General features: G+C 72.9%; 61 protein-coding genes and 1 pseudogene (1 of these 62 only partly in view). 20 read left to right on the plus strand and 42 right to left on the minus strand.

The window, feature by feature from the left end:
- Positions 1-183 (plus strand): hypothetical protein (locus tag CRT23_RS28880; RefSeq protein WP_210202083.1); only part of this gene is annotated, 183 nt, incomplete at its 5' end.
- A 104-nt stretch (positions 184-287) separates the two neighbouring features.
- Here the strand turns inward: CRT23_RS28880 and CRT23_RS15865 are convergent.
- The 5 genes from CRT23_RS15865 to CRT23_RS15885 form a co-directional block, all read right to left on the minus strand.
- Positions 288-1,475 carry an MFS transporter gene (locus tag CRT23_RS15865; protein WP_181017372.1) on the minus strand — a complete coding sequence of 396 codons (1,188 nt, stop codon included), beginning with the start codon at positions 1,473-1,475 and terminating at the stop codon, positions 288-290.
- A 105-nt stretch (positions 1,476-1,580) separates the two neighbouring features.
- Positions 1,581-3,059, minus strand: coding sequence for an MmgE/PrpD family protein (locus tag CRT23_RS15870; RefSeq protein ID WP_181017368.1), 1,479 nt, complete (start codon positions 3,057-3,059; stop codon positions 1,581-1,583).
- 349 nt (positions 3,060-3,408) lie between these two features.
- Complete coding sequence (locus CRT23_RS15875) at positions 3,409-3,990, minus strand: YceI family protein (protein ID WP_103710467.1); 582 nt, start codon at positions 3,988-3,990, stop codon at positions 3,409-3,411.
- Positions 3,987-4,589 (minus strand): cytochrome b, encoded by a 603-nt coding sequence (locus CRT23_RS15880; protein ID WP_103710468.1) that lies wholly within the window; start codon positions 4,587-4,589, stop codon positions 3,987-3,989. The genes CRT23_RS15875 and CRT23_RS15880 overlap by 4 nt, the downstream gene beginning before the upstream one ends.
- 34 nt (positions 4,590-4,623) lie before the next feature.
- Positions 4,624-5,247, minus strand: a complete 624-nt coding sequence (locus tag CRT23_RS15885; protein WP_245436279.1) for a YceI family protein — start codon at positions 5,245-5,247, stop codon at positions 4,624-4,626.
- 127 nt (positions 5,248-5,374) lie between these two features.
- Between CRT23_RS15885 and CRT23_RS15890 the strand changes: the two genes are divergently transcribed.
- The 5 genes from CRT23_RS15890 to CRT23_RS15910 all read left to right on the plus strand — a co-directional run bounded on the left by CRT23_RS15890 (position 5,375) and on the right by CRT23_RS15910 (position 8,988).
- On the plus strand, positions 5,375-6,382 hold the full coding sequence (locus tag CRT23_RS15890) for a LysR family transcriptional regulator (RefSeq protein WP_103710470.1): 1,008 nt from the start codon (positions 5,375-5,377) through the stop codon (positions 6,380-6,382).
- A 64-nt stretch (positions 6,383-6,446) separates the two neighbouring features.
- The gene (locus CRT23_RS15895; RefSeq protein ID WP_103710471.1) at positions 6,447-7,490 is read left to right on the plus strand and encodes a YihY/virulence factor BrkB family protein; all 1,044 of its coding nucleotides are present in this window, start codon (positions 6,447-6,449) and stop codon (positions 7,488-7,490) included.
- Positions 7,491-7,690: 200 nt separating this feature from the next.
- A complete protein-coding gene (locus CRT23_RS29615) occupies positions 7,691-8,140 on the plus strand; it encodes an RNA polymerase sigma factor region1.1 domain-containing protein (RefSeq protein WP_181017369.1) in 450 nt (149 codons plus the stop codon).
- Positions 8,141-8,163: 23 nt separating this feature from the next.
- Entirely contained in the window at positions 8,164-8,343 is a 180-nt protein-coding gene (locus CRT23_RS15905) for a hypothetical protein (protein ID WP_103710547.1), read from the plus strand.
- Between the two features lie 75 nt (positions 8,344-8,418).
- The gene (locus tag CRT23_RS15910; RefSeq protein WP_103710473.1) at positions 8,419-8,988 is read left to right on the plus strand and encodes an NUDIX hydrolase; all 570 of its coding nucleotides are present in this window, start codon (positions 8,419-8,421) and stop codon (positions 8,986-8,988) included.
- A gap of 1 nt (position 8,989) precedes the next feature.
- Here the strand turns inward: CRT23_RS15910 and fabI are convergent, their stop codons facing one another.
- The 3 genes from fabI to fabA all read right to left on the minus strand — a co-directional run bounded on the left by fabI (position 8,990) and on the right by fabA (position 12,263).
- Entirely contained in the window at positions 8,990-9,823 is an 834-nt protein-coding gene (fabI, locus tag CRT23_RS15915; RefSeq protein WP_103710474.1) for an enoyl-ACP reductase FabI, read from the minus strand.
- Between the two features lie 498 nt (positions 9,824-10,321).
- Positions 10,322-11,548, minus strand: coding sequence for a beta-ketoacyl-ACP synthase I (gene fabB / locus CRT23_RS15920; RefSeq protein ID WP_055946072.1), 1,227 nt, complete (start codon positions 11,546-11,548; stop codon positions 10,322-10,324).
- Between the two features lie 133 nt (positions 11,549-11,681).
- Positions 11,682-12,263, minus strand: coding sequence for a 3-hydroxyacyl-[acyl-carrier-protein] dehydratase FabA (fabA, locus tag CRT23_RS15925; RefSeq protein ID WP_055946069.1), 582 nt, complete (start codon positions 12,261-12,263; stop codon positions 11,682-11,684).
- Positions 12,264-12,598: 335 nt separating this feature from the next.
- Here fabA and irr point away from each other — a divergent pair, with 335 nt between their 5' ends.
- A complete protein-coding gene (gene irr, locus CRT23_RS15930) occupies positions 12,599-13,108 on the plus strand; it encodes a Fur family transcriptional regulator Irr (protein WP_055946066.1) in 510 nt (169 codons plus the stop codon).
- A gap of 152 nt (positions 13,109-13,260) precedes the next feature.
- On the plus strand, positions 13,261-13,845 hold the full coding sequence (locus CRT23_RS15935; protein ID WP_103710475.1) for a histidine phosphatase family protein: 585 nt from the start codon (positions 13,261-13,263) through the stop codon (positions 13,843-13,845).
- A gap of 109 nt (positions 13,846-13,954) precedes the next feature.
- On the opposite strand, the gene CRT23_RS15940 is transcribed toward CRT23_RS15935, so the two are convergent.
- From CRT23_RS15940 to CRT23_RS15975, 8 genes are all read right to left on the minus strand, one after another.
- Positions 13,955-14,668 (minus strand): hypothetical protein, encoded by a 714-nt coding sequence (locus tag CRT23_RS15940; protein WP_103710476.1) that lies wholly within the window; start codon positions 14,666-14,668, stop codon positions 13,955-13,957.
- A 92-nt stretch (positions 14,669-14,760) separates the two neighbouring features.
- Positions 14,761-15,780 carry a nickel transporter gene (locus CRT23_RS15945; protein WP_103710477.1) on the minus strand — a complete coding sequence of 340 codons (1,020 nt, stop codon included), beginning with the start codon at positions 15,778-15,780 and terminating at the stop codon, positions 14,761-14,763.
- A complete protein-coding gene (locus tag CRT23_RS15950) occupies positions 15,771-16,466 on the minus strand; it encodes a DUF1007 family protein (protein WP_103710478.1) in 696 nt (231 codons plus the stop codon). The genes CRT23_RS15945 and CRT23_RS15950 overlap by 10 nt, the downstream gene beginning before the upstream one ends.
- 204 nt (positions 16,467-16,670) lie before the next feature.
- A complete protein-coding gene (locus CRT23_RS15955) occupies positions 16,671-17,144 on the minus strand; it encodes a cytochrome c-type biogenesis protein (protein ID WP_103710479.1) in 474 nt (157 codons plus the stop codon).
- Positions 17,141-19,141, minus strand: coding sequence for a heme lyase CcmF/NrfE family subunit (locus CRT23_RS15960; RefSeq protein WP_103710480.1), 2,001 nt, complete (start codon positions 19,139-19,141; stop codon positions 17,141-17,143). The genes CRT23_RS15955 and CRT23_RS15960 overlap by 4 nt, the downstream gene beginning before the upstream one ends.
- A 76-nt stretch (positions 19,142-19,217) precedes the next feature.
- Positions 19,218-19,793, minus strand: a complete 576-nt coding sequence (ccmE, locus tag CRT23_RS15965; RefSeq protein WP_103710481.1) for a cytochrome c maturation protein CcmE — start codon at positions 19,791-19,793, stop codon at positions 19,218-19,220.
- Between the two features lie 144 nt (positions 19,794-19,937).
- A complete protein-coding gene (gene ccmI, locus CRT23_RS15970) occupies positions 19,938-21,473 on the minus strand; it encodes a c-type cytochrome biogenesis protein CcmI (protein WP_103710548.1) in 1,536 nt (511 codons plus the stop codon).
- Between the two features lie 207 nt (positions 21,474-21,680).
- Positions 21,681-23,099: a sensor histidine kinase gene (locus CRT23_RS15975; protein ID WP_103710482.1), complete on the minus strand. Its 1,419-nt coding sequence runs from the start codon at positions 23,097-23,099 to the stop codon at positions 21,681-21,683.
- A 285-nt stretch (positions 23,100-23,384) separates the two neighbouring features.
- Here CRT23_RS15975 and CRT23_RS15980 point away from each other — a divergent pair, with 285 nt between their 5' ends.
- Together CRT23_RS15980 and CRT23_RS15985 are read left to right on the plus strand one after the other, a co-directional pair.
- Positions 23,385-23,624, plus strand: coding sequence for a type II toxin-antitoxin system VapB family antitoxin (locus tag CRT23_RS15980; protein WP_103710483.1), 240 nt, complete (start codon positions 23,385-23,387; stop codon positions 23,622-23,624).
- Positions 23,624-23,833, plus strand: a complete 210-nt coding sequence (locus CRT23_RS15985) for a hypothetical protein (RefSeq protein WP_103710484.1) — start codon at positions 23,624-23,626, stop codon at positions 23,831-23,833. The genes CRT23_RS15980 and CRT23_RS15985 overlap by 1 nt, the downstream gene beginning before the upstream one ends.
- 2 nt (positions 23,834-23,835) lie before the next feature.
- Here CRT23_RS15985 and CRT23_RS15990 read toward each other — a convergent pair whose 3' ends face one another.
- From CRT23_RS15990 to CRT23_RS16015, 6 genes are all read right to left on the minus strand, one after another.
- The gene (locus tag CRT23_RS15990) at positions 23,836-24,513 is read right to left on the minus strand and encodes a response regulator transcription factor (RefSeq protein ID WP_055946034.1); all 678 of its coding nucleotides are present in this window, start codon (positions 24,511-24,513) and stop codon (positions 23,836-23,838) included.
- A 102-nt stretch (positions 24,514-24,615) separates the two neighbouring features.
- Entirely contained in the window at positions 24,616-24,987 is a 372-nt protein-coding gene (locus CRT23_RS15995; protein WP_055946030.1) for a PepSY domain-containing protein, read from the minus strand.
- A 100-nt stretch (positions 24,988-25,087) separates the two neighbouring features.
- A complete protein-coding gene (locus CRT23_RS16000) occupies positions 25,088-25,297 on the minus strand; it encodes a hypothetical protein (RefSeq protein WP_055946027.1) in 210 nt (69 codons plus the stop codon).
- A gap of 9 nt (positions 25,298-25,306) precedes the next feature.
- On the minus strand, positions 25,307-25,462 hold the full coding sequence (locus CRT23_RS29135) for a hypothetical protein (protein ID WP_245436281.1): 156 nt from the start codon (positions 25,460-25,462) through the stop codon (positions 25,307-25,309).
- Positions 25,463-25,701: 239 nt separating this feature from the next.
- Positions 25,702-26,244 (minus strand): hypothetical protein, encoded by a 543-nt coding sequence (locus tag CRT23_RS16010; RefSeq protein ID WP_245436283.1) that lies wholly within the window; start codon positions 26,242-26,244, stop codon positions 25,702-25,704.
- Positions 26,245-26,294: 50 nt separating this feature from the next.
- Positions 26,295-27,002 carry a lysozyme gene (locus CRT23_RS16015; protein WP_103710485.1) on the minus strand — a complete coding sequence of 236 codons (708 nt, stop codon included), beginning with the start codon at positions 27,000-27,002 and terminating at the stop codon, positions 26,295-26,297.
- Between the two features lie 87 nt (positions 27,003-27,089).
- Here CRT23_RS16015 and CRT23_RS28885 point away from each other — a divergent pair, with 87 nt between their 5' ends.
- A complete protein-coding gene (locus CRT23_RS28885) occupies positions 27,090-27,329 on the plus strand; it encodes a hypothetical protein (protein WP_210202084.1) in 240 nt (79 codons plus the stop codon).
- A gap of 15 nt (positions 27,330-27,344) precedes the next feature.
- Here CRT23_RS28885 and CRT23_RS29140 read toward each other — a convergent pair whose 3' ends face one another.
- From CRT23_RS29140 to CRT23_RS16025, 3 genes and pseudogenes are all read right to left on the minus strand, one after another.
- Positions 27,345-27,965 (minus strand): tail fiber domain-containing protein, encoded by a 621-nt coding sequence (locus CRT23_RS29140; protein WP_245436285.1) that lies wholly within the window; start codon positions 27,963-27,965, stop codon positions 27,345-27,347.
- Positions 27,966-28,591: 626 nt separating this feature from the next.
- Positions 28,592-28,864 (minus strand): annotated as a pseudogene (locus tag CRT23_RS29145) (DUF2793 domain-containing protein); the annotation flags it as partial.
- A 42-nt stretch (positions 28,865-28,906) separates the two neighbouring features.
- On the minus strand, positions 28,907-32,800 hold the full coding sequence (locus CRT23_RS16025) for a glycoside hydrolase/phage tail family protein (RefSeq protein WP_103710486.1): 3,894 nt from the start codon (positions 32,798-32,800) through the stop codon (positions 28,907-28,909).
- Between the two features lie 85 nt (positions 32,801-32,885).
- On the opposite strand from CRT23_RS16025, the gene CRT23_RS16030 reads away from it, so the two are divergent.
- Both CRT23_RS16030 and CRT23_RS16035 read left to right on the plus strand, forming a co-directional pair.
- Positions 32,886-33,140, plus strand: coding sequence for a type II toxin-antitoxin system RelE/ParE family toxin (locus CRT23_RS16030; protein WP_103710487.1), 255 nt, complete (start codon positions 32,886-32,888; stop codon positions 33,138-33,140).
- Between the two features lie 56 nt (positions 33,141-33,196).
- Positions 33,197-33,571 carry a helix-turn-helix transcriptional regulator gene (locus tag CRT23_RS16035; RefSeq protein WP_103710488.1) on the plus strand — a complete coding sequence of 125 codons (375 nt, stop codon included), beginning with the start codon at positions 33,197-33,199 and terminating at the stop codon, positions 33,569-33,571.
- Here the strand turns inward: CRT23_RS16035 and CRT23_RS16040 are convergent.
- Genes CRT23_RS16040 through CRT23_RS16050 form a run of 3 tightly spaced genes read right to left on the minus strand, consistent with a single transcriptional unit; the run spans position 33,568 to position 35,885 of the window.
- Positions 33,568-34,038, minus strand: coding sequence for an NlpC/P60 family protein (locus CRT23_RS16040; RefSeq protein ID WP_245436287.1), 471 nt, complete (start codon positions 34,036-34,038; stop codon positions 33,568-33,570). The two genes, CRT23_RS16035 and CRT23_RS16040, sit on opposite strands and share 4 nt — an antisense overlap.
- A gap of 22 nt (positions 34,039-34,060) precedes the next feature.
- Positions 34,061-34,954 carry a DUF2163 domain-containing protein gene (locus CRT23_RS16045; RefSeq protein WP_103710489.1) on the minus strand — a complete coding sequence of 298 codons (894 nt, stop codon included), beginning with the start codon at positions 34,952-34,954 and terminating at the stop codon, positions 34,061-34,063.
- 40 nt (positions 34,955-34,994) lie between these two features.
- On the minus strand, positions 34,995-35,885 hold the full coding sequence (locus CRT23_RS16050) for a LysR family transcriptional regulator (protein WP_103710490.1): 891 nt from the start codon (positions 35,883-35,885) through the stop codon (positions 34,995-34,997).
- A 147-nt stretch (positions 35,886-36,032) separates the two neighbouring features.
- On the opposite strand from CRT23_RS16050, the gene CRT23_RS16055 reads away from it, so the two are divergent.
- Positions 36,033-36,647, plus strand: a complete 615-nt coding sequence (locus tag CRT23_RS16055) for a glutathione S-transferase (protein WP_103710491.1) — start codon at positions 36,033-36,035, stop codon at positions 36,645-36,647.
- A 28-nt stretch (positions 36,648-36,675) separates the two neighbouring features.
- Positions 36,676-37,626: a pyridoxamine 5'-phosphate oxidase family protein gene (locus CRT23_RS16060; protein ID WP_103710492.1), complete on the plus strand. Its 951-nt coding sequence runs from the start codon at positions 36,676-36,678 to the stop codon at positions 37,624-37,626.
- Here CRT23_RS16060 and CRT23_RS16065 read toward each other — a convergent pair.
- The 8 genes from CRT23_RS16065 to CRT23_RS16100 all read right to left on the minus strand — a co-directional run bounded on the left by CRT23_RS16065 (position 37,607) and on the right by CRT23_RS16100 (position 41,261).
- Entirely contained in the window at positions 37,607-38,203 is a 597-nt protein-coding gene (locus CRT23_RS16065) for a DUF2460 domain-containing protein (RefSeq protein WP_103710493.1), read from the minus strand. The two genes, CRT23_RS16060 and CRT23_RS16065, sit on opposite strands and share 20 nt — an antisense overlap.
- A 78-nt stretch (positions 38,204-38,281) precedes the next feature.
- A complete protein-coding gene (locus CRT23_RS16070; RefSeq protein WP_103710494.1) occupies positions 38,282-38,857 on the minus strand; it encodes a phage tail tape measure protein in 576 nt (191 codons plus the stop codon).
- 16 nt (positions 38,858-38,873) lie between these two features.
- Complete coding sequence (locus CRT23_RS16075) at positions 38,874-39,092, minus strand: phage tail assembly chaperone (protein WP_055945989.1); 219 nt, start codon at positions 39,090-39,092, stop codon at positions 38,874-38,876.
- Positions 39,089-39,412, minus strand: coding sequence for a gene transfer agent family protein (locus CRT23_RS16080; RefSeq protein ID WP_103710495.1), 324 nt, complete (start codon positions 39,410-39,412; stop codon positions 39,089-39,091). The genes CRT23_RS16075 and CRT23_RS16080 overlap by 4 nt, the downstream gene beginning before the upstream one ends.
- Positions 39,412-39,819 (minus strand): phage major tail protein, TP901-1 family, encoded by a 408-nt coding sequence (locus CRT23_RS16085; RefSeq protein WP_055945983.1) that lies wholly within the window; start codon positions 39,817-39,819, stop codon positions 39,412-39,414. The genes CRT23_RS16080 and CRT23_RS16085 overlap by 1 nt, the downstream gene beginning before the upstream one ends.
- Before the next feature lie 48 nt (positions 39,820-39,867).
- Entirely contained in the window at positions 39,868-40,302 is a 435-nt protein-coding gene (locus tag CRT23_RS16090; protein ID WP_103710496.1) for a DUF3168 domain-containing protein, read from the minus strand.
- Positions 40,299-40,667, minus strand: coding sequence for a head-tail adaptor protein (locus CRT23_RS16095; protein ID WP_055945977.1), 369 nt, complete (start codon positions 40,665-40,667; stop codon positions 40,299-40,301). Before CRT23_RS16095 ends, CRT23_RS16090 begins: the two co-directional genes overlap by 4 nt.
- Positions 40,668-40,691: 24 nt before the next feature.
- Complete coding sequence (locus tag CRT23_RS16100; protein ID WP_103710497.1) at positions 40,692-41,261, minus strand: hypothetical protein; 570 nt, start codon at positions 41,259-41,261, stop codon at positions 40,692-40,694.
- 40 nt (positions 41,262-41,301) lie between these two features.
- Between CRT23_RS16100 and CRT23_RS16105 the strand changes: the two genes are divergently transcribed.
- Positions 41,302-42,111 (plus strand): trypsin-like serine protease, encoded by an 810-nt coding sequence (locus tag CRT23_RS16105; RefSeq protein WP_103710498.1) that lies wholly within the window; start codon positions 41,302-41,304, stop codon positions 42,109-42,111.
- A 113-nt stretch (positions 42,112-42,224) separates the two neighbouring features.
- A complete protein-coding gene (locus CRT23_RS16110) occupies positions 42,225-43,172 on the plus strand; it encodes a trypsin-like serine protease (protein WP_245436289.1) in 948 nt (315 codons plus the stop codon).
- Between the two features lie 401 nt (positions 43,173-43,573).
- On the opposite strand, the gene CRT23_RS16120 is transcribed toward CRT23_RS16110, so the two are convergent.
- From CRT23_RS16120 to CRT23_RS16135, 4 genes are all read right to left on the minus strand, one after another.
- Positions 43,574-43,825 carry a hypothetical protein gene (locus CRT23_RS16120; protein ID WP_103710500.1) on the minus strand — a complete coding sequence of 84 codons (252 nt, stop codon included), beginning with the start codon at positions 43,823-43,825 and terminating at the stop codon, positions 43,574-43,576.
- Position 43,826: 1 nt separating this feature from the next.
- Positions 43,827-44,930 carry a hypothetical protein gene (locus CRT23_RS16125; protein WP_103710501.1) on the minus strand — a complete coding sequence of 368 codons (1,104 nt, stop codon included), beginning with the start codon at positions 44,928-44,930 and terminating at the stop codon, positions 43,827-43,829.
- A gap of 178 nt (positions 44,931-45,108) precedes the next feature.
- A complete protein-coding gene (locus CRT23_RS16130) occupies positions 45,109-46,299 on the minus strand; it encodes a phage major capsid protein (protein WP_103710552.1) in 1,191 nt (396 codons plus the stop codon).
- A 140-nt stretch (positions 46,300-46,439) separates the two neighbouring features.
- Positions 46,440-47,030 carry an HK97 family phage prohead protease gene (locus CRT23_RS16135; RefSeq protein WP_103710502.1) on the minus strand — a complete coding sequence of 197 codons (591 nt, stop codon included), beginning with the start codon at positions 47,028-47,030 and terminating at the stop codon, positions 46,440-46,442.
- A 187-nt stretch (positions 47,031-47,217) separates the two neighbouring features.
- On the opposite strand from CRT23_RS16135, the gene CRT23_RS16140 reads away from it, so the two are divergent.
- Positions 47,218-47,532, plus strand: coding sequence for a prevent-host-death protein (locus CRT23_RS16140; protein ID WP_103710503.1), 315 nt, complete (start codon positions 47,218-47,220; stop codon positions 47,530-47,532).
- A gap of 12 nt (positions 47,533-47,544) precedes the next feature.
- The gene (locus CRT23_RS16145) at positions 47,545-47,991 is read left to right on the plus strand and encodes a type II toxin-antitoxin system VapC family toxin (RefSeq protein WP_103710504.1); all 447 of its coding nucleotides are present in this window, start codon (positions 47,545-47,547) and stop codon (positions 47,989-47,991) included.
- Positions 47,992-48,031: 40 nt separating this feature from the next.
- Here CRT23_RS16145 and CRT23_RS16150 read toward each other — a convergent pair whose 3' ends face one another.
- A complete protein-coding gene (locus tag CRT23_RS16150; RefSeq protein WP_103710505.1) occupies positions 48,032-49,237 on the minus strand; it encodes a phage portal protein in 1,206 nt (401 codons plus the stop codon).
- 35 nt (positions 49,238-49,272) lie between these two features.
- Complete coding sequence (locus CRT23_RS16155) at positions 49,273-50,553, minus strand: terminase family protein (protein WP_103710506.1); 1,281 nt, start codon at positions 50,551-50,553, stop codon at positions 49,273-49,275.
- A gap of 1,127 nt (positions 50,554-51,680) precedes the next feature.
- Here CRT23_RS16155 and CRT23_RS16165 point away from each other — a divergent pair.
- On the plus strand, positions 51,681-53,544 hold the start of the coding sequence (locus tag CRT23_RS16165) for a diguanylate cyclase (protein WP_146056406.1). The gene runs 2,189 nt beyond the window's last position; 1,864 of the gene's 4,053 nt are visible here — the first part of the coding sequence; the start codon lies at positions 51,681-51,683; the stop codon falls past the right edge of the window.

Consider the following 53,544-nt stretch of genomic DNA (forward strand, 5'->3'; position numbering starts at 1 on the left):
GCTCAGCCGCTCAAGATCGATACGACCCATCCCACGAGGGAATCAGCGAAACCCAACCCGCGCAAGGGGGTGGGTAATTACCTCGTCAAACGCAACGGGTCGGCATCCAGCGGAGAGTTCATGCGATCCATGCCTCGCACCATTACGAGATCGAATCACAAATCCTACATCCAAATTTTGTGACACAGTAGTACTAGGAGTGCGGCGGTCATGACGAGATCATCTGGAAGCGCCTGATCACACGGCTCACAATCTGGCGCTCTCGTCAGCAGAAAGGGTTTTGGTTGTTACCGCGACGGCGTCGTCGCCAGTCGCCGGGCGGTGATGATACCGAGGACGGCGATGACGACGGCGCAGAGGCTGAGGGCGGTGAGCTGGCCGAGGCCCTGGAGGGTGCTGCCTAGGATCGCGACGCCGAGAGCCTGTCCGCAGAAGAACGAGAAGGCGTGGAGCGCCACTGCCGAGGCGCGGGCGGTCTGTGCCACCTCGGTCACCTGCACCTGGAAGGTGTTGTGGAGCATGTAGAAGCCGAACCCCATAGCCACCAGGGCGGCGCAGTCGAGCTGCCAGGTGCCGGCGAGGCCGATGGTGACCAGGGCGCCGGCGCAGAGCAGGCCGCCGCCGATCAGCATCCGCGACATGCCGAGGAAGCGCAGCAGCAGGCCGACCGAGAACGAGTAGAGCAGTCCTCCGGCGGCGAAGCCGGCCAGCGCCAAGCCGGCCTCCCGGGCCCCACCCTCGCCGCGCGCCTCGATCAGCGGGGCGAGGTGCGGAAAGATCCCGAACACCGCAATTGCCTCGACGAACACGGCCCCGAACAGGATGCGAGCGCGCGGATTGCCCACGATGGTGCGGTAGCGCGCCACGGCCGTGTGGAATTCCGGTCGCCGGGCCGGAGCCGCCGCGCTGCGGTCGAACCCAAGGAGCGCCGCGCTGCAGCCGAGGGCCGCCACCGCCGCGGTGATGGCGAAGACGCCGGCCCAGCCGATCGCCCCCTCGATCAGGCCCGCGAAGGTCGAACCCGAAAGCTGCCCCAGGATCACCGCCACGAGGAAGCGTCCGATGGCGACCTGCCGGCGCTCGATCGGGATGCTGTCGCCCATCAGCGCGAGTGCTAGGGGCACGACGCCGCCGGCGCTGCCCCCGGCGACCATCCGCAGGACGAACAGGATGTCGAGGCTGGTGGTCAGCGCGCAGGAGGCCAGCGCCAGGGTCAAGATGCCGAGGCAGATTGCGATGATCCGCTCCTTGCCCAGGGCATCGCCGACGGGGCCGAGGATCGGCTGGATCAGCGCGTAGGGCAGGGCGAAGGCGGTGGAGAGCAGTGCCACCGTGTGGGGATCGCTGCGCAGGTCGCGCGCCAGCACGCCGACCAGCGGCTCAATGGAGCGGCCCGCGAAGGTGCTGGCGAAACCGGCGAAGGCCAGGATCACGATCAGGCGCGTGGTCGAGAACTCGGCCTTCAGGTCCGTGATCCTTGCTGGGGGCAGGCGAGGGGAGGTGATGCGCGTGGCGAGGCCCGGGAGCGGGCTTCGCCATACGCGGCCGGGATCGGCCCGTCGATCCCGATCCTCTGCGGTTCAGGCCTGGACGCCGGCCCGGGCGACGTCGCCGGCATTCGGCAACTCGGCGATGCGCCAGCACAGGTCCATGACCCGGCGCACCTGGGCTTCCGGCAGGATCCCGTCCGCGAGATCGGTGAACTTGGTCTCCAGGGCCGCGTCCGACATCGGCCGCTCGACGCTGCCGAGGGCATGCTCGATGCGCCGGGGCAGGCTGCGGCCGTCCTTCAGGACCACCGTGAGCTCCACCTGCTCGGGCCGGATCGCCGGGTCGACCACCGGCTTCACCCGGGCACGCAGGGCCGCGATCGCGGGGTCGTTCACCGCCCGGTCGCTGAACTGCTTCTCGCCGCCGGCCCCCTCCACCAGCGCCACCGCGACGGCATGGTAGATGCTGAACTTGCCTTCGAGGCCGGTGCGCGGCGCGGTCTTGCCGGTGAGTTCGAGCACCAGGGGATGAACCTTCATGTCGACCCGCTCGATCGCGTCGGCGGTGAGATGGTTCTCGTTGCGCAGCTGAACCGCCCCGTCGATGGCCGGATGCATGACGATGCCGCAGGCGAAGGGCTTGTAGGTGTTCAGCGCCGCCTCGTAGCGGGTGCCGAGACCCTCCGTGATCTCGCGGTAATCCTGCTTCGTCGAGATGGTGTTCGCCCAGCCGCGCTTGGCCTCGATCATCCCGTCCGAGCTCGTGTAGTTCTTCGCGGCGAGGATCGCGGCGAACAGGCCGTTCGATGCGGCCCGGCCCGGATTGAAGCTCTTGTTCATGGAGCCGAAGGATTCGCGCAGGCCCACGGGCTGCGAAGCGGCGAGCCCAAGCGCCCAGACCATCTGCTGCTCGGACAGGCCCATCAGCTTGCCCGTCGCGGTCGCCGCCCCGAACACCCCGGCGGTGCCGGTGATGTGCCAGCCGACATCGTAGTGGTTCGGGTAGACCGCGTTGCCGATCCGGCATTCCGTCTCGACGCCGAGCACCAAGGCGTTGAGGAAATCCGCCCCCGAGACCGGGTTCATCTCGGCGTAGGCGAGGATCGCCGAGGCGACGGGGCCGGCCGGGTGGATCACGGTCTTCAGGTGGGTGTCGTCGTAGTCGAAGATGTGGCTGGCGACGCCGTTCAGGAAGGCGGCATTCATGATGTCGAAGCGCTCGGGGCGCCCGAACAGCCCGGCCTGCGGCGGGCCGGAGAACGGCTTCAGGGCCGAGACCGCGACGTCCAGGGTCTCGTGATGCGATCCGCCGATGGCGACGCCGACCCAGTTCAGTAGGGTGCGGGTGCTCTCGCGGCGGACGGCCTCGGGCAGGTCCGCATAGCGCGCGCCGACCACGTAGCGGGCGAGGATCCGGGTGACCTCCGGCGGCACCGGCTTCGGATCGGCCTTGGCTTCGCTCTTCGTCTCCGGCGCGGCTTGGGCGGGACGGACGGCGCTGCCGGTTCCCACGAGCGCGAGGCTCGCGGAGCCGAGCAGGGCGCGGCGGTCGATCGTCGGCACGGGCATGGCTCTCTTCCTCTGGCGACTTGCGGCCGGCGCCCACGTGGGCGCCGCCGTGCCGGGGGCGCCGGGACCGAAGCCGCCGGCGCGACCGGACCCGAGGAATAACCCGACCGTCGCAGCAGGGCTCCCGCTTTGTGCGCACAGCCCAAGCGTTTTGCGCACGCGTTACGCGTGAGAAACAAAATAACCGATGAGACGCACAGTATCCGAGTCGCGGAGCATGCGCGGAGCTCGCTGCTGGCGTGTCATCCCCGTGTCGTGCAATCGCAGGGACGCGGCCGAGTCTGTCTCGAGATCGGGCCGTTACACATCTCGCCCACCCGAGCGGCGGCACGGTTGCTTTCGGTCCGTTTCAGGGCTTGGGGGCCGTCTCCGTCGCGGCGAAGTCGATGTCGACGCCGACCTCCAGCGCGACCCATTGGCCCGAGGCCCAGGGGCCCTGTCCGACGCCGAACTGCGTGCGCACGAGATCGAGGTGGCCCACTGCGCGCGCCGTCGCGCCCGTGCGTGTCAGGCGGAAGGGCAGCACCGCATCGCGGCGGATGCCGCGGATCGTCAGGCTGCCGACCGCCTCGTAGGCGTCGCCGCCCTTGGCGACGAACCGCGTCGCTTCGAACCGGGCCCGCGGCGTGGCCTTGACGTCGAACCACTCCGCCTGGGGCAGGGAGGTGTCGCGCTGGGCATCGCCGGTCTCGGCGCTCGCGAGGTCGATGTCGACCACGGCGTGTCCGGTCTCCGGGGCGGCGGGATCGAAGGTGATCTGCGCGCTGAAGCGCTTGAACCGGCCCTGGAACGGCGCACCGACCTGGATGCCGGAGAACCCGATCCGGCTCTTGGCCACATCGACGGTCCAGGCCGCGGCTTGGGCGCAGGCCGGGACGGCCAGGGGCGCCGCCGCGAGGGCGGCCGCGAAGGCGAGACGAGTGGCGATCATGCTTCGGATCCGGACTTGAGCGGGGTGCGGGGCAGCATTCGCCGCAGGGTGTTGTTGCGTAGGACGAAGTGGTGGCGCAGGGCCGCGCCGACATGCAGCAGCAGGAGACCGATCAGGATCCAGGCCCCCCAGGCATGGACCTGCTTCAGCACCGCCTCCACGGCGGCCTTGTTCGCCAGCTCTGGCAGCACCGGCAGGTGCGGCCAGGGTACGACACCATAGAGCACGGTCGGCACGTTGAAGGGCGAGGCCGAGACCACGGCCCAGCCGACGAGCGGCAGGCCAACGAGCAGCCCGTAGAGCAGGGCGTGGGCCACGTGCGCCCCGGCCCGTTCCCGGGCCGGCAGCGTCGCGGGCAGGGGCGGCGGCCGGTGGGCCAGACGCCAGCCGAGGCGCAGCAGCGTCAGGGCCAGCACCGTGTGGCCCAACGACTTGTGCCATTGGTAGAGCTGGAACCGGCGCATCGGCGCCAGGTCCCCGTGCGTCATGGCGAGACCGATCGCGATCAGCCCCAGAACCGCCAGCGCACTGAGCCAGTGCAGGGCGATGGCGACGCGGGTGTAGCGCGGTCGGGGCGCGGCGCGGACGGTCTCGATCATGACGCGCTCCCTTCGGCGGGGTGGACGGCGCGGCCTATTCCTTGCGCTCGAAGGCGCCCGCGATGGTGAGGTGCAGGTCGTCGCCGATCAGCGGCACGTAGGTCTTCACGCCAAAATCCGAGCGCTTGAGCGTGCCGGTGGCCTCGAAGCCCACGGTGACCTTCTTGTTCAGCGGGTTCACGCCGGCGCCCACGAGGGTGACGGTCAGGGTCACCGGCTTGGTCACGCCGTGCAGGGTCAGGTCGCCGGTGACCTTCGCCTTGTCCTTGCCCTCGGGCGTCACCTTCGTGGAGGCGAAGGTCATCTCGGGGAACTTGCCCGCGTGGAGCCACTGGTCGCCCTTGAGCTCGCCGGTCAGCTTCTCGCTGGTCGTCATCACCGAGGCCACCGGGATTTTGATGGACAGCTTCGCGGCGGCAGGGGTCTTCGGCTGCAGCTCCAGGGTGCCCGAGACGTCCGAGAAGCCGCCCGAGTAGTTCGAGAAGCCCATATGCGAGACGGTGAAGCCGACCTGGGTGTGGCCGGGATCGACCGCGTAGGTGCCGGCCTGGATCTGGGCCGGGTCGCGGGTTGGCGGGGTCTGGGCGAGGGCCGGCGCGGCGAACGCGAGGGCGAGGGACACGGTCTGGGCGACGAGGGACGGGGAGAGACGGATCACGGGGTTCGCTCCGAGGATGAGGGCGCCGAGGATGAGGGCGTCGATGAGGGTGGCGTCTGGGCGCCGGTTCGGTGGAGCGCCAATAGGCCGCTTCCTGCGGGTGCGATAGCGCGCTAATCCGGGGCACATGGTTGCGCATCTGGAAACCTTCGCCGGAAACCTCGACGACGTCCGGGCTTTCTGCGCCGTGGTCGATCTCGGCAGCATGACCCAGGCCGGCGCTTTCCTCCGCGAGACCAAGGGCAGCGTCAGCCGGAGCGTCGCCCGCCTTGAGACGGTGCTGAAGGTCACGCTGCTCGCCCGCACGCCGCGGGCGGTCTCGCCCACCGCCGAGGGGCTCGCCTTCCACGCCCGGGCCCTGGAGAGCCTCGCCCTCCTGGACGAGGCCCTGCAGACGGCTCGCGGCGCCCGCACCCTGCCGCGGGGGCACCTGCGGGTGACGGCCTCGATCGACTTCGGGGTCGAGGTGCTGCCGGACCTCGTGGCGAGCTTCCGGGCCCGGCACCCGCAGATCACCCTGGAGCTCCTCATCACCGACAGCCGCCTCGATCTCGCGGCCAACCGGGTCGACCTCGCCCTGCGCCTCGGCGGCGGCGACCATCCCGACAGCGGCTACACCGCCCCGATCCTGGCCGACCTGACGATCGGCCTCTACGCGGCCCCGGCCTACCTGGCCCAGCGCACGGGGCCGGCCGACATCGCCGAGCTGGCGACGCACGACGTGGTGCTGGCCCGGGAGCGCCTCGGCGCCACCCAGATCCTCGTCTCGGACGTGGAGGGCCGCGAGGCCGGCATCACCCTGCGGCCGGCCGTGCGGGCCACGGATTTCGCCACCGTGCTGCGCCTGACCCTGGCCGGGGCCGGGATCGGCCACATCCCGAGCCTCGTCGCAGCCAAGTCCCTGGCCCGGGGCGACCTCGTACGCGTCCTGCCCGACTGGGCGAGCCGGGGCGGGACCCTGCGCGCCGTCACCCTGGCGGGCCGCGAACTCCCCGCGCGGGTGCGCCTGTTCCGCGAGCACGTCCGCACCGAGATGGCCCGGCGGGCCGCGATCTGTCCCCTATCCGGGCTCGATCGTCCCACGCCTGTGTTCGCATCGGTGGCGACCTATGACGAGAGTTCAGGCAGAGTGTGATCCCGGGGGCGGCACGCCCCGCGTAGCGGAGTTCCGGCGACGAGCGGTCCGGCAGGGTGTCGGCATGGTGCGAGACGAAGATGAGGGTCAGGACTGGCGCTCGGTCAGCACCCGCGCCCTGAACCCGCAGGAGCTGGCCGAGGCGCGCCAGCGCACGCAGGAGCCCGGCCGCGGCCGGGGTGCGACCGACCCTGTCGACATCCCCAAGGCTGGCTGGCGGGACATTCTGTGGCGGGTGTTCTGGGCGATGCCGCAGGACCGGGTGCTGACCACGGCGGGCGGCGTCGCCTTCTTCGCCCTGCTGGCGGTATTCCCGGGCCTCGTCGCGGTCGTGTCGATCTACGGGCTGTTCTCGGATCCGCACGTCATCAGCCAGCATGTCAGCCTGCTGGCGGACATCCTGCCGCCGGGCGCCCTGGAACTGGTCTCCGACCAGCTGGTACGGATCGCGCAACGCAGCACCGGCTCCCTGAGCACCACGTCCGGCATCAGCCTGCTGATCGCTCTGTGGAGCGCCAATTCCGGCGTGAGCGCGCTCTTCGACGCCCTCAACGTGATCTACAAGGAGCGCGAGAAGCGCAGCCTGATCCGCTTCTACGCCACCACTTTCCTGTTCACGATCACCAGCGTGGTGTTCTTCCTCGTCTCCACCAGCGCGGTGGTGCTGCTCCCGGCGATCCTCGACCGCCTCGGCTTCATCACCGCCACCGACACCATCCTGCAGATCGTGCGCTGGCCGGCCCTGCTCGGCGTGGTCACCCTCAGCCTGTCGCTGATCTACCGCTACGGCCCGAGCCGGAACCGGGCGAAGTGGCGCTGGGTGACCTGGGGCAGCAGCCTCGCGGCGCTGTTCTGGGTCGGCGCCTCGGGGGTGTTCTCCTGGTATGTGGCGAGCTTCGACAGCTACAACCGCATCTACGGGTCGCTGGGGGCCGGCATCGGCTTCATGACCTGGATGTGGCTGTCGATCGTCATCGTCCTCGTGGGTGCCGAGATCAATTCGGAGATGGAGCGCCAGACCGGCTGCGACAGCACCGAGGGCCGGCCGAAGCCCCTGGGCGTCCGCCAGGCCTTCGCCGCCGACAGCGTCGGGCCGAGCCAGGACTGAGCGCCGGCCCGGAACCGGGCGGCGCCGTCGCCCCCGTGAGCCCGGGAACAGCGCCGACGCCCGACGGGTTTCCCGACGGCAGAGCGTCGGGAGTGGCAGATGGCCGGACCGCAACACGCACGACCACCCGGGCCAGGGCGGGCATGGGTCGCCGCGGGACGGTCCGGAGGAGGCGCAGCCGTGCCCGCGGCGCGCTCGTGGTGAGCGCCGCGCCGACCTTCGCGCAACGCGACCTCGACCGGCTCATCACCCTCGGGCGGCAGAAGGGCGAGCTCACCCCGGCCGACCTGCAGGCCGCCCTGCCGATCCACAGCATGAGCGCCGAGGCGATCGCGCAGGTGGTCCTGGATCTCGAGGCCGCCGGCATCCCGGTGGAGCTGGAAGACCTGCTCACGGGGCGAGCCCATCCCGACGGGATCGCGCCGCTGCCCCTCGCGCCCGCGCCCGGATTGCCTTCCGGCGACGCCGCACCGGCCGCGCCGCGCCCGGACGCGCTGGCGTCCCGGGTGGCCGCGCCGGTCGCGGCCGGAGAGAACCCGGTCGGGACGGCACCGTCGGCCGAGGGGCGCCGGGTCCGGAACGCCGTGCTGGTGGCGGGCCTGATCGTGCTGGTGCTGGTGGGGGCGATCCTGATTGCCCTCGGGCGATGAACCGCGACGCGGGGGAGACCGACATGGACATTCAGACGACCATCGCGGAGGCGATCATCGCCGAACTCAAGCGCCAGGCGGAGGTGAGCGAGCACGGCCTGACGGTCGAGGCCGGCGAGCCGGGCTTCGTGACCATCGACGGCCGGGTCAACCTCGACGAACTCATCATGGTGATCGAGGGCGCCCTGGCGGGCGGTCCCTGACAGTCGCCCACACGACAGGCCGGCGCCCATGGCCCAGCCGAAACCCGCCCCCGGGCGAGAAGGAATCGTCCCGAGATGAAAGCCGAGATCCTCAGCCTGCGGACCCTCCACGAGGGCTGGACCCGCTTCTCGCTGGCCCGGGTTCGCCTCGCCGACGGCAGCGAAGCCGAGCGCGAGATCGAGGATCACGGCAACTCCGTGGGCGTGCTGCCCTATGATCCCGTCCGGCGGGTCGCCACCCTGGTGCGGGAGCTGCGCGTCCCGGCTCTCTACGTCGCCGGCGAGCAGAGCCAGCTCGAGGCGCCGGCCGGCCTGATCGACGATGGCACCCCGGAGGACAATGCCCGGCGGGAGGTGCTGGAGGAGGCGGGCCTGCGCCTCGGCGACCTCGACTTCGTCGGCGCCACCTATTCCTGCGGCGGCATCTCGACGGAGCGCATCCACCTGTTCCTGGCCGCCTACGCCGCCACCGACCGGGTGGACGGCGGCGGGGGCGCGGACGGCGAGCACGAGAACATCCGGGTCGTCGAGATGCCGCTGGCCGAGCTCGCCCGGATGGCCGATCGCTGCGAGCTGACCGACCTCAAGACCCTGACCCTGGTCCTCGCCCTGCGCGCCCGCCGGCCCGAGCTGTTCGCGGGCTGATCTAGACCGCCTCGCCGATGACCCCGGCCTCGTCCTGCGCCTGCAGCACGTCGGGGCGGGGCATCGAGATGATATTGTAGCCGGAATCGACGAAGTGGATCTCGCCGGTGACGCCCCCGGATAGGTCCGAGAGCAGGTACATCGCCGAGCCGCCGACCTCCTCCTGGGTCACCGTCCGGCGCAAGGGGGCGTGCGCCTTCTGGTGATTGAACATCAGGCGGGCATCGGCGATGCCGGCCCCGGCCAGGGTCCGCATCGGGCCCGCCGAGAGGGCGTTGACCCGGATGCCGTCCGGGCCGAGGTCACCGGCGAGGTAGCGCACGGAGGCCTCGAGGGCCGCCTTGGCGACGCCCATGACGTTGTAGTTCGGCATGATCCGGGTCGAGCCGCCATAGGTCAGCGTCAGGAGCGACCCGCCGCGGGGCATTCGCTTGGCCGCGCGCTGCGCGATCTCGGTGAAGGAGAAGCACGAGATCGTCATGGTCCGCGAGAAATTCTCGCGGGTGGTGACGTCCACGTAGCGGCCCTTGAGCTGGCCCTTGTCGGAGAAGCCGATGGCGTGGACGACGAAGTCGAGGCCTTCGGGGAAACGTGCGTCCAGGGCGGTGAACAGCGCGTCCACGCTGGCGATATCCTCGACATCGCAGGGCAGGACGATATCCGAGCCGGCGGAGGCCGCCAGCGGCGTCACCCGGCGTCCCAGCGCGTCGCCCTGGTAGGTGAAGGCCAGCTCGGCCCCGTGGCGGTGCAGGACCTTGGCGATACCCCAGGCGATCGAGTGATCGTTGGCGACCCCCATGATGAGGCCGCGCTTTCCCGCCATCAAACCCGTCATGCACGTCCCCCGGTCGTGGATCCTCGGGTCCCTCGGACCCGTCATCGTTGGCTGGAGGCTTAGCGCGGGGGTCGTGGCCCTGTCCAATCCGGCCGGAGCCCGAAGGCGCTTGGCACGGTCAAGGCGCTTGGCACGGTCAAGGCGCTTGGCACGGTCAAGGCGCTTGGCACGATGCGAGTGCTTGGCGAGCTGAGAGCGCCGAGCCCAAACGCAAAGGCCCCGTCCGGGGGCCTGAGCCGGGACGGGGCCTTTGCGTGCAGCCGAGGCGACGCGGACGCTAGAAGTAGCCGTCGGTGTCGCAATTGGCGCGGTCGATCATGACCTGCTTGATGTAGACGGCCGTGGACCCGGCAAGGGCGAGGCCGCCGACGGTTCCCAGGGTGAACCACAACATGGCTGTGCCTTCCAGCAATCCATAGAAACAATGAACGGCGGAAGGTCTCTCCAGTTCCTTAACGGGGCGGGCCAGGGGTTAAGCCTGACCCGGTTCCGTCGCCCTCAGGCGTCCACGTGCTTGAGAACGAGCGTGGCGTTGGTGCCGCCGAACCCGAAGGAGTTGGAAAGGACGTGCCCGAGCTTGGCCCCGTCCCGACGCTGACGCAGGATCGGCATGTCGGCGAAGGCCGGGTCGATCTCGTCGATATGGGCGCTCTCGCAGATGAAGTCGTTGTTCATCATCAGCAGGGAGTAAATCGCCTCCTGCACGCCCGTCGCCCCGAGGGAGTGACCGGTGAGGGACTTGGTGGCGGCGATGGGCGGACAGGCGTCGCCGCGCCCGAAGACCTCGCGAATCGCCTCGATCTCCTTGTCGTCGCCCACCGGTGTCGAGGTGGCGTGCGGATTGATGTAGTCGATCCTGGCGCCCTTCAGGCCCTCGATCGCCTGGCGCATGCAGCGGACCGCACCCTCGCCGGAGGGGGCGACCATGTCGTGCCCGTCCGAGGTGGCGCCGTAGCCGGCGATCTCGCCGTAGATCGTCGCGCCGCGGGCCTTGGCGTGCGCGTATTCCTCGAGCACCAGGACGCCGGCGCCGCCCGCGATGACGAAGCCGTCGCGGTTGGCGTCGTAGGCGCGGGACGCCCGGGCCGGCGTGTCGTTGTACTTCGAGGACATGGCGCCCATCGCATCGAACAGCACCGAGAGGGTCCAGTCGAGGTCCTCGCAGCCGCCCGCGAAGATGATGTCCTGGCGCCCGCCCTGGATGACCTCGGCGGCATTGCCGATGCAGTGGTTGGACGTGGCGCAGGCCGAAGAGATCGAGTAGTTCACGCCCTTGATCTTGAACCACGTCGCCAAGGTCGCCGAGGCGGTGGAGGACATGGCCTTGGGCACGGCGAAGGGACCGACCCGCTTGGGGCCCTTGTCGATCGCGATGGCGGCGGATTCGACGATGACCTTCGTGGACGGTCCGCCCGAGCCCATGATGATGCCGGTCCGGTCGTTGGAGACGTCGCCCGCCTCCAGCCCGGCATTCCGGATCGCCTGGTCCATGGCGACGTGGTTCCAGGCGGTGCCGCCGCCGTGGAAGCGCATGGCGCGCCGGTCGACGACGCCCTCCGGATCGAGGGTGGGACGGCCCTCGACCTGGCTGCGGAAGCCGTGCTCCGCGTAGGAGGCCGAACGCCCGATGCCGGACTTGGCCTCCCGCAGGGACGCGAGGACTTCCTCGGTGTTGTTGCCGATGGATGAGACGATGCCCATCCCGGTGATCACGACACGCCGCATGGACACGATGCTCTCCGCCGCCGGGGCTTGCTCTTCACGGTGCTTGTTCTCGAGACGGCACCTTCGCGTGGGTCTCACGTAGGACGCGGACGTCCCGATCTCAACTGCGCCGGACGTCCCGGCTGCCTCGGCCTCAGCCGCCGGCGGCCTCGCCCTGAGCCTGGAAGAGCGCGACGCGCAGGTCCTTGGCCTCGTAGATCCGGGTGCCGTCCGCCTCCAGCCAGCCGTCGGCGATGCCGAGCACCAGCTTGCCGAGGCGCACCCGCTTGATGTCGATGCCGTAGACGACCTTGGTCACCGTCGGCAGGACCTGGTCGGTGAACTTGACCTCGCCGACGCCGAGCGCCCGGCCGCGGCCGGGGGCGCCGAGCCAGCCGAGATGGAAGCCGACGAGCTGCCAGAGGGCGTCGAGGCCGAGGCAGCCGGGCATCACCGGGTCGTTCTTGAAGTGGCAGCCGAAGAACCAGAGGTCCGGCCGGATGTCGAACTCGGCGAGCACGTGGCCCTTGCCGTGGGCGCCGCCCTCGGAGCCGATCGAGACGATGCGGTCGAACATCAGCATCGGCGGCAGCGGCAGCTGCGCGTTTCCGGCGCCGAACAGCTCGCCACGGCCGCAGGCGAGCAGTTCCTCGTAGGAATAGTGCGAGGCCCGCTGGGGCGCGGCGGTCGCCGGCGCGGTGCCCGACGGAGCGTTCGGATCGGAAGCAGAAGACATGATGAGCGGATCGGTCCTCAGGAATGGGTCCGGGGCGCGGGGCCCCTCGGCGTCGCGCCGCCGTCGCCGGCGTGGAATCGGCACGGGCCGATCCGGCCGACGCTGCGGCGTGAAATCGGCGCTTCGTTAACACAGGGCTTGTGCGCCTCAAAGCTGCCCACCCGTTCCCAGCGTCCCAATCCGCCGCCGCCACCCCGGTGCGCGACCTGCCGGGCGGGTCCGCCATGCGGGCGGGGGACCAGCCCCGCGTGCAGCTCGGGTTGCGATGCGACGGCGGGTTCCGTATACGTATCCGCTGAGTTTCTCGTTTTCCGCGTGGGATGTTTGTACGCCCGATGTCGAACCTTCTGCCCCTGCAGGCCGTGCTGAACGCACGGGCCTCCGTTCCCGGCGGCGACACGGCCGCCGGCCGTCGCGGTTGCCCGCTGTCGGATCTGCGCGACCGCCTGCGCCGGGCGGGCCTGCGCCCGACCCGCCAGCGCCTGTCCCTGGGCTGGCTGCTGTTCGGCCGCGGCGATCGCCACCTCACGGCGGAAATGCTCTACGACGAGGCGATGCGCGCCAAGGTGCCGGTGTCCCTGGCCACCGTGTACAACACCTTGCACCAGTTCACCGAGGCCGGCCTCCTGCGCCAGCTCGCCCTCGACGGTTCGAAGGCCTACTTCGACACCAACCCGAGCGAGCACCACCACTTCTTCCTCGAGGACGAGGGCCAGGTGCTGGACATGCCCGATTGCGGGATCACCGTGGATTCCCTGCCCGATGCCCCCGAGGGCATGGAGATCGCCGGCGTCGAGGTGATCGTCCGCCTGCGCCGCCGCGGCCCGGTGGCCCGCAAGGCCTGACCGCCCGCCGCGTCCGCACGCACCGTCATCGAGGCCCGGGCAACCGGGCCTTTTTCGTTGGCGCGGTGCCCTGACGCGCCGCGCAACGATGGCCCGCCTCGCGGGGTTGTCGCCCGCACGCCGTTCTTCCATCCCAGCGAAACCGGACCCGTATGGCCCCCACCCGCATCGTCTGCGTCCGCCACGGCGAATCGACCTTCAACGCCGCACACCGCCTGACCGGCCAGGACCCCGGCCACGTCGACGCCCGGCTGACCGAGCGGGGCCAGGGACAGGTCCGTGCGGCCCGGGCGGCCCTGCACGACATCCCCTTCGACCTCGTCGTGACCTCGCCCCTGACCCGGGCGATCCAGACCACCAAGGGCATCTTTGGCGACCATCCGAGCCGCCCGCGCATCCTCGTCGAGGTCCTGCACCGGGAGTGCCAGGAGAGCAGCTGCGATGTCGGCCGCGCCGCCTCGGTGCTGGCCGCCGAGTTCCCGGACGTCGCCGTCGACCACCTGCCGGAGATCTGGTGGCATGCCGAGGGCGAGCCCGACGCCCGCGGTGTGCATATCGAGCCGCGCCCCCTCTTCGATGCCCGCGTCCTCGGTTTCCGCGACTGGCTCGCGGCCCGGCCCGAGCGCAGCATCGCGGTGGTCGGCCACGGCACCTTCTTCTATCACCTGACGGGCGTCTGGCTCGACAACTGCCAGACCGTGACCTTCGACCCGATGGCGGCGCCCGTTCCGGTCTGAGCCGGGCTCTGGAGTTTGTCGGGGATCAGTGGGAACCGGGTATCCCGAAACGACAAACCTCAAGACAGGACTTGAGGGTCTGTCGGGCTCAAGATGAGCCTGACAGACCCTAGACCGACCCCGACCGCGCGGCGTCCAGGCGCCGCTGCACCAGCGCCCTCTCGAGGGGCGCCGCCCGGCGCCCAATCTCCAGCGCCTCGTCGAGGATCGTCACCGCGTTCGCCCAGGTTTCCGTCACGAAGGGCGCGGCGCCCTCCGCGACCTCGGCCGCACAGCGCGCATCCGCGAAGGCCTTCCCGGCGGCGATGGCGGCCCGGGCGACCGCCGCGGCACGGGCGCCCTGCGCCCAGGCTCCCCGCTGCGAGGCTTCCTGCGCTTGCGCACCGCCCTGCGAGGCGGCGGCCCGAGCGACGGCCTGGGCCCGCTCCGCATCCCCGGCCCCGTCGCAGGCGGCGGCGAGGGTGGGCAGGCCCGCCAGATCGAGGAGCGGCGGTAGAATTCGCCGGACGCTCGCCAGGGCGAGGAAGGCGACACGCTCGGCTTCCACGGCCGGGGTGTCGGCCGAGCCGGAGAGGCGCAGCACGAAGGCCATCAGGCGCGGCCGCCCGGGATCGGGCATGCCGTCGTTCAGGCCGAGGGCGTAGGCGGCGAGCGGCGGCGAGAAGCAGGGCGGGCAATCGGCCGAGGCGCGGATCGCCCGGTAGGGCAGGCCGGCGGCCACGATCGCCGCCTCGTTGATACAGGTGCCCCCATCCGGGCCGGGGAAGTCGTGCGAGCCGGCCAGCAGCCGCCAGTTCAGGATATGCTCGAAGCCTGCCGCCATGCCCGCGCTCTCTCCGTCTTCGGAGCGCGAGAGTGCCACGGCCTCGCGGGGTTGGCGAGGGAAGGTCTGCGCGGGAAGGTCTGCTGAGGGGTTCAGCCGCCGAGGTCGGCCGCGAGCCCGGCCAGCATGGCGAGGCCGAGCACCAGCACGAAGGCACCGGCGAGGAGTTCGAGCCCGCCGACCGCGAGCGCCCCGGCCTGTCCGCGTCCGCCCGCGAGGCGCAGGGCGAAGGCCTTGGCGAAGACCGCGAGGCTGGCCAGCGTGCCGGTGGTCAGCGCGGTGCCAAGGGCCATGGCCAGGGTCGCGGCGATGCCGGCGGCCAGCAGGCCCTGCGAGGCGGAGAAGACCAGGATCAGCACCGCCCCGGCGCAGGGGCGCGTGCCCGCGGCCAGCACGACGCCGGCGCGCTCGCGCCACGACTCGAGCCGGGCCAGGGCCGCGGCATCGTTCAGGTGGACGTGGCCGCAGCCGGGGGCGCAAGCTGGATCGGTGTGCCCTGTCAAGCGCCCTGCCAAGCGGTCGGCCTTGCGCCAGGTCACGCTGAGGCCGAGGAGCGCCACGAGGGCGAAGCTCACCGTCTCGATCACCGTGCCGGCGCGGGTCATGCCCGCGGCGGTGGCGCCGAGCACCAGGGTCCCGACGCCCACGAGGGCGATGGCGACCAGGGCCTGGAGCAGCGCGGCGGCGAAGCTGAGGCTGAAGCCGCGGGTGAGGGCCCGCTCGCCGGCGACGATGTAGCCGGCGATTACCGCCTTGCCGTGGCCCGGCCCGGCGGCGTGGAAGACGCCGTAGGCGAAGCCGAGGAGCATCATCGGGCCCCAGGCGCCCCCCGCCTTCAGGGATTGCACCGCGGTCTGGAGGCTGCGGGAGAAGCTCGCCTGCAGGGCGAGGATCCGGCCCCCGAGGCCGGTGGCGGACGGGGCGGCCTCGCGGAAACCGATTCCGAAGGGCGAGCGCGGCGGCGGCGCGGTCACGCTCGGGCTCACCAGCCAGGCGAGGCCGGCGACGATCAGGGTCGCGAGGGCGGCGGCCACCAGGACGAGGAGGACCTGCCGGGCGAGGCGGGACCGCCCGTCCGGGCGGGCGGCGTCAAGGGCGCTGCCTACGGACACGCGACGATGATCCGGTTGGCGAACTGGAGGCCGTAGTTCGAGGCCGAGGTCAGCGCCTCGAAGAACGCCTCCGACATGCCAGGCTTGGTCTCGCCGGTCTTGGCATCGCCCGTCTTGGCGTCGGGCGTCTCGGTCTTGGGGCGGGTGAGGGTGGCGGCGCAGCCGGCCGGGGCTCCGGCGAGGCGGGCGGCATCCGCACCCTCCGCGAGGCTGAAGGCGACGAAGAAGGTCGGGTCGTAGACCTCCAGGGCCGTCACGCCGCGGCCCTGCGCCACCGGCGACTTCAAGGGCAGGAGGAAGCTCAGGGTCAGCTTGTCGCCCTCCATCGCCATGCGGGGCTCGACGGGATCGGTGAAGGCCTGCTCCTTGCCGCCGACCTTCATCTTCGTGAAGTAGGCGAATTCGGCGAGGTTGGCGGTGTTCTCGGCGGCGAGACCCGCGAGCTCGTCCGGCGTCAGCTTGCCGTCGTTGTTCTTGTCCAGCCCCTGGGTCACGAAGGCCGAGTACGAGGCATCGAAGGTCCAGGCGTGGCGGACACCCGTCACGCGGCCGCCCTCGCCATAGGCGATCTCGGCCATGGTGGTCACCCAGACGTGGGGATGCGCCTGTGCGGGGAGCGCGGACAGGGCGGCCACGAGGGCGGCTCCGGCCAGGGCGGCGATGCGGGGAAGCGAGGCGATCGGCATGGCACGGGACGCTCGCAAGTCAGGGTAAAGACTTCGTAAAGCTGCGCCGGCTGCGGGATCCGTCGCCAGGGGCCTGTCTCGTGCCGCACTGGGGCGAAAGCGAGGCGTCGGCGCGGGCGCCGCGCACCCCGATCCTTAGAGGCCGCGTCGCGGAGGCGGGCGGGATCGACGTCGACGGCCAGCGCGGCTTCTCGCCGGCTTGGCTCAGTCCCGCCGGGTCAGGGCAGCGATCTCCGCCCGCTCTTCGGCGCTGAGGCTTGCGGCAGCCGCGTCGGGGCGGCGGCGGGACAGGCGCCAGAGGCCGAACAGGCCCAGACCGATCACCGCGACCGGGGTCAGCCACAGGAGCAGGGTGTGCAGGGCGAAGACGGGGCGCAGGAGCACGTACTCGCCGTAGCGCCCGACCACGTAGGCCTGCACCTGCCGGTCGTCGTCGCCGGCGGTCAGGCGCTCGCGCACGATGAGGCGCAGGTCCCGGGCGAGGGGCGCGTCGGAATCGTCGATGGACTGGTTCTGGCAGACGAGACAGCGCAGGCCGGACGAGATGTCCCGCGCCCGCGCTTCCAGGACCGGGTCCTTCAGCACCTCGTCCGGCTGCACCGCCAGGGCGCTGCCGGCGTCGGCCAGCGTCAGGCCGAGCGCCAGGGCGAGGCGCGGGAGGCGCGCGACCCGGCTCATTCGGCGGGGGCCATGCGGGGCGGGACGGGCTTGGCCCGTGCCCGCGCCGGGGCGCCGACGCGCATGCGCCGGTCGGTGAGGGAGATCGCGCCGCCGAGGGCCATCACCACGGCGCCGAGCCAGATCAGCAGCACGAGGGGCTTGTAGTAGAGCCGCAGCCCGATGGCGCCTTCCGGGAGGACTTCGCCGAGGCTGGCATAGACCTGGCTCGCGCCGATGGTAAGCAGGCCGGATTCCGTCACCGTCATCTTCCGGCTCGGATAGAACCGCTTGCCGGTCTCCACCGTGCCGACGAAATCGCCGCCGGCGTTGCGGATGGTCAGGAAGGCGGTGGTCTCGGCGTAGTTCTCCCCGGTGCGCGGGCCGACCCGGTCGAGGGTCGCCACGTAGGGGCCGGAGGCGAGGGACTCGCTGGGCTTGAGGGTCTTCAGCCCCTCCGTCGCCCAGCCCTGGGCGGCGATGCCCAGGACCACGACGCCGACGCCCGCATGGGCCATCGCCGTGCCCCAGGCGGAACGCGGCAGGCCGGCGGCGCGGCGCCAGATCGCGGCACCCCGGGCGCGGTTGTTCCCATAGCCGCGGGCGCGGGACACGATCTCCATGGCGGAGCCGATGACGAGGTAGGCGCCAAGGCCGATGCCCACGGGGGCCATCATCGGGCCGCCCCAGGTCAGGGCCGTCACGGCGAGGCCGACCACCAGCGCGGCGGCCAGTGCGGCGAACAGGCGCTGGGTCGCCGCGTGCACGTCGCCGCGCTTCCAGGCCAGGGTCTGGCCGAAGGGCACGATGAGCAGCAGCGGAATCGCCAGGGGCACGAAGGTGTAGTTGAAGAAGGGCGGCCCGACCGAGATCTTCTCGGCGGTCAGCATCTCCAGCAGCAGCGGGTAGAGGGTGCCGACGAAGACGGTGGCGCAGCCGGCGGCCAGGAACAGGTTGTTCATCACCAGCGCGCCCTCGCGGGAGATCGGCGCGAAGATGCCGCCCTGGCGCAGCATCGGCGCCCGCCAGGCGAACAGGGTGAGCGAGCCGCCGATGAACAGGATCAGGATCGCCAGGATGAAGACGCCGCGGGTCGGGTCGGTGGCGAAGGTATGGACCGAGGTCAGCACGCCCGAGCGCACGATGAAGGTGCCGAGCAGCGAGAGCGAGAAGGTGAGGATGGCCAGCAGCACCGTCCAGACCTTGAGGGCGTCGCGCTTCTCCATCACCACGGTGGAGTGCAGGAGGGCGGTGCCGGCGAGCCAAGGCATCAGCGAGGCGTTCTCAACCGGATCCCAGAACCACCAGCCGCCCCAGCCGAGCTCGTAATAGGCCCAGTACGAGCCCATCGCGATGCCGAGCGTCAGGAAGCTCCAGGCGATCAGGGTCCAGGGCCGCACGGCCCGGGCCCAGACCGCGTCGATGCGGCCGTCGATCAGCGCTGCGATGGCGAAGGCGAAGGTGATCGAGAAGCCGACATAGCCGACGTAGAGGAGCGGCGGGTGCACCGCGAGGCCGAAATCCTGGAGCAGCGGGTTGAGGTCGTTGCCCTCCACCGGGGCCGGGCTCACCCGGGTGAACGGGTTCGAGGTCGTGATGATGAACAGCACGAACACGAAGGTGATCAGGCCCTGCACCGCCAGGGTGTTCGCCCGCAGGGTCGGCGGCACGGACTCGCGCGACACCGCCACCAGGGCCCCGAACAGGGCGAGGATGAGGACCCAGAGCAGCATCGAGCCCTCGTGGTTCCCCCACACGCCGGAGATCTTGTAGAGGAAGGGCTTCGCCGTGTGGGAGTTCTCGATCACGTTGAGGACCGAGAAGTCCGACGTGACGTGGGCGTAGGTCAGCGCCCCGAACGCGAACAGGATGCAGGCGAAGGCGCCGAGGGCGGCTGGCGTCGCCACGGCCCGCAGGGCCTGGTCGCCCGAACGGGCAGCCCAGACCGGCATGACCGCCTGGACCAGGGAGAGGGCGAGCGCCAGGGCGAGCGCGAAATGGCCGACCTCGATCAGCAAGGCGGGGTGTCCTTCCAAGGGAGGATGTGCCGCGGGACGCGGGGCCGAAGGGAAACCGGCCGGGGCGCGCGCGGCATCATCGCTCGCTGCGCTGGCCGAGGGTCTTGTCGCCGGCGGCCGTCTTGGTCTCCGAGATCGTCTTGGTCTCGGAGGCCGTCTTGGTCTCAGAGCCCGTCTTGGTCTCGGGGGCGGCCGCGGCGGGCTTGTCGACCATGCCCTTGCCCTCCTGCCACCGGCCCTGCGCCTTGAGGGCGTCGGCGACCTCGCGCGGCATGTAGGATTCATCGTGCTTGGCCAGAACCGTGTCGGCCCGGAAGATTCCGCCCGGCAGCAGGGTGCCCTCGGCGACCACGCCCTGGCCCTCGCGGAACAGGTCTGGCAGCAGGCCGCGGTACTGGACCGCGATGGTGGCGTTGGTGTCGGTCACCGCGAAGTCGACGGTCTGGTCCGGGCCACGCTGGAGCGAACCGTCCTTCACCAGGCCGCCGAGGCGGAAGCGCGTGCCCGGGGCCACGGTCTGCGCGGCCACCTCGGTGGGCGAACGGAAGAACACGATCGACCCGCTCATGGCCGACAGGATCAGGCCGAGCGCCAGCGCCAGCACGGCGCCGCAGGCGGCGATCAGGATCAGGCGGCGGCTCTTGCGGGTCACGTGGGCAGGGTCCCGGTTGATGGCTCGGACGATGGGGCGGGGCGCGTCCCGCGCCGGACCTCCGGGCGGGGTTTCTTGCAGCCTCCGGTGTCGGCCGGGGCGCCACCCGGGTCAAGGGCCGGGGCCGGGACCGATTGTCAGGGGCTAGGGTCTTGCCGCCGCATTGCCCGGCTTCGCGCTGGGCTGGAGGCTGAGCTCGCGCGACAATTCGCCGAGGCGCTCCATCGCCCCCGCGTCGGGGCTCAAGGCCATGCGGGCCCGATCGAGGGCCTGCAGGGCGCGCTCGCGTTCGCCGAGCACGCTGTAGGAGCGGATGAGCCGCAGCCAGTCGTCGACGCTGCCGCCCTTGGCGGCCAGGCGGCGATCGAGACCCGCGACCATGCCGCGGATGGCGGCGTCGCGCTCGGCCGCCGGCATCGCCTTCACGGCCGCGACGGCGGCCTCCGTGCCGGCTCGGGCGGCCTCGTCGGAGGCGGTCCCAGTCTTCGTGGAAGAGGCGGACGGCGCGGGCGTGGCCGCGGCCGGATCCGTGGGAGTTCCTGCCAGACCGGCTTCGGCGGCGATCGCGTCGAGGCGGGTCTTCGCCTCGGGATCGTCGCCGAGCGCCTTGCGCGCCCGCTCCAGGGCGTCCTTCGCCTTGTCGCGTTCCTGAAGCACCCCGTAGGAGCGCACCAGGCGGAGCCAGTCCTCCAGGCTTCCACCCCGGTCGGCCAGGCGCTTGTCGAGGCTGTCGACCATGGCCCGGATGGCGCCGTCGCGGCTCGCCGGGGGCAGGGCCTGGAGGGCGGCCGCGGCGCCGGGCTCGGGCGCCTTCGTCTGGCCGGGCGCGGCCTCGCCCTTCAGGCGCGCCAGGTTCTCGCGCACCAGGGGCAGCCAGGGCGCGTCGGCCGGCGCCGCGTCGGCCATGGCCTGGAGACGCTGGACCGCCTGGGGAATGTCGCCGTCGAGCTCGGCCGCCCGCGCCAGGTAGAATTTCGGCTTGGCGACCTGCCCGTCGATCTCGACCGCGCGCTGGAAGATGGCCTTGGCCTGGGGCGTGACGGCACCGTTGGCCGCCGCCACCAGGGCCTCGCCCCAGTCGGACAGGCGCTGCGCGCTCTCGCCGAGGATGCGGGTGGCGGCCTCGTAGGCATGGGCGGCGTCGTCGAAGCGGCCCATGCGCATGTAGACGGGGGCGAGCACGAACCAGCCACGACCGTCGGTGGGGTCGGCCGCGAGCCGCGCCTCGATCTGGCCGATGGCCTTGAGCAGGTCCTGGTCGCCGTTCTGGGCCGCCGCCCGCTCGGCCTGGCCCTGGGAGGGCATGTGGGGCGATCCGTAGAGGCCGTAGGCGATGAGCGCGACCAGGGGGATCGTCGAGAGCGCGAAGGCTGAGGCCGCCCGGCGCTGGCGCAAGGCCGGCTCGGCGATGTCCTGGGCGGCCGGGACGCCGGCGCGGTTGGCACGCAGAAGCCGCCGGGCCGCCTCGGTGCGCGCGGCCTCCGCCTCCGGGGCCGCGATCAGGCCGCGGGCCTCGTCCCGCTCGATCTCGCGCAGCTGGTCCTCGTAGAAGCCCGTCTCAGTGGCGAGGCCACCGCCCTCCGGCGGAGCGGCGGGATTGGCCCGGCGCGACATCGGCCAGAGCAGGGCGAACACCGCCGCGCCGGTCATGAACGCCAGTATGAACCAAAGTGCCGTCATCACGCCCCGAACGCTGCCCCGCTTGCATGTAGACGCGGGCTCCCGCCGGCACGATGCGAGCCTCGGGCGACACGGTGTCACGCGCAGCACTTCGGGGGGAGGGCGCAACCCTAGAGCATGACGGCGGGCGGGGAAACCGGGCGCCGCGATCCCGGCCGGCGATCGGCCGCCCGCACGCCGGCGCGCGACCGTCGGCGGGCCCGCGGCTCAGTGCGGGGCTACGCCGGCCGGTGCATCGCCCGGCACCTCGATCACCGCCCGCAGGCCGCCCAGCGTCGCCTCCTCCAGGCGGAAGCGGCCGCGATAGAGCGCCGCGAGGTCGGCCACGATGGAGAGGCCGAGCCCGGAGCCGGGCTTGGTCTCGTCGAGGCGGCGGCCGCGGCCGAGCACGTCCGCCCGGTCCTCCGGGGCGAGGCCCGGTCCGTCGTCCTCGATCGCCACGAGAAGGTGGGGATAATCGTTCTTGCCCACCGCCTCGGCGCGGATCGCCACGCGGCCGTGGGCCCATTTCGAGGCGTTGTCGACGAGGTTGCCGATCATCTCCTCGAAGTCCTGGCGCTCGCCCCGGAACCGCAGGCCGGCGGGCACGTGGACCTCGTAGGCGATGTCCTTGTCGCGGTAGATCTTGCCGAAGGTGCGCACGAGGCCGGCGAGCGCCGGCTCGACCTCCGTCGAGGTGCCGAGGGTGCCGGCGAGCGCCGCGGCCCGGGCGCGGTCGAGGTGGTAGTTCACCTGGTCGCGCATCACCGCGGCCTGCTCGCGGATCTTGGCGGCGAGCTCCCCGGGCGCATCGGCGGCGCCGACCTCGTTGACGATGATCGAGAGCGGCGTCTTCAGGGCATGCGCGAGGTTTCCGACCTGGGTCCGCGCCCGCTCCAGGATCTCCCGGTTGGTCTCGATCAGCAGGTTCACCTCGCCCGCCAGGGGGGCGATGTCGCGCGGATACTCGCCGGTGATGCGGTCCGATTCACCCCGCCGGATGGCGCCGAGCGCCGTGCGCAGCTTGGCGAGCGGCGCGAGGCCGAAGCGGATCTGCAGCAGGGTCGTCAGGGCGAGCGACAGGCCGAGGAGCCCGAAGGTGACCATCAGCGAGAAGCGGAAGCGGTCGACGTCGTTCTCGATCTCGTCGGCGGGGCCGGCGACCCGCACGGTGTAGCGGCCCTCCTCGCCGAGATCGACGTCGCGCTCGATGATGCGCAGGCGGCGCTCGTCCTGGGCCCGGCCGTAGCCCTGGCGGATCTGGCCGATGCCCGCCTTGGTGTCGGGGGTGCCGGCCGCCTTCAGGGGCACGCCCACCAGGGAGCGCGAGGTGCGCAGGTCGCGCGGCTTCGCGTCGGGCCGGCCGATCTGCCAGTACCAGCCCGACAGGGGCAGGTCGAAGCGCGGATCGCTCAGGGTGAAGGAGCGGCTCTCCGGGTCGTTGGGCGAGACGAGGTCGGTGGCGAGGTTGTTGGCGTAGACCAGCAGGCGGCTGTCGAAGGCCCGCTCGGTGTTCTCGCGGTACAGGGTCGTGAGGATCCAGGCGGCGATCAGCAGGATCGCCGAGCTCGCCAGCAAGGCCGAGGTGGCGAGGCGCACCGCGATCGAGCGGCGGCGCATCGGGAGCCAGGAGGGGGAGGGGATCATGCGGCGTCCGTCGTCGATGTCTGATCTTTGCGCAATGCCCCCGGCCGCGCGACGGATTGATAGAGACAGGGTGGCGACGTTCCGTACACATCGGGGGCCGTCTCGCGTGTGCGGATGCCGACGCGCCTGGCGAATGCGTTACGCCAGACGTCTCGAAAGGCGCTTTGCGAGGGGCTTTTCAAGAGGCTTCGCAAGAGACTTTGCAAGAGACTTCGCAAGCCGGCTCGGATGGCCGTCCGTGATCCCAGGATCGCAGAATGCGCGGAGAGGGGCGAAGACTCGACCATGACACTCCACATCCGCGACCCCGAAGCCGATCGGCTCGTGCGCATGCGCGCCGAGCGAAAGGGCATTGCTCTCACCGACGCCCTCAAGCTCGCCGTCGGCAACCCATTGCGACGCGATGCCGAGACGTTCAGCCTGCGTGAGCGGATTCGGCTGATACAGGAGCGTATCGCTTCCTATCCACCGAGCGGGCTCGAAGCCGACAAGGCTGTCTACGACGAAATCAGCGGTGATGCCTGATGTTTGTCGACGCGTCGGCCCTGGTGGCGATCCCCCCAAGCGGCAGGCAGGCGATCGCGGCCTCCGCCCGGTATGGCAAGGGAACGGGGCACCCGGCCCAACCCAACATGGGCGATTGCTTCGCCGACGCGATGGCCGAGATCCATACCGCCCTCTTGCACTTCAACGGCGACGGCTTCGCGCGGACCGACCTTGCCGGAGCCTGCTGAGATCACACCCGCGGCGCGGGCTGGTTGGGATCGACGAGGTAGCCGAGGCCCCGCACGGTCTGGATCAGATCGACGGCGAGCTTCTTGCGCAGGCGGCCGACGAAGACCTCGATGGTGTTGGAATCGCGGTCGAAATCCTGGTCGTAGAGGTGTTCCGTCAGCTCGGCCCGCGAGACCACCCGGCCGGTATGATGCATCAGGTAGGAGAGCAGCCGGTACTCGTGGCTGGTCAGCTTGACCGGGTTGCCATCCACGAAGACGCGGCCGGAGCGGGTGTCGAGCACCACCGGCCCGCAGGCGATCTGGCTGGTGGCGTGCCCGGCTGCGCGCCGCAGCAGGGCGCGCACGCGGGCCATCAACTCCTCCATGTGGAAGGGCTTGGTGACGTAGTCGTCGGCCCCCGCATCGAAGCCATCGACCTTGTCCGACCAGCGGTCCCGGGCGGTGAGGATGATGACCGGGGTCTTGATGCCGGCCCGGCGCCACTTCTGCAGCACGCTGACGCCGTCGGTCTTGGGCAGGCCCATGTCGAGGATGATCGCGTCGTAGGGCTCGTTCTCGCCGAGATAGCCGCCCTCCTCGCCGTCGAAGGCCTTGTCGGCGACGTAGCCGGCCTCTTCGAGGGCGTTCACCACCTGCCGGTTGATGTCCCGGTCATCCTCCACGACGAGCAACCGCACGGTCCCGAACTCCTACGATGATGGCCTGGACCCGCGGGTCGGCGCGGCCCGCACGTTAGACGTCTCCGCGCCGGCGCGAAACGGCTTCCGGTCGAAAGCCCTTCACGGACCGCTGACCTGCCCGGTGGTGGCGTCGACGACGACGTGGACGAACTGGCCGTCCCGGCGCAGGGCGGTGAGCAGGTAAACGAGGGTCTCGTCGTTCCGGCACAGGCGCGCCCGCTGGATCTCGGCCCGGGGGATCACTTGGCGGGCGGCGCGGATGGCCGCCACCGGGGCGATCACCCGCTTGTCCGCCACCGCCTCGCGCAGGTCCGCCGGGCTGAGGCAGGTCTCGCTGCGCGGGATGGCGGCCAGCGGCGCGACGATCGCCCCGGTCCCCGCCGTCGTCTCCTCCGCGAACGTGTCGATGGAGCCCGTCGCGAAGCCCGCGACGGTTAGTCCGATCAACACCAGGGCGAGGAGGATGCGCATGGGACGATGTCTAGGGAGGATGCACTGAATGTGCCCTGAATGCGGAGCCAAGCCCAACCTCGGCCATTCGGTTCCCGCCGGTCTCCCGGGGGCGGGCGGGTCAGGCCGGCCCGGGGCCCTGGGCGGCGAGCCGCGCGAGGGTCGCCCGCAGCGTCGCTCCGACCAGGGCCTGGCCGTCGATATGCGCCAGGGCCGCCCGTCGCAGGGCCAGGGACGAGCGGTCGAACCCCGCCCGGGCGGCGTGCAGGCGCAGGGCCGCCACCCGGCGGCGGTCGCGGCGGCGATTCAGCAGGAAGGCAAGGCGGTCCATGGCGTGTCCTCAGGGGCGTGGCCGGGTCTCGGTGAGCCGGCGCAGGATGTCGTCCAGCTTCTCCCGCGCGCGCTCGTCGTTGCGCTCGACGCTGCGGGCGAGTTCGGCGATGACGCGCGCGAGGTCGTCCAGCACCCGGGTCCGGCTCTCCAGGGCGGCCGCCACGGCCGCATGGCTCTGCGAGGCCCGCTCGAGGGCGGTCGCGGTGGCGCCGGTGTCCCGAGGCGCGCCTCCTGGGCACGCATCGATTCCCGGTGGAGATGGAAGCAGGCGAGGCCGAGGAGGACGGCGACGATCCATCCCGCGCCTTCCTGTGAGACGAGCAGGTGCGCGGCTTCCAGGGCAATCTTCTGCAAGGCCCCCTCCCTCGTGAGACTCCCCCCGCCCGCGAAGGTACCGGTCGGTCAGGCCGGCCGGGGCATCCGCGCCGCCCGGAGCGCGGGCACCAGTGTGTTGGCGACCGTCGCCTCTTCCGCCAGGGGGAGGCTGCGAAACACCTTCTCGCCGAGGCCGTCCACGCCGCCCGCGGCCTGGATCAGCCAGCCCGGCGCCGCGTCGAGGCCGCGCTGCACGGCCCCCGCGATCACCAGCGATCCCACCGGGACCGTCAGCGTGCGGCCCTGCGCCGCCCCCGCCACCGCGTTGACCGCGTAGGCGCCGGCATTGCGCACCAGATGCTCCACCAGACTGGCGGTGATCAGCACCCGCAGGGGACCGGCGATCCGCGCCAGGGCCGCCATCAGGGCGGTGACCGCGAGGGGGACCACCACGCTGCCGATGCCCTGGATGGCCGCCGCGAGGGCATCGCCCCAGGGGACGGTGACGGCGGCGGTCGGCGATGCGGCCGACGCGGCGGAGGGCGCCGCGAGGGCGAGGGCGAGGGCGAGGGCGAGACTCGCGGCGGCGAAGGGGCAAGCGCGCACGGTCACGGGGACGTATCGGAACATCGCGGACTCCATCGGTGGGGACATCGAAGCGAGGGCGGGGAGACCGGCCCTCAGGGGCCGCCGCGCAGGCGGTTGCGGAGGTTGGCCCACAGGCGAGCCAGGGTGACGGGCCGCCCGGGCGCCGGATCGGGGGCCGGGTCGGGGCCGCGGCTCGGTAGCGGCGGGACGCGCGGCACGGTTCGGCGCGGCGCGGGCAGGGGTGGGTGCAGGGACGGGGCAAGGGATGCAGGAAGGGACGGCGCCAGGGGACTCGGCGCGGGAACCTGTGCCGCGTCGCTCCGGCGCGCCCGCGGCAGGGCGCGGTCGTAGGGCGTCACGAACTGGTCGTGCTCGGCGCTGCGCCGCGGGATCAGCGCGGCCGGGCGGTTCCACAGCAGGATCGCCGCGGCGGCGCCGTCGCGGTCGCCGGCCCTCAGGCGCCGGACGACGGTGGAGCGCGCGAAGGCCGACGGGCCGATGTTGAAGCAGAGCGAGACCAGGGCGTCGAAGGCGTGGTCGGGCAAGGCTTCGGGCAAGGGGTCAGGCAAGGCGTCTCGGACGTCGTCGTCCACCGCCCGGACGTAGCGGGCGACGTCGCGGCGGAAGAGGGCGTCGCAGGCCGCCTCGCTCAGGCGCAGGCCGGGCGTCACCAGGGGCGGCCCGGCCGCCGCGGTGTGGCCGATGCCGATGGTCCAGATCCCGACGCTGTCGCGATAGGCCGTGAGGCGGCGCCCCTCCCGCGCGATGAGCACGGCTTCGCCGATGGCACTGAGGTTCATGCCCTGTCTCCGGTTGATTGATTGATGACTAGACTTGCGCGATAACTGGCGCGCTACTTGGACAGGCGGCCGGATCGGGAGGCGGACATGCTGCGAAAGCTTATCTCGGCTGCTTTGCGACGCGAGGCCGAGACCGGCGACATCGCCCGGGAACAGCCGACCCAGCCGCCCGATCTGGCCTTTCCGCCTGATCCGGCCTTCCCGCCCGATCTGGCTTTCCCACCCATGCGGCCCGTCACGCCGCCCGCCGCCCAGAACGACAACCCGCTGGCCGCCCTGTGCGCGGCGGTCGAGGCCGACCTGCGGGCGGCGGGATACCTGCGCTGACCGCGACCACGCGGATCAGGGACCGGCGGCCGCCTCCAGGGCGGTGAGCCGGGCCTCGAGGCCGCGGGCGAGGAACAGCAGCAGCTGGTCGGTGCGGAAGCCGTAGCGCTCGCCGGCCTCGCGTCCGGGGCACGCCGCCCGCGCCGGGACGGCCGGCGCGATCGTGGTGCCGTCCGCGTCGCGCACGGCCTCCGTGCCCGCGACGGCATCCTGCGGGGCGACCGCCGGCCAGGCATCGCGGCAGACGAAGCCGTAGGCGAAGGGATCGAGACCCTCGGCCTCCAGGATCGCGACGGCGCGCTGGACGGTGAGGCCGACGTGGCGCCGGGCCCCGTCCCCCTTCCGCGCCACGGCGTCATGGAACCGGAAGGTGCCGATCTCCCGGGCCAGGCTGCGGGCGGCGGCGATCTCGGCCTGCGAGAGGGCAGCGACCGGCGTCTTCTCGCGGGCGTCGGAGGTGCTGATCGCCCCGGTTCCGGCGTAGAGCACCGAGGCGCGCAGCGCCGGCGTGCCGAGGCTCCAGCTGTTGTCGGCGGTGTGGGCGATGATGCCCGCGACCCCGAGCCGCGTCGTCGCGGGAGTGCTGGTGCCGAGGCCGAGATTGCCGTCCGGTCCGAAGCGCGCCGCCTCGCGCAAAGCGCCGGCGCGGGTGCCGTCCGCCGGCTTGACGAAGACCGCGAGGCCCCCGGGAAGCCGCCCGACGTTCCGCCCGTTCCGGCGAGGCCGGCAACGGTCCAGGACAGGCCCCCGCTCGACGCCTGCATGGTCAGGCCGCCGGCCAATCGGCTGCCGTCGGGAGCGGCTGCCGTGGCGAGGTCCTGGGTCAGGCGGAGGGCCGGCGCCCCGAGGAGGGGGGCGGGGAGCGGCCCGGCGAGGTCGACCCGGCCCGTCGCCCGGTCGACCCGCAGCGCCTCCCGGAATCCGCCGGTGTCGGGCGCGACCTTGATCGTCAGATCGTCGTTGCCCGACAGCCCGATCTCGGCCCGTCCCGTGAAGGCGCTCTGGAACAGCAGGGAGAGCACGTTGCCGGGCGCCTCCTTGTTGAGGGTGTAGCGCAGGTCGCCGGTTCCCCCCTCGGCCGTCGTCAGGGCGGTCCAGAGGGCGGTGTTCAGCTTGGCCGCGAAGGGGTTGGCGGCGTCGGCCGTGGTGCCGATGCCGAGGCGGGTCAGGGTCTGGAGCTGCCGGAGGGTGCTACGGAACCCGACCCATCCGGCCGCCGTGAAGACGTAGAGTTCGTCCGCGTCGAGGATCCAGGCGAGCCAGCCCGGTTTCGGCGCGAGGCCCCGCCAGCGCCCGTCCTGGAACTGGGCGATCTGGCCGGACAGGCCGGTCCAGGCCCCGGTCGGACCGGCGCTCAGAACGAGGTAGCGGTCGCCCTCGGCGGGGCTGGCCGGCGGGGCGCCGAGGTCCTTGTCGCGGCAGGCGAGCTGCACGAGGGCGTCGAGCTGGATCAGGGCCTCGTTGTGGGTGACGTGCTTCTGGGCCTGGCCGGCCGCGATCAGCGGCAGCGCCAAGGTCGGGGTGGTCTCGGGCATCGTCCGGCTCCGGGCTTCTCGGGACTGGGGGGAATCGCGGGATCAGGCGGGCTCCACCGGCACCTGCGCCCGGGCCTCGGGGCCGGGCCCGGCCGCCGCGCCGACCTGCGCCACCGCCACGTCGAGGTGGCTCTGGGGTGCGCCGAAATCCGCCGCCTCGTCCGCCGTTGCGTAGAGGAGGTCCGCGCGGTCCGCGGTCAGGGTCCGGAGGGGCCGGCCCCCGGCGGCGTAGACCGTGACCCGGTAGGCCTCGGGCTCCTCCAGCGGGACCTCGACGGCGTCCCAGGAATCGCCGTCGCGCCGGGCCCGACGGATCCAGGCGAGGCGCACGCCCCCCGGCGCCCGCCGCGCCCGGAGGTGGACGGGGCGCAAGGGGCGGAGGGCGGTGAGGCCCGCCGTGGCGCGCAGCGCGACGGTGGCCGGATCGGCCGGATCGCGCGCCGCCGGGCCGATGCGGTAGCGGAACGGCCGGCCGGCCTCGTCGAGGCGCTCGACCAGGGGCACCACCGCCCCGTCGAGGCGCACGATCAGGCTGCCGACCGGGGCCGCGCGCCCCGCCTGCGCCTCGCTGCCGGCAAGCCCGCGCAGGAGCCCGGTGAGCCGGTAGGTGTCCGGTCCCACCAGCGTGGCGCCGGCGGTCGCGATCAGCTCGATCGCCCCGTCCCCGGCGCTGCGCACCGCGAACAGGTTGCCGCCCGCCAGGGCCGCCGCCTCGCCGATGGCCTCGAGGTCCCCGGCATGGCGCAGGCGGACCGTGAGGGCCGTGCCCCGGTCGAAGCGCCAGAGCGGGCCGGGCGGCAGCAGCGCCAGGGTCTCGCCGAGGCAGGCGGGGTGGTCGACGAAGGCCTGCGGCACCAGCGGGGCGTCCTCGCCCTCCGCCCGCCAGATCGCCATCGGCCCGGGCCAGGGGTCGGCCGTCACCGCCAGCGCCTGCAGGGCGGTCGGGGTGCCGCGGTCGGCCGGCAGGTCGAGGGCGACGGCGAAGGGCGGCCCGGCCAGGGCCGGCACCGCCCGGCGCGGGCGCGATCCGGCCGGTTCGCCCGCGCGCGGCGCCCGGCCCTGGAGGGGGACGCCCCGCGTCTCGATCGTGCGTCCGCGCGGACTGTCGGCGATGCGCAGGATCCGGTGCGGCAGGCGCTCCCCCGGCAGGGCCAGGAGGTCGCCCGGCGCCAGGTCGATCCGGCGCGGGCTCAGGGTGAAGCGCGCGGTGTCGCGGGCCGCGAGGGCGGCGTCGAGGGCGGCCTCCGCCAGGGCTTCGGCACAGGCGCGCCGGGTCACCACGGCGGCCTCCATCCGGGTCTCGCGCCGGCGCCGGCCGGTCGGCCGGGTCGCGGCGGCGCTCGCCCGGCGGTACTCGGCGGTCTCGCCGTCGGTGAAGCCGATCGCCAGGGAGCGCGGCAGCTCCGCCTCCTCGGCCCGGACCCGGGCCAGGGGGGCCTCCGCGTCGCGCAGGACCACAAGGTCGTCCGTCGCGAGGGGCAGGGGCACGGCCCGGCGCGGACCGCGCACGATCAGCGTGCCGGCCGCGGCGGAGACGTCGAGGCCGTAGAGCTGCGCCAGGGGCTCCAGGGCCGCCCGGGCCGACATCGGCCGGTCGATGACGTAGCCGTCGAGGGTCGCGTCGGCGGTGATGGCGGCCGGCACGGTGATCCCGAGATCGGCCAGGATCGCGGCGACGAGCCGGTCGAGCTCCAGCCCCTCGATCCGACCGCCGATCCAGTGTCCCACCGGCCAGTTGCCGGCATCGGCCCAGACGGTGTCGAAGTCGGGAAAGGCCGGGTAGGGCCGGGCGTCCCAGCACCAGACGAAGATCCCGTCCGCCGGCACCATCGGCCCGCCATAGACCGGCGAGACCGGGTTGTGGGCGGCCTCGAAGCCGGGCAGGCCGGCGTCGAACCGCCCCAGGATCGCCGCGAGGCCGCGGACCTGGATCAGGTCGTCGCGGCTGCCGCGCGAGGCGGGCGGGTGGGCGTTCTCGGCGGATTTCGGGTCGGGGAAGACGTTGGGGCCGTTGGTGCCCTTGTCCACAGCCGGCACCCCGATCTCGGTGAGCCAGATCGGCTTTCCCCGCGGCACCCAGGCCGTCGCGCCGGTCTCGAGACCGCCGTCCCGCTCGACGTGCGGGTTCGCCCACCAGCCCACGAGGTCCTTGGCCCGGAAGATCCAGGGCTTGGCGAAGCGCCCGTCGGTGATCGGGGTGCGGACCTGCGCCGCCCGGTCGGCCTCGCCGGCATAGGACCAGTCGAAGGCCTCGCCGGCCCCGAGCTGGCCCTTGAGGTAGGCCGGGTCGTAGATCGAATCGGCGAGCGCCAGGTCGGCATGGGCGTCCCCGTCGCGCCAGTCGGTCAGGGGCGGGTAGTAGTCGATCCCCACCGCGTCGATGGCCGGGTCCGCGAACAGCGCGTCGAGGGGGAAGCGGACCGTGGCACCGCCGTCGCGCACGTCGGCGCCGTATTCCGTCCAGTCGGCGGCGTAGACGAGCTTGACGTCCGGGCCGAGGCGCTGGCGCAGGGCCGTCGCCAGGCTGCGGAAGCCCTCCACGGCGGGGTAGCGGCCCGCCTCCGCCCGCACCCGGGTGAGGCCGACGAACTCGCTGCCGAGGATGAAGCCGGCGAGCGGATTCCCCGCCGCGGCCCAGGCGGCCGCCAGGGTCGCGTAATGCAGCACGAACGGACGATACTGCGCGAGGAAGGCCGCGACCTGCGCGCCGGCCGCGGCGCTGCCGTCCGGGCTCGCCGACTGCCCGGGGGCGGGGTCGCAGGTGATGCGCCCACGCCAGGGATAGGCCGGCTGGCCGGCGGCGGCCGGGTCGCGCGGGTCCGGCCGGGCGTTGCCCGCCGGCACGTCCATCATCACGAAGGGGTAGAGCACCACCGCGAGGCCGCGCCGGCGCAGGTCGGCCACCAGGCGGGTCAGGCCCGCATCCGAGGGCGTCCCGCCATAGGCCGGGCCGCCCCCGGGGCCGGTCGAGACGGGCGCCACCTGGTCGCGGCGCAGGCCCGCCACCGACCAGACGTCGCCGCTCGTCACCTTGGCGGCGTTGTCCACCCGGGGCGCGAGGGTGCAGCGCCCGGCGCGCAGGTCGTCCCCGAACCAGCTCGTCACCACGGAGACGCGGGCCAGCCGCGGGCAGAGCGCCTGGAGCGCGTCGAGGGAGGCGGTCACGTCGGTGCCCGCCTGCAGCTGGAACCGGTTGGCCGGGCGGGTCGTGCCGTAGCCCGCCTCCTCGGTGACGCGCAGCGGGTCGAGGCCGAACTCGGTGGAGCCGGGGATGAGGCAGACCGCCCGGATCATCCCGGCGAGGCCCGCCACGGGGCGCAGCACCTCGAAGGCGAATTGCGGGATCCGGTTGCCGAACGCGGCGAGCGCCAGGCGCTCGAACACCACGTAGGCGAGGCCACGATAGGCGGGCGCGTTCGCCGCTCCCTCCTTGGCGACGATGAGCGGGTCCGGCGCCTGGTCCGCGTCGCCGACATGCAGGCGGAGGGTGACCGTGGTCAGGTCGAGCTCGCGCCCGTCCGCCCAGACCCGCCGGATGCCCGCCACCGGGCCCTCGCACAGGCCGATGGCGAGATCGACGAAGTAGGCGTAGCTCGTCCGCTTGACCTTGCCGCCGCCGATGCCCTTGCCGCCGGCCGCGCTGGCAGCGGCGGTGCTCGCCACCTCCAGGGGCCGGGTCGCCCAGATCAGGGTGCCGCCGATGCGGGCCCGGCCGTAGACCCGCGGGATGGGATCGCCCTCGCCGGAGCTGAGCCCCGCCACGTCGGAGAGGCGCGGCCCCTCGACCGCGCGCCCGCCCGCCAGCCCTCCGAACAGGGCGGCGTCGATGCCGGAGCCCGCCGCCGCCCCGAGGGCGCTGCCGATGATCCCGCCGATCGGGCCCCCCAGCGCCGTACCGGCCGCCGCCCCGGCGGTTTGCAGGATCAGCGTGGCCATGGCGGGCTCCGATAGGGGGGCGAGGGCTGAGACGTCGGGGCGATGTCACCCTTGCGACGATATAGCTTTATGCTATGTTTCGGAGGTGAAACGGATCGCTTACAGCAAGGCGGCTCTGAAGACGCTGAGCCGGATGCCGGCCAACGTCTCGGCGATGATCTGCGCCAAGATCGCCCTGCTGGCGGCCGATCCGGCCACCCAGGCCAACAACGTGAAGGCCCTCAAGGGCGAGCCGGGAGTCTTTCGCCTGCGCGTCGGCGACTGGCGGGTCCTCTATACGGACCAGGGCGAGATCCTCGCCGTGATCCGGGTCGCCCCTCGGGGCAGCGCCTACGAATGAGCTTGCCGAATGGGACACTGTCGGAACGGATTTCCACCCCTGATGGATTCTCACCCATGAACGCCCAGACCATCGTCACCCCGGCCGGCGAGCGCCTGGTCGTTCTGTCGGAGGCCGATTTCCGTGCCCTGAGCGAGGCGGCCGAGGACAATGCCGACCGCCTCGCGGTCGGGGAGTTCCGCCGCCGGCTCGCTGCCGGCGAGGAGGAGTTGCTGCCCTCCGCGATGGTGGACCGCATCCTCGGCGGGGAGAACCGCATCCGCGTCTGGCGCGAGCACCGCGGCCTCACGGCCCGCGCCCTGGCGGAGGCCGCCGGGATCGCCCAGCCCTTCCTGTCGCAGATCGAGACCGGCAAGCGCGAGGGCACCGTGGACACGCTGCGCCGGATTGCCGAGGTCCTGTCCGCCACGATCGACGACCTCGTCGGCTAGGCCCCACCCCCCACGCCCGGGAAGCGGAAGGCGTGGGCGAGGTGGCGGCGCCACCAGGGCGTCAGGGCCACTTCCGTGACGGCGGCGCCGTCATGGGCGTGGATCATCGTGCCCGCGCCGGTGGCGAGGGCGCAGTGCCGGGCCGGCAGGGAGGCGCGGAAGCGGAACAGCAGCACGTCGCCGGCCCGCGGCGGACCCGCGGCGGGCACGAGGTGGCGCCCGGCCGCCTCCGCCAGGGGATCGCGGCCGGGCGGCGCGGATTCCGCCCAGGACGCGGCGTAGGGCGGGGCCGCCTCGGGCTCCGGGCCGAGGGCCTCGCGCCAGACCCCGCGCAGCAGCCCGAGGCAGTCGCAGCCGACGCCCTTCAGGGAGGCCTGGTGACGATAGGGCGTGCCGATCCAGGTCCGCGCCAGGGTGACGATCGTCTCGGGGGTCATGGTCTCGGAGGTCATCGAATCGGATGTCATCGGTTCAAACGTCATGGCGGCCTCACCGGAACAGGCTGCCGCCGTCGAGGCCCGGGCCGGAGCCGGGGGCGGAGCGCAGCACGAAGTCGTTGCCCGGCAGGTGCGGAAAACCCTGGAAATTCGGCACGTTGGCGAACTTCTCGCGGCAGGTGGCGAGGCGCTTGTCGCAGCCGGCCGTGAGACGGAAGCGGTCGCCCGGCGCCACCGGGCGCGGCGGGGCCTGCCAGAGCTCCAGGCGGATCGTCCCCGTCGCGCCGGCCTGGTCGCGGATCTCGGCCTCCTGTCCGGCCTGGCCGTCGCCGATCCAGGCGAGGCGCCCCCCGGCGAACCACCCGTGCGCGAAAGACCCCGCCAGGGCGACGGCGAGGTGGCCGGGCTCCGGCACGGCCAGCACCGTGCCGGTGGTGGCGAACCGGGCGTCGGTGCGGTCCACGCGGCAGCGGGCATCGCCGAGGTCGGCCCCGCAGGTGGCGCGGTAGGTCCGGCCGCGCTCGGCGTCGAGCTGGTCCATCAGTCCGCGCAGCTCGGCCACGAAGGCGGTGCCGGCCCGGCGCACCTCGCCCACCGTGCCGATCGCCAGGAGCAGGCGCGTCTCGGGCCGGTGCCAGTCGACCAGCCAGGTCTCCACGGCGGCGGCGTCGTAGAGCCCGCCGGCGATGTCGGCGTCGGTGAGCCCGACCGCCGAGAGCGCGCCGGCGACCTCGCCGCCACCGATGGCGAAGCCGAGCTCGGTGCTGGCCTCGGCCGCCTCCAGCCCGGAGCGGGCGGCGTAGGTCAGGCCGCCGAAGCGGAGGTCGCGGTCGTGGTCGGTGAAGCCGAGGCGGGCGCCGTCGCGCCGGGTCAGGGCCCAGCAATGGCAGAGCGTGGTCGCCCCGCCGGCGAGATGCGCGGCGAGGTCGGGGGGCAGGTCGCGCATGGTCTAGGCTCCTCGGCAGGCGGTCCGGCCGGCGGGATTCTCAGGCGCGGGCCGGGTTGACCCGCGGGTCGGCCCGGAGCCGCGCCACCGCGAGATCGATGAAGGCCCGCACCTTGGCGGGTGCCCGCCGCCCCTCGGGGCTCACGACGTGGACCGGCATCGCCGCCGCTTCCGGATCGTCGAGGACGAGGCGCAGGCGCCCCTCCGCCACGGCCGGGGCGACCTGATAGGACAGGAGCCGCGCGAGGCCCTGGCCGGCCAGGGCTGCCGCCAGCACGGAATCGATGGTGTTGCAGGTCAGCCGCGGCCGCGGCGCAGCGCTCCCAAAACCCAGACTCCCAAAACCCAGGCTCGCCGAGCCGATCAGGGCATGGTCGGCGAGGTCCCGCGCCGTCCCGGGAGTCCCGTGCCGGTCGAGGTAGTCCGGCGCGGCGCAGATCACCCGGCGCACGGTGCCGACCCGGATCGCCGCGAGGCCGGAATCCGCGAGGGGGCCGATCCGGACGCCCACATCGGCCCCCTCCTCGATCATGTTGACGACGCGGTCGAGGAACAGCGCCTGGGCCGAGGCGGCGGCGTGGTGCGCCAGGTATTCGGTCAGCACCGGCAGCACGTAGAGGCGTCCGAACTGCACCGGCGCCGTCACCGTCAGGGTGCCGGAGGGCGTCGCGTAGGAGCCGGCCGCGGCGGCCTCCGCCTCCGCGATCTCCGCCAGGAGGCGCCGGCAATCCTCCAGGTAGCGCGCGCCCGCCTCGGTGAGCTTCACCGAGCGGGTCGTCCGGGTCAGGAGTCGCGCCCCGATCCGCGCTTCGAGGGCCGCCACCGCCCGGGTCACGGCCGGCGGGCTCATGGGGAGCTGGCGTGCCGCTTCGGCGAAGCCCCCAGCCTCCGCCACGCGGACGAAGACCCGCATCGCCTGCCACCGATCCATGCCGCCCTCCGCCACTCCCGATTATTCCATTCTGTGGAACGGTGGCTTGCAGGGAAAGCGTATTCTGCCCAGGCAGGTGATGGTCTTGAATGCGGATGACGCCGGCGCCCGGCTCGGGTGCCGCCCTTGTCCCCGAGGAGACCTGCCATGAAGCTGTTCCACGTCGCCCTGTCCGGCCACGCCCACCGGGCCCGCCTGTTCCTGTCCCTGGTCGGCCAGCCCTGCGCCATCGCCGAGGTCGACCTCGCCCGGGGCGAGCACCGGGCGCCGGACTTCCTCGCGCTGAATCCGTTCGGCCAGGTGCCGGTGCTCGTCGACGGCGAGACGGTCGTCCCGGATTCCAACGCCATCCTGGTCTACCTGGCCAAGCGCCTCGGCCGCACCGACTGGCTGCCGGAGGACGCGGCCGGCGCGGCGCGGGTGCAGCGCTGGCTCTCGGTGGCGGCCGGCCCCATCGCCTTCGGCCCGGCGGCCGCCCGCCTGATCACGGTGTTCGGCGCCGCCTTCGACGCGGCCGAGGTCATCGCCCGGGCCCACTTCATCCTCGGTCGTCTCGAGGCCGAGCTCGCCGGGCGGTCCTGGCTCGCCGCCGACCACCCCACCGTCGCGGACGTGGCGCTCTACAGCTACGTCGCCGCCGCCCCCGAGGGGAACGTCGACCTCGCCCCCTACGGCGCCGTCCGCGCCTGGCTCGCCCGCATCGAGGCCCTGCCGGGCTTCGTGCCGTTCCCGCAGACGCCGGCAGGGCTGCGCGCCGCCTGACCCTCACCCTTTCCGCAGGAGAACAAACATGTCTCCCACCGACGTCCCCTCCCGCTCGCCCACGGAAATCCGTCCCGCCCCGCCCTGGCACGCGGGCGAGACCGCCCTCCAGGCCCGGGTCGGCGTCGCCGAGCGGATGGCCGAGCTCGGCCCCCGCGTGATCCGCGACCACCTGATCGAGCAGCACCAGGCCTTCTATCGCCAGCTGCCCTACGTGGTGCTGGGGACGGTCGACCCGGACGGCGAGGCCTGGGCGACGGTGCGGACCGGGGCGCCGGGCTTCCTCGACGCGCCCGACCCCGCGCACCTGCGGGTCCGGGGGGCGCCCCAGCCCGACGATCCCGCCGAGGCGGGGCTCTCGGACGGTGCCGCCCTCGGCCTCCTCGGGATCGATCTCGGCACGCGGCGGCGCAACCGCCTGAACGGCACGGTGATGCGCGACAGGCCGGACGGCTTCGCGATCCGCGTGGCGCAGAGCTTCGGCAACTGCCCGCAATACATCCGGGTCCGGACGGATCCCGAACCGGTCCCGCCGGCGCCGGCCGCCCCGCAGCGGTCGCACCACCTGGACGCGCAGGCCCGGGCCCTGGTGGCGGGGGCGGAGACGCTGTTCGTGGCGAGCTACGCCGTCGGCGCGGACGGCCGCCGTCAGGTCGACGTCTCGCATCGCGGCGGCCCCGCCGGCTTCGTCCGGGTCGGGGCCGACGGGGTCCTGACGGTGCCGGACTATTCCGGCAACCGGTTCTTCAACACCCTGGGCAACATGCTCGCCAACCCGCGGGCCGGGCTCCTGTTCGTCGACTTCGCGACCGGCGACCTGCTGCAGATGACCGGCCGGCCCGAGGTGGTCCTCGACGCCCCCGATCTCGCGGAGCTTCCCGGCGCCGAGCGCCTCTGGCGCTTCACGCCCCGCACCGTGATCCGGCGCCCGGGCGCCTGGCCGCTGCGGTTCGCCCCGGCTACGGCACGATCTCGATGAGCGGCACCCGCGGGATCTCCCCCGCGGCGAAGGCGGACAGGTCGACGGTGAGGTCGTCGGTGTCGAAGCGGACCGGCACGTCGAAGGCGAAGCCCGCCGTCACCCGGGCGCCCACTGCCGGCACGGCGTCGGCCGCGAAGGTGAGCCGGCCGGTGGCGGCCTCGCAGGCGACCTGGGCCGCCGGCACCGCGACGCCGTCCACCGCCACCCGCACGCTCTCGGCCACCGGCTTGGCGATGGTCCGGCGATAGGGCGCGGGCCCGGTGCCGTAGGTCTTGGCGAGCTGGAACACGCGGGTGGTCCCGTCCCCGAGGCCGAGGAGCTGGTCGGTGGCCGCGATCCCGCGCGAGGGCGGGCCGGACGTGGCATCGACGCGGTCGCGGTAGCGGAAGCCGTAGAGCCGGCCCCGCCGCTCCTCGAAGAAGCTCAGCACCGCGTGCAGGGCGTCGAGGGTGCGGATGCCGAAGCCGGCATCGTAGCGCCGGCGGGAATCGGCCCAGCGGCTGTTGCGGTGCTCCCGGCCCGAGGCCAGGGTCACGATCTCGGTGAGGCGGCTGGGGCCGCCGCTGCCGCGCAGGGCGACATCGAGGGGGAAGCGGACCTTCGTGGAAGTCGCTCGGCGGGTCGTCGGCCATGGTGCGTTCCTCCGTTCGCCTCAGAGGCCGCGCCGGCCCCGGGCCACCGCCCGGGCGAGGCCGGCGGCCACCTGCGCCTCCGAGCGGCGGAAGCTCTCGAGGTCCGGGGTGGCGATGTGGATGGTCACCGGGGCGGAGGCCTGGCCGCCCGTCGCGACGCCGAGGCGTCCGTCGCTGCCGCGCTTCAGCGGCAGGATCGCCTCCGGCCCGGCCTCGCCCATCAGGCCGAGGCCGTCGCGCATGGGAAAGTAGGTCGGGGCGGCCACCACGCCGCCGGCCGCGAAGGGGCGCACCCGGCCCTGCTGCAGGACTCCGCCGGCGGAGAAGGCCGCGTCCGCGCCGGCTCCGCCCGCCCCGAGCATCCCGTTCACCAGCCGGGTGATCCCGGCCCTGACCGGGCTGAGGGCCGCCTTGGCCGCCATGCCGGAGAGCTTCGTCGCCAGGGTGCCGAGCACGCTGTCGAGCTGGCGCCCGGCCCCGACATTGAGGCTCAGCGCCTTCGACAGGCTCCGGCCGAAGCGCTGGGCGAGCCCGTCGAGGGTCTCCAGCTGCCGGGCGCGGGCGGCGGTGCTGCGGTCGGGGTCGGTCTCGGCCATGGCGGGGTCCCTCGCATCAGGTCGGGTCGGGGAAGCGGGCGATCAGGTCCCGCAGGGCGGCCCCGTCGAGGGCGGTGCGGGGCCCGGTCAGGCCGGCGGCGGCCATCAGTTCGCGCGGCGTGGCGCGCCAGAAATCGCGCGGTCGCCAGCGCAGGCGGGCAAGGCCCAGCGCCAGCACCTCGTCCCACGGGAAGGCGGAGGGCGGCTCCGGCGCGGTCCCGCCCGTGGGGCTCAAGGGGTTTCGGGGGCCTCGCCGAAGGCCGCCGCCAGCACGGCGCCGATCGCCGTCCCGATCGCGTCGAGGTCGCCCGCCAGCGGCAGGGCCGCGACGGCCTCCGCGTCGAGGGCGTGGCCGCCGCCCCGCAGGGCCGCGCCGAGGAGCGCGATCAGGTCGCGGCTCCTGAGCCGCCCGTCGCCGAAGCGGGCGGCAAGGTCGGTGAGGTCGGCGGCCCCGAGGGCGTCCTCGAGCTCGGCCAGGGCCCCCAGGGTGAGGCAGAGGGTGTAGCGCTCGGCGCCCAGGGCCAGGGCCACCTCGCCGCGCCGGCGGTTCGCCATCAGGCGGCTGTGAAGGCGAGGGGGCCGGCCGAGTCGAGGGCCATGTCGAAGGTCACCTCGCCGGCGTGATCCCCCCGGTATTCCAGGCTGGTGATCTGGAAGGCGCCCTCCAGGGTGCCGAAGCCCGGCACCACGATCTGGTAGGTCTCCAGGGTGCCGTCGAAGAACACCTGCCGCAGGCGGGCATCGGAGGCTTCGTCGCGGAACACTCCGGAGCCCGAGAGGGCGGCCCGGCGCACCCCGGCCCCGGCCAGGAGCTCGCGCCAGCGCCCGGCGGAATCGGCGTTCGTCACGTCCACCGTCTCGGCGTTGAAGGCGATCTGCCGGGCCCGCAGGCCCGCCACCGCCAGAAATCCGCTGGCCGTCGAGATGCGGATGAGCAGGTCCTTGCCGCGTTGCGCTGCCATGGGGGGCTCCGAGATCGGGATTCGGGGGCGGGATTCGGGGTTCGGGACTCAGGCGGACAGGCGCTCGGTGATCGCCCGCAGGGTCAGGGTGGCGCGGGCCTCGCCGCTGGCGGGATCGCGCCGCACCGCGATGGCCTCCAGATCGAGGCGCACGAGGGCGTGGCCCGAGAGGGCGAGCGGCGCGTCGAACAGGAGGTCGGCGATGCGCTCGGCGGCATCCACCGCGCTGCGGAGCGAGCCCGGCCGGGCGAAGACCGTCAGGGCGAGGGCGTGCCGGTGGCGCCGGGCGCCGTCGACGGAATCGTCGCGGATCTCGGCGTCCCCGAACAGGGCGTAGACCGGCGCGACGCCCCGGGGCGGCTCGTCGGCGAGGCGCAGGGAGCCGCCCATCAGGCGCGCCAGGGGCGCGTCGGTGGCGAGGTAGGCCAGGATGGCGGCGCGCAGGGCCAGGAGCGGACTGGTGGGGGAGGGGGCGAGGCTCATGCGTCGGCCTCGACCATCCGTTCCTCGGCCATCAGTTCCGCGACCTCGCAGACGAGGTCGCGCCGGCGCCCGTCCGGATCGCCCGCGCTGCGCACGGCGAAGCGGCGCGGTCCGCTGGCGAGGCGCATCGCCGGCGTGACCGTGGGGCCGAAGCGGAAGCGGACCCGGTGGGTGGCGACCGCCTCGGCGCGGCCGAAGCGGAGCCGGTCGACCGGGCGCAGGAGCTCGATCGCGCCCCAGAGCAGCGGACCGGCCTCGAACCGGCGCACCACGCCGCCGAAGCCGTCCGGCGTCTCCACGGGACGTTCGAGCACGAAGCGGCGGCGGCGCGCGCCGATGGGCACGCGGGTGAGGGGCTGGGGCATGGCGGAGATCTCCGGGGCGAGGCGCTAAAGGCGCATCCGCCGCAGCGGCGCGACCAGGGCGGCGAGGGCCGGCGGGAGACCCGCGTCGCCGGGCCCGTCGCCGCGATGCTCGAAGGCGTGGGCCACGAGGAGCCGGATCGCCTGGGCCAGGGCCGGCGGCAGCGGCGGCCCGGCGCCGCCGTAGCCCGCCTCGACCTCGACCAGGGCGGCGCGCCGGTCGAGGGCCGGCACCGCCGGGTCGATGACGAGGCCCGGCGCCTCGATCCCGTCCGGGCCGAGCCGGACGAGCCCGGCGGCGAGGTCGGTGACGCTGCCACCGGGGTCGACGAGGCCCGCCCGCGCCACCGCCACCAGGGGGCTGAGCGGCAGGGGCAGCCAGCCGTCGCCGGGCCAGGCCGTGAGCATCAGCCGATAGCGCCCCGGCGTCAGGATGCGCCGGGTGGCCACCTCCACCTGTGCCCGGGCGGCCGCGATCAGCCGCTCCACCAGGGGATCCTCGGCGCCGCCGTCATCCGGGTCGAGGCGCAGGACGCCGCGCATCTCCGCCAGCGTCACCGGCTCGACGAAGGCGCTGTCGACGCGTAGTGGGGTCATCGTCGTCTCCGTGTGGGGGCCGTCCAGAAAAGGGATCGCGATGGCGCGCAACGCTGGCCGGACCCGCCGCGCGACGCGGCCGGGGGGCCTCGCCTCGCTGAGATCCCTGATCCTGCCGGGGTCCCTGCTGGGGGCCCTGCTGGTTCTGGGTCCGCAGGTCTCCGGGCCGGCCGGCGCCGTGGTGGGCGGCCGCCCCGCCCCCGAGGCGGCGGGCTCGGCCGTGATGGTGCTGTCCGCGAATGGCGGCGTCTGCACCGGCATCGTCGTGGCCCCGGACGCGGTGCTCACCGCCGCTCACTGCGTGGCGGCCCGCGCCGAGCACCGGGTGCACTACAAGGACGCGACCGGCGCGCCGGTGCTGGCCGAGATCGCCGCCCGCGCGCTCCATCCGGGCTACGATGCCGGCGCGGTGGCGGGCCGCCGGCGCTCGGTCGACCTTGCCCTGGTGCGCCTGGCCAGCCCCCTGCCGGCCCGCTTCGTGCCGGCCGCTCTCAGCGCCGCGATGCCGCGGGCCGGCGAGCGCCTGACCCTGTCCGGCTACGGCGTCGCCGCCGCCGGAGACGCCCGCAGCACGGGCACCTATCGCAGCGTCGAGCTCGGCGTGATCGAGCCCCACGGACCGAGCCGCATCCTGGTCTGGCTCGGGGCCGGTCCCGGCGGCGCCAGCGCCTGCCAGGGCGATTCCGGCGGGCCGATCGGCGTCGGGCCCGCCGTCCTCGCCGTCTCCGCCTGGGCCGCCGGCAAGGCCTGCGGCGGCGTCTCCCAGGGCGTCCTCCTCGGCCCGCAGCGCGACTGGATCGACCGGACCCTGTCGGGCTGGGGCAGCGCCGCGCTCTGGTCCGGCGCCTGAGCGGATCCCGCGGGACGAAACGTCCGCGGAACCAGAGCTTGGCCGAGCCATTGCGTTCCGATAGGCTCCACGCCGTTCTCGTCCAGAACATCGCCGGACGCGGGAGAGACACGATGTTGCCGACCGCGTTGCGCAAGGCTGCCTTCAACACGATGACGGCCCCGAACAAGCAGGCTGCCCCCGGCAAGGCTGGGCGCCCCCAGACCCGTCCCGCCCGCCTCCGGCTCGGAGCTGCAGTGCTGGCCGCGGCCCTCGGCGCGCTGGCGCCCCTGCCGGCCTTCGCGGTGATCAACGGCGAGGTGTCGCGCGATCCCAACGGCCTGCGTGCCTCGGTGGTGCGGATCGAGAGCACCCAGGGCGAGATCTGCTCGGGCACGCTCATCGCCCGCGACCTCGTGCTCACCGCCGCCCACTGCGTCATGCACCAGGCCGGCTACAGCGTGGTGGCGGTCGACCGGGCCTTTCGCCAGCGCCGCATCAACGCGATCGCCTTCGCCATGCATCCCGACTTCGTGCCCGGCACCACGCCGGAGGACCAGCCGGGCATCGATCTGGCGCTGATCAAGCTCGCCGAGCCCCTGAGCGACGATTTCCAGCCCCTCGATCCCCGCGGCGGCGCCATCAACACTGGCGACGCCGTCGACATCGCGGGCTTCGGCGTGGTCGCGGAGAACCGGCGCAACACCGCCCGGACCCTGCGCCAGGCCCACCTCGTCTCCATCGGCTCGCTGCAGGTCGCCAACCGGGTCACGGTGGTCACCGACCGCCGCCGTATGGCCGAGACGGCGGGCGCCGGCGCCTGCCTCGGCGATTCCGGCGGGCCGATCCTGCGCGGCGGCCCCGGCGGCTACCAGATCGTCGGCGTGGTCAGCTGGTCCAGCGGCGCCATGCGCCAGGACCGGAAGGCCCGCACCGCCTGCGGCGGCTTCACCGCCGTGACGCCCACCGGCGAGCATGCCGGCTGGATCAACGCCCGCGCGGCCGAGTTCGCTCGCATGCCCTCCGGCGCTGCCATCGGCGCGACCCGGTCGGACTGGATGGCCAAGCCGGGCCGGCGCTAGGGCGCTCGAGCCGCCGCCAGGCCAAGCCGGGGCGGCGCGAGGCGAAGCCCGGGGCCGGCCTACGGCACCGGGCGGGTGCCGGAAGGGGTCATGCCCGTGCTCCGGATCGCGTCCGTGGTCCGATCCGAGGCGAGGAACGCCGTCAGCCGTCGCCCGGCCGCGACGTGGCGCGCGCGTTTCAAGAGGGCGGCGCTGAAGGTCTGGACGAGCTGGACCGCATCGGAGAGCGGCCCCACCACCGTGATGCCCGGGATGGCGCCTGGTCGGTTAGGGCGAAGCTGCCTTCCAGCCGATGGTCGGGGCCTTGCGCTCGTGCCGGCGTCCGTTCCCGGCCGCGGGCCCGCTGACGGTGGCCCTGGGATCGAGATCTGTGCCGATCCGGGCCGGTTCGCTGGGACGCTTCAGGGTTTGAAGGCGAAGGTCGGCCCGGTGACTTCGACTTCCACCGCGAAACTTCCAAAACGATTCGGCAATTCCTGCGCCGCCGTCTCGGACTCGGCAAAGACCCTGAAGGTCCAGTCGTCTCCGCGCGCATTCACGCCCAGCCCGACGGAACAGTCGTCCCGCCCGGCGATGTACTGGGCCGTGAAGGCTTCCTTGGCGGCGACGGCCGCCGATTTCGAAGCCAGCAGTCGGTTACGCGAGTCGCCCATGTCACGCTCCTGCAGCGGGGACGTAGATCTCGAGGGCCAGGGCATCCAGAACGGTGCGGATCGGATTTCCGTAGGTGATGCCGCCGCCGCGCGGTCCGCCCCCGTCCGTTCCGGCAAACAACAACGCGATCGGACTGCCGTCCTCGGCGCAAATCAGAGACCCACTGTCGCCGCCTTTCGAGAATGCACCCTTCATACCACTGATTGCAATCTGCTTGTTGAACATCGCAAACTTGGGACGTGCGCCACTCACCATCTGGACGCGGATATTGTCCACCTCGATCGCCTCGACCACACCCTCTGTGTAGCGTGTCGTCCGCCCCACCTTGCGGACCGGCATGCGCTCCATGACGAGCTCGTCGATCGCCCCGATGCTCCAGGAGGTGGCCCCTGGGATCGTGTGGCCGACCCGGCTGGCTTCGGAAACTTGGTTCTGATCGAGGACTGCAAAGGCGCAATCCACGAGATTGGACATCGTTGGATCGAAATCAATCGGGACGAACGTCTTCAGCTTGGCGACCTCATGGGCCGGATTCCCGATCCGGCCGCCATCGCGCCGCCCGGGCTGGAGAATGACGTCCGTGATGCGGCCCGTATTCGTTGCGGCCAGAACATGATTGTTCGACAGAATGCCCACGACCCCGTCCTGATCAATCCCGAAGCACCCGATCGTTCCGGCGGTGACACGTGCGTGCCCGACGGATTCCCCCATCAGAAGGGGCCGACAGGGTTTGACGACGGGGCCAAGCTGGCGTCTGGCGCGACCGGTCACGATGATCTCGACCTCACCCTTCGCAATCCGTTGCGCGGCTTCGACAACAGGGTGATGCCTCAGCTTCTGGTGCTGGAGAAACAATCCCACCTTCAGGTCCGAGGCGCGGGCATGGTCCGGTCCGTAGCGCAGGATGCCGACTGCGACCTTCTCCTTCGGGTGAAACGTGCGATCGCGCCGGGCGCGCAGAATCTCGGCGTGGGCTTCGGTCCCGGGAAGCGGGGCAAAGGTTGGTCCGGATTGATCGCCCGCGAAGGCGCTGGCCGTTGGTGCGTAGCGAAAGGCTTCCAGGAAGACCTCGGCCTTCGCGTTCTCGGCCCCGTCGATGTTCATGCCCACACGCCCTAGAATTTAACTTGAGGTTGTTCTGAGGCAAAATCGGGAGCGTGTCACGCCGCGGATCCGTCTGGAATCGCCCAGGAGGTGGCATGCCCGTGGGTTGTACCCTGAAATCAACACCCGTGTTCTGTCACGCGACGCCCCCGGACCCGGGGGTCCGGGGGCGTCCGGCTCAGGCGGCGAACGCCAGGAGCTTGATGGCGTCGAAGTCCTGGATGCCGCCGCCGACGCGCTTGGTGGTGTAGAACAGCACGTAGGGCTTGGCCGAGTACGGGTCGCGCAGCACCCGCAAGCCGGCGCGGTCCACCACCAGGTAGCCGCGGCGGAAATCGCCGAAGGCGAGCGAGAGGCTGTTGGCGCCCGCGTTCGGCATCGCCTCCGCCTCCGCCACGGGGAAGCCCATCAGGGTCGCCGCGCGGTCGGCGGCCAGGGGCGGCTGCCACAGGTAGTTGCCGTCCGAATCCTTGAACTTGCGGATCGTGCTCTGCAGGCGCCGGTTCATCACGAAGGTGGCGTTCTGCCGGTAGCCCGCCCGCAGGGCGTAGACGAGGTCGAACAGCACGTCGGACGGGTTCGCGGCCGCGAAGCCGCCGGAGACGCCCGTCGCGACGGTTCCGATCTTGCCCGGCACCCAGGCGGTGTTCGCCACGAGGTCGTAGGTCAGGAAGCCGCGCGGGCGGCTGACCCCGTTGCCGGTGACGAAGGCGGTGCTCTCCTGCTCGGCGAAGGCCGTCTCGACCTCGTCCGCGAGCCAGGAATCGAGGTCGACGATGGCGTCGTCGAGGAGGGTCTGCGTCGCCGCCGGCATGGCGTAGAGCTCCATGGCCGGGAAGGTCAGCTCGGACAGGAGCGGCGTGTCGGTCTGCGGCCGCGGCGCCGTCTCGGCGACCCAGCCCGAGACCGCGTCGCGCACCGAGACCGCGCGCTTGTACTGCCCGCCGGAAATGACCCGGACCGTGGCCAGCGACCGGATCGGCGACAGGTTGGCGAGGCGGGTCAGCACCATGCGCTCGACCTCGGCCGGCACGAGGTAGCCGCCATCCGGGCCGGAGCCGGCCGAGAGGGCCTTCTCCTCGAGCCGCTTCAGGCCGCCGCTCTCGCCGGCCCGGACGTAGAGGTCGAAGGCCGCCTTGTGCTCGACGCTGGCCGCGTCCCGGGGCGCCGGCGCACCCTGTCCCAGGGGTGGGCGGCGGCCGTCGAGGGCGAGGCGGTCGAGCCGGGTGCGCGCCGTATCGAGGGCGGCGTCGATGCGGGCGAGCTTCTCCTCGGTGAGCACGTCGCCGGGGGCGCGGCCCTCGATGGCGGCCAGCCGCGCGTCGTTGGTCTCCTTGAACGCCTCGAAGGCGTGGGCGAGCTCGGCCATGGCGGTGGCCACCCCCGGATCGTTCGGGGCCGGCTCGTGCGGGACGCGGCCCGCGGCCTTGTCCTCCAGGAGCGGCAGGGCGCCCTTCACCTCGGGGGCGTGCGGGGCGGCGGCGTGGGTCTCGAACGGGACGGGAACGGTCATGCGAACCTCGCGGGGCGGGCGGGCAGGATGGCGGCGGGCCGGGGCCCGGGCCGGGTGAAGGGGGAAGCCGCGCGTCGGGGCGGCGCCATGCGGTGGGCCAGGGCCCGGATGTCCTGCGCCAGGGCTGCGCCGGCTTGGACCGGGGCTGCCCCGGCTTGGATCACGGCTGCGCCGGCTTGGACCGGGGCCGCGATCCGCGCGCCCGCCTGGAGCGGAAAGGTGACCAGGGAGATCTCCCACAGGTCGATCGCCTCGAGCCGGCGCAGGCCGCCCCGCTGGGGCTGCGCCCGCACCGTGCGGAACCCGATGGAGAGCCCGTCGAGGCCGCCCGCGCCGAGCAGGGCGTCGAGCTCGCGGGCGCGCTGGACCGCGAGGTTGAGCTGGCCCGCCACGCGCAGGCCGCGGGCATCCTCGTGCAGGGCGAGCCAGTGTCCCACCGGCTCGGCCGGATCGTGCTGCCAGAGCATCCGCACCCCCGCGACGCCCCGCGCCGCGAGGCTGGCCGCGAAGGCGCCCGGCGCCACCACGTCGCGCCCGAGATCGAGCACGCCGAACAGGCTGGCATAGCCGGTAAAATGGCCGTCCATGGGAGACTCCGCGGCGGGGATTGAGAGGGGGACGGTCCCCCGATCGGATCCTTGTCCGGGCTGTCCCGGTCGGGACCCTGTAAGGGGCGGGGCCGGGGGAGAGCCGCGGTGCGACGGACCCGGGCGGTTCGCGTCGACCGCTTGGCTCCCCGGTGTCCACATCGTGTGTGCACAGTGGAGGCGGGTCGTGGCCCACGACGACGAGGTGTCACCGGAGCCGACGCGAAAGGTCGGCGTGCGCGAGTTTCGCGGCAACGTCGCCGGTTTCATGCGCCAGGTGCGCCATGGCGCGTCCTTCGCGGTGACTGCCCGCCACGCGGTGATCGCGATCGTTCCGCCGCCCCCGCCGTCAGGTCGGCGCCGGCCTGGCACCCTGCGCGGGCAGATCGACAGGGCACCGGATCTCGATGTCCTGCCCCCTGAGCTGCTGGCCGCCATGGAAGGCGAGGATGCGGAGGGCGAGGATGCGGAGGGCGAAGATGCGAAGGGTGAGGAGGCGTGAGGGCGAGAAGGCGTGAGGCTTCTCCTCGACACCCACGCCCTGCTCTGGTGGCTGCTCGCAGACCCGAGACTCGGCCGGGCCGCCCAGGACCTGATCGCGGACCCCACCAACGACGTCCGCGTCTCGGTCGCGTCCCTCTGGGAGATCCAGGGGAAGGTGCGGGTCGGACAGCTCAAGGCCGATCTCGGCAGCATCCTCGACGCGGTGCGGGACCAGGGCTTCGACAGCGTCGGGATCACCCCGGCGCATCTGCCGGCCCTCGGCGACCTTCCCCGGCAGCACGGGGATCCGTGGGATCACCTGCTCATCGCCCAGGCGAAGGCCGAGGGCGCCGTCTTCGTCTCCGAGGACCGGTACGTTCCGGCTTACCCGGTGGCGTTCGTCCGCTGCTCCGGGTCGGCGCAGGTGCGGCTGGCGAGCCGGTCCGAAACGGATCCTCCGGGTTCGGACGGGTCCTGAGACACAGGATCCGCGGCTCGGGTCGGCGGACCGTCCGACCTCAGCGCGGCCCGTAGCCCACCGCCTCGCGCTTCTCCGCCTCGGTGAGGAAGTCGGCGGCCTGGACCCGGCGCCACAGGCTCTCGCGCTCGGGGGCCAGGGCCTCGATGGCGTCGAGGTCGGGCTCCAGGCGGGCGGGGCCGAAGGCCGGCTCCAGCCAGTGGGCCAGGGCCTCGGCGGTGCGGCGCACCAGGGGGATCACGGTCTGGCGGTAGAAGGCGCGGTTGGCCTCGGCGTAGTTGGCGTGGGTGTTGTCGCCGGGCAGGCCGAGCAGCAGGGGCGGCACCCCGAAGGCGAGGGCGATCTCGCGGGCGGCGCCGCTCTTGGCCTGGACGAAATCCATGTCCTTGGGCGAGAGCGACAGGGGCTTCCAGTCGAGCCCGCCCTCCAGCAGCAGGGGCCGCCCGGCATTGCCGGCGCCCTGGTAGTTCGCCTCGAGCTCGCCCTTGAGCCGGGTGAACTGCGCGTCGCTCAGGGTGGCGCCGGCGGCGGTGGCGAAGACCAGGGCGCCGGAGGGCCGGGCGGCGTTGTCGAGCAGCGCCTTGTTCCAGGCCCCCGCCGCGTTGTGGATGTCGAGGGCGGCGGCCGCCGCCTCCATCGGCGCGAGGCCGTAATGGTCGTCGGTGGGATGGAACAGGGTGAGGTGGAGGATCGGCGGCACCCCGTCCCCGCCCTGGTCGAAGCGCAGGGTGCGGCCGCCCACCGCGTAGTCGTAGGCCGCCGGCCAGCCGTCGGGGCCGGGCACCACCCGCATCCGGTCGGGACGCAGGGCGTGGAGCTCGCGGGGCACGCCGTCGAGGCCCGTGGCCTGGAGGTAGGCGTTCCCCGAGACCATCAGGTGCCCGTAGAGCGATTCGAGCAGGGTCGCGCCGCCCTGGCGCGGGTTCGGCCGGGCCAGCAGCGCGGTCAGCGGGTGCGGTTCGGCGACGCCGGCCCCCGCCAGCCCGAGCGGCAGGGCGGCGGCGGCCTCGGCCACCAGCCGCACGGCCCGGTGGACGATGGCGTTGCGCTGGAAGCCCGCCCGGGCCAGCGCCCCGATGTCCCGCGGCGTCCAGGAGGCCCGGCCCTCGCCGTAGAAGGCGACGCCGACGCTCGCAAAGGGTGCCGCGAGGGGCGCGGCCTTGGTGTCGGGGGCAGCCTTGGTGTCCGGTGCAGCCTTGGTGTCGGGGGCGGCCCGGCGCACGAGCCGGGAGAGGAGGTTCGCCATCGGGGCCTCGCGGAAGCATCGGTGTGGAACGGCGGTCAGAGGCGCCGGATGCGCGGCTCGGGGCCGCTGCGCAGGAGCAGGTGCGTCAGGGCCCAGACCAGGGCGTCGAGGCGGTCCGGCGAGGCGCCGGAGGTGAGGCCGTCCGGCCCGAAATCGCAGAGCTCGTCCTCCAGGGCCGGCAGGGCGCCGACGTGGTGGACGCGCCCTTGCGCGTAGAGCATCGAGACCGGCTCGGCCCGCAGGTACTTGCCGCGCGTCGCCCGCACGGGGGTCACCGGCACGGCGGCGTCGACCTGGTGCAGGACGGCGGTGGCCATCTCGCCCCCCTGGTTGACCTCGACCACGAGGCTGTCGGCCGCGAGGCGGTGGTAGAGCGCCAGCGCCGTCGCGGCCCAGGCCTCGGGGGCGGCCCGGGCCAGGGTGGCGTCGGCCAGCACGTAGGCGTGGCCCGCGGCGTCGAGGCCGGCGGCGACGATCCCGCAGGCATCCGCCCCGGCCTTCGAGGAGGCCGGCGGGTCCACCGCCACCACGATGCGGCGCAGGGCGTCCGGCGCCGTCGGGACGCGGGCGGCCTCCAGGCGGTCGCGCTGCCAGAGGGCGTCGGGCCGGTCCGCGATCAGCTCGCCGTCGAGCTCCTGGCGCCCGAGGCGGGTGCCGGCATAGCGCCCCACCACCGCCGCGAGGAAGGCCGGGGCGAGGTTCGCCGCGTTGTCGGCGGTGCGGGCCCGGCTGACCACGGTCAGCGGATCCGCCAGGATCCGCCGCAAGAGCGGGATCGGCCGGGGCGTGGTGGTGACGAGGCCGCGCGGGCGGTGCCCCAGGCGCAGGCCGAACTGGATCATGTCGTAGGCGGCCTCGGCGTAGCGCCACTTGGCGATCTCGTCCGACCAGACCGCGCCGAACTGGGGCCCGCGCAGGGAATCCGGCTCCTCGGCCGAGAAGGCGAGGCCGACCGCGCCGTTGTCCCATTCGAGGCGCCGGCGCGAGGGCGACCAGCGCGGCCGTTGCCCGGGCAGGCCGAGGAGGCCGGAAGGCCCCTCCACCATGACGTCGCGGACATCCGCGAAGGTCTCGCCCACGAGGGCGATGCGCCCGACCGGGCGGGCGGTGAAGGCCGGGTCACCCAGCGCCAGGGCGCGGACCCACTCCGCCCCCGTCCGGGTCTTGCCCGCGCCGCGCCCGCCGATCACCGCCCAGGTGGTCCAGTCCGCCAGGGCCGGGCAGGGCGGAAGCTGGTCGTCGCGCGCCGCCAGGAGCCAGTCCGTCGCCAGGGCCCGGATCTGGGCCGGCGGCAGGCTCGCCAGCAGGACCGGCATCCGCCCGCTCGCCGCCGAGCGCCTCAGCACGGCGCGCGATCTCCGCGCGCAGGGCGGGCAGATCATCGGCGGGCTCATCGCCGGCGAACCGATCGCCGGACGAACCGCCGCTGTCGCCGGATGCCGAGCCATCGCGTTCTCCCCGCCCGTCATCCGTGGTCTCGTCGAGGAGGCGCTTCAGCCCGCCGAGATCCCGCAGGACCCGGGCGCTGTCGAAGGCCGGAACGCCCGCCGCCCCGTTCAGGGCCGCGTCGAAATGCAGGATCTGCCGGGCGATCTGCGCCCGGAGCGCCGCCCGCATCCGGCGGGGATCGGTGTCCAGGCCCAGGGCGCGCCCGACCTCGCCGGGCCGGCGTCCCTCTAGGCCGCACTGGGCGAACAGGGCCTCGGCCCGGTGCCGGGCTACGCCCAGGGCCTGGGCCAGGTCGCCGATGTCGATCCAGTCCTCGCGGTAGAGCCGCGCCACCGCCGCCCGCCGCGCCGGCTTCCAGCGCGCGGGGGTGAAGGCCGTGGAGGCCGTCGCCGCCGCGGGGCGCCAGCCGAAGCGCTTGTTCCAGGTCCGGATCGTGGTGACCCGCACCCCGGTCTCAGCCGCGATGGCGGTGACGGGGCGCGCGGTGTCCCGCATGGCCGCCTCGACGGCCCCGCGGATCGACGCGACGATCGGCACGAGCTTCGCCATCGCCGCCTCCCTTGCCACCCACACTTCCTGAGCGTGCCGTAGGGATACCCCAGGAGCGTCGCGGTGTCAAACATATAATCCTAATTCTGACTTTATTCATAGATCGCCGGGGTGTCCCGCGGGGCCGGGATCGCGGCTGCCGGCGCGGCACCCGCCGGCGGGGCGGTCGCGCGGTCGGCAGAATTCGCGCGCCGACCGGCAGACCTCCGAAGTCCGCGGCTTTGCGGTGGCCTGACACGATGCAGCCTGGAGCGTCCGTTCGAGAAAATAGCAGGTATTTGCGCGCCTCAGTACGGTATCGGACGGGGATCGAGATCGCTGAGATCTTCGGGAGCCCGATCTCGAGCCGAAGACTTCCGACGACTGCCTGCGGTGGCAACGCGATCTTAGTATTTTGTCAGCACGATCTCGCTTCCGATCGGTGGTTTCTTGTCTGGGTCCCACGGTGTCACGCCCGCACACGCTGAACATGGAGCGCCCGACTCACCTCTCGCGCGTGATCACGGGTTTCAGTGTGGCGGTCGTGGTGGTTCTCTGCGCCATGACCGGCGGCGTCGTCCTGAACATGCGCGAGCATGCCTGGAGCCAGGCCACCCTCACGTCGGAGACCCTGCTCCGCAGTGCCGAGCGCACCCTCGACCGCGATATCGAGCTCTACGATCTCTCGCTCCAGGCCGTCGTCGAGCGCCTGCAATCGCCCGAGCTGGAGGGCATCTCCCCGGAGGTCCGGCGGCTCGCGCTCTTCGACCGGGCCTCCTCGGCACCGGGTTTCGGCTCCATCTTCGTCCTGGACGAGCACGGACAAGCCTACGTCGATTCCCATTCGGTCGTTCCGCGCCGCCTGAACGCGTCGGACCGCCGGTACTTCCGGATCCACCGGGACCGTGCGGATCTCGGGCTGCATCTCGGGCGGCCGATGCGGTCCGGCGTGAGCGGCCGGTTCGTGCTGCCGCTGAGCCGCCGCGTCAGCTACGCGGACGGGTCGTTCGCCGGCGTCGTCATCGGAACCATCGAGATCGCCTACTTCACGGAGATCTTCCGCCGCCTCAACACCGAGGCGAAGGCCGCCATCAACCTCTTCCACGACGACGGGGTCCTGCTCGTCCGAACGCCCGCCGACTCGCTCCTGCCCGGCCGCGACATGTCTTCCGTGGCCAGCGTCCAGCGCTTCATCCGGGAGGATTCCGGCCAGCTGATCGCCTCGTCGTCCATGGACGGCGTCGACCGCCTGTACACCTTCAAGCGCGTCGGACGCTGGCCGCTGCGCATCAACGTGGCCCTGAGCATCGCCTCGATCAACGAGGCCTGGCGGCCCAAGGCCCTGTCCCTCGCCCTCGTCCTGGTCGCGATGTGTGCCGCCACGAGCGTCCTGTCGGTCTTCCTCCATCGGGAGCTGCGCCGCCGGATCAGCGCGGAGGACGCCGCGGAGGGGACGCGCCTCGAACTCGTCCGCCTCGCGAGCACCGATGCCCTGACGGGATTGGCGAACCGCCGGCAGTTCGACGAGGCTTTGGCGGCGGGCCGCGCAGAAGCCGGGCCGGACGCCATGGCGCTGCTGCTGTTCGATACCGACCGGTTCAAGCGCTACAACGATCTGTACGGTCACCTGGCGGGCGACCGGGTGCTGAAGGCCATCGCCGCCACCCTGATGCGCGAGGCCCGCGCCACGGGCGGTCTCGCCTGCCGGATCGGCGGCGAGGAATTCGCGCTGATCCTCTCACCTGCGACCGAGGCGGAGGCACTCGCCTGCGCCGAGCGCGTCCGTCAGGCCATCGTCGCGGAAGGGATGCCGCATGCCGGCCAGGATCACGGCGTCGTCACGGTCAGCTGCGGCGTCGTGCACGCCGCGCACGGCCCCGGCCTGACGACGGAGGCGTGGTTCGAGGCCGCGGACGTCGCCCTGTACGAGGCCAAGCGGCAGGGCCGCAACCGGGTGCTGGTCGCGGGCGCGCGGGACGCGGGAAGCCCGGCCTGCGCGCCGACCGCCCCGGTGCCCGCAGGGTCCTCCGAACGCGTCCCGCAGGCCGATGCCGATGCCGAGGGCGAATTGCAGCGGATCCTGAAGCGCTACACGGCGCTGATCGACGCCAGCGCCTCGACGGTCTGGCGGGCCGGCCCGGATGGCCGCATCATCGACAGCGGGGGCTGGGAACGCCAGACGGGCCAGGACCAGGGGGCCGCCGGGGGCGACGGATGGCTCGACGTCGTCCATCCCGAGGACCGCACCCATGCGCTGTCGGCGTGGCGGCGGATCACTGCCACGGCGGAGACCGGCGTCGTCGAGTACCGGGCCCGCCACGCGTCCGGCG

It is taken from the genome of Methylobacterium sp. V23 (genome assembly GCF_002917135.1).
Classification (GTDB): domain Bacteria; phylum Pseudomonadota; class Alphaproteobacteria; order Rhizobiales; family Beijerinckiaceae; genus Methylobacterium.

Bases quoted from the DNA above. Each gene is read 5' to 3' on its own strand.
- CRT23_RS15870 (WP_181017368.1), bottom strand. From the start codon at position 3,059: ATGCCCGTGCCGACGATCGACCGCCGCGCCCTGCTCGGCTCCGCGAGC.
- CRT23_RS15875 (WP_103710467.1), bottom strand. From the start codon at position 3,990: ATGATCGCCACTCGTCTCGCCTTCGCGGCCGCCCTCGCGGCGGCGCCC.
- CRT23_RS15880 (WP_103710468.1), bottom strand. From the start codon at position 4,589: ATGATCGAGACCGTCCGCGCCGCGCCCCGACCGCGCTACACCCGCGTC.
- CRT23_RS15890 (WP_103710470.1), top strand. From the start codon at position 5,375: ATGGTTGCGCATCTGGAAACCTTCGCCGGAAACCTCGACGACGTCCGG.
- CRT23_RS15895 (WP_103710471.1), top strand. From the start codon at position 6,447: ATGGTGCGAGACGAAGATGAGGGTCAGGACTGGCGCTCGGTCAGCACC.
- CRT23_RS15905 (WP_103710547.1), top strand. From the start codon at position 8,164: ATGGACATTCAGACGACCATCGCGGAGGCGATCATCGCCGAACTCAAG.
- CRT23_RS15910 (WP_103710473.1), top strand. From the start codon at position 8,419: ATGAAAGCCGAGATCCTCAGCCTGCGGACCCTCCACGAGGGCTGGACC.
- fabI (WP_103710474.1), bottom strand. From the start codon at position 9,823: ATGACGGGTTTGATGGCGGGAAAGCGCGGCCTCATCATGGGGGTCGCC.
- fabB (WP_055946072.1), bottom strand. From the start codon at position 11,548: ATGCGGCGTGTCGTGATCACCGGGATGGGCATCGTCTCATCCATCGGC.
- fabA (WP_055946069.1), bottom strand. From the start codon at position 12,263: ATGTCTTCTGCTTCCGATCCGAACGCTCCGTCGGGCACCGCGCCGGCG.
- irr (WP_055946066.1), top strand. From the start codon at position 12,599: ATGTCGAACCTTCTGCCCCTGCAGGCCGTGCTGAACGCACGGGCCTCC.
- CRT23_RS15935 (WP_103710475.1), top strand. From the start codon at position 13,261: ATGGCCCCCACCCGCATCGTCTGCGTCCGCCACGGCGAATCGACCTTC.
- CRT23_RS15940 (WP_103710476.1), bottom strand. From the start codon at position 14,668: ATGGCGGCAGGCTTCGAGCATATCCTGAACTGGCGGCTGCTGGCCGGC.
- CRT23_RS15950 (WP_103710478.1), bottom strand. From the start codon at position 16,466: ATGCCGATCGCCTCGCTTCCCCGCATCGCCGCCCTGGCCGGAGCCGCC.
- CRT23_RS15955 (WP_103710479.1), bottom strand. From the start codon at position 17,144: ATGAGCCGGGTCGCGCGCCTCCCGCGCCTCGCCCTGGCGCTCGGCCTG.
- ccmI (WP_103710548.1), bottom strand. From the start codon at position 21,473: ATGACGGCACTTTGGTTCATACTGGCGTTCATGACCGGCGCGGCGGTG.
- CRT23_RS15975 (WP_103710482.1), bottom strand. From the start codon at position 23,099: ATGATCCCCTCCCCCTCCTGGCTCCCGATGCGCCGCCGCTCGATCGCG.
- CRT23_RS15980 (WP_103710483.1), top strand. From the start codon at position 23,385: ATGACACTCCACATCCGCGACCCCGAAGCCGATCGGCTCGTGCGCATG.
- CRT23_RS15985 (WP_103710484.1), top strand. From the start codon at position 23,624: ATGTTTGTCGACGCGTCGGCCCTGGTGGCGATCCCCCCAAGCGGCAGG.
- CRT23_RS15995 (WP_055946030.1), bottom strand. From the start codon at position 24,987: ATGCGCATCCTCCTCGCCCTGGTGTTGATCGGACTAACCGTCGCGGGC.
- CRT23_RS16000 (WP_055946027.1), bottom strand. From the start codon at position 25,297: ATGGACCGCCTTGCCTTCCTGCTGAATCGCCGCCGCGACCGCCGCCGG.
- CRT23_RS16010 (WP_245436283.1), bottom strand. From the start codon at position 26,244: ATGTTCCGATACGTCCCCGTGACCGTGCGCGCTTGCCCCTTCGCCGCC.
- CRT23_RS16015 (WP_103710485.1), bottom strand. From the start codon at position 27,002: ATGAACCTCAGTGCCATCGGCGAAGCCGTGCTCATCGCGCGGGAGGGG.
- CRT23_RS28885 (WP_210202084.1), top strand. From the start codon at position 27,090: ATGCTGCGAAAGCTTATCTCGGCTGCTTTGCGACGCGAGGCCGAGACC.
- CRT23_RS16025 (WP_103710486.1), bottom strand. From the start codon at position 32,800: ATGGCCACGCTGATCCTGCAAACCGCCGGGGCGGCGGCCGGTACGGCG.
- CRT23_RS16035 (WP_103710488.1), top strand. From the start codon at position 33,197: ATGAACGCCCAGACCATCGTCACCCCGGCCGGCGAGCGCCTGGTCGTT.
- CRT23_RS16040 (WP_245436287.1), bottom strand. From the start codon at position 34,038: ATGACATCCGATTCGATGACCTCCGAGACCATGACCCCCGAGACGATC.
- CRT23_RS16045 (WP_103710489.1), bottom strand. From the start codon at position 34,954: ATGCGCGACCTGCCCCCCGACCTCGCCGCGCATCTCGCCGGCGGGGCG.
- CRT23_RS16050 (WP_103710490.1), bottom strand. From the start codon at position 35,885: ATGGATCGGTGGCAGGCGATGCGGGTCTTCGTCCGCGTGGCGGAGGCT.
- CRT23_RS16055 (WP_103710491.1), top strand. From the start codon at position 36,033: ATGAAGCTGTTCCACGTCGCCCTGTCCGGCCACGCCCACCGGGCCCGC.
- CRT23_RS16060 (WP_103710492.1), top strand. From the start codon at position 36,676: ATGTCTCCCACCGACGTCCCCTCCCGCTCGCCCACGGAAATCCGTCCC.
- CRT23_RS16070 (WP_103710494.1), bottom strand. From the start codon at position 38,857: ATGGCCGAGACCGACCCCGACCGCAGCACCGCCGCCCGCGCCCGGCAG.
- CRT23_RS16080 (WP_103710495.1), bottom strand. From the start codon at position 39,412: ATGGCGAACCGCCGGCGCGGCGAGGTGGCCCTGGCCCTGGGCGCCGAG.
- CRT23_RS16085 (WP_055945983.1), bottom strand. From the start codon at position 39,819: ATGGCAGCGCAACGCGGCAAGGACCTGCTCATCCGCATCTCGACGGCC.
- CRT23_RS16090 (WP_103710496.1), bottom strand. From the start codon at position 40,302: ATGAGCCTCGCCCCCTCCCCCACCAGTCCGCTCCTGGCCCTGCGCGCC.
- CRT23_RS16095 (WP_055945977.1), bottom strand. From the start codon at position 40,667: ATGCCCCAGCCCCTCACCCGCGTGCCCATCGGCGCGCGCCGCCGCCGC.
- CRT23_RS16100 (WP_103710497.1), bottom strand. From the start codon at position 41,261: ATGACCCCACTACGCGTCGACAGCGCCTTCGTCGAGCCGGTGACGCTG.
- CRT23_RS16105 (WP_103710498.1), top strand. From the start codon at position 41,302: ATGGCGCGCAACGCTGGCCGGACCCGCCGCGCGACGCGGCCGGGGGGC.
- CRT23_RS16110 (WP_245436289.1), top strand. From the start codon at position 42,225: ATGTTGCCGACCGCGTTGCGCAAGGCTGCCTTCAACACGATGACGGCC.
- CRT23_RS16120 (WP_103710500.1), bottom strand. From the start codon at position 43,825: ATGGGCGACTCGCGTAACCGACTGCTGGCTTCGAAATCGGCGGCCGTC.
- CRT23_RS16125 (WP_103710501.1), bottom strand. From the start codon at position 44,930: ATGAACATCGACGGGGCCGAGAACGCGAAGGCCGAGGTCTTCCTGGAA.
- CRT23_RS16130 (WP_103710552.1), bottom strand. From the start codon at position 46,299: ATGGCCGAGCTCGCCCACGCCTTCGAGGCGTTCAAGGAGACCAACGAC.
- CRT23_RS16135 (WP_103710502.1), bottom strand. From the start codon at position 47,030: ATGGACGGCCATTTTACCGGCTATGCCAGCCTGTTCGGCGTGCTCGAT.
- CRT23_RS16150 (WP_103710505.1), bottom strand. From the start codon at position 49,237: ATGGCGAACCTCCTCTCCCGGCTCGTGCGCCGGGCCGCCCCCGACACC.
- CRT23_RS16155 (WP_103710506.1), bottom strand. From the start codon at position 50,553: ATGCCGGTCCTGCTGGCGAGCCTGCCGCCGGCCCAGATCCGGGCCCTG.